Below are 57,444 nucleotides of genomic sequence, written 5' to 3'. Positions count from 1 at the left end.
GAGCAGGGGGTGAAGTGCTGTGCGATGGAGGTCTCCAGCCACGCGCTGGTGATGGGCCGCGTGGACGGGGTCGTCTTCGACGTGGCGGTGTTCACCAACCTCGGCCGCGACCACCTCGACTTCCATGCCGACGTGGAGGACTACTTCGCCGCCAAGGCCTCGCTCTTCACCCCGGAACGGGCCCGTCTCGGCCTGGTCAACGCCGACGACGAGCACGGCCGCCGGCTGCTCCGCGACGTCACGATCCCGGTCCGTTCGTTCTCCGCCACCGGCGCGGACGCGGACTGGGTGGCGCGGGACGTCGAGCTCAGCCCCACCGGGTCGAGGTTCACCGTCCGCACGCCGTCGGGGGAGACCTTCCCCGCCGGTGTCCCGCTGGCCGGAGACTTCAACGTCGCCAACGCGCTGGCCGCGATCGCCGCACTGGCCGAGGCCGGGTTCGACGCGCGTGCGGTCGCCGACGCGATCGCAGCATCCTCCGGTGTCCCCGGCCGCCTCGAACGGGTCGACGCAGGTCAGGACTTCGTGACCGTCGTGGACTACGCCCACAAGCCCGACGCGGTCGACGCGGCGCTGCGCACCTTGCGGCCGCTGACCGAGGGCCGGCTGATCGTCGTGCTCGGCGCCGGCGGCGACCGTGACCAGGGCAAGCGGCCGGTGATGGGGGAGATCGCCGCGCGGCTGGCCGACGTACTCGTGGTCACCGATGACAACCCCCGCACCGAGGACCCGGCAGCGATCCGGCGCGCCGTGCTCGACGGCGCACGCACGGTCACCGAGAGCGACCGCGCCGAGATCCGCGAGTGCGGGGACCGGCGCAGGGCCATCCGGCTCGCGGTCGCCATGGCCCGCCCCGGGGACACCGTCGTCGTGGCCGGCAAGGGGCACGAGACCGGCCAGGAGGTGGACGGGACCGTGTACCCCTTCGACGACCGCACCGTCCTGCGTGAGGAGCTCAGCCGCCGATGATCCCGATGACCCTTCCCGAGATCGCCGCCGCCGTCGGCGGGCAGGTCCACGACGACACCGGCGTGCAGGTCACCGGCCCCGCGTTCATCGACAGCCGCTCGCCGGAGCCCGGGGGCCTGTTCGTCGCTCTCCAGGGCGAGAACGTCGACGGCCACGACTTCGCCGACGCTGCGACGGCCGGCGGTGCGGCCGCGGTGCTCGGCAGCCGGCCGGTGGGCCATCCGGCGGTGGTGGTGGCCGACCCGACGGCGGCGCTGGCGGCCCTCGCCAAGCACGTCCTCGCCCGGCTCGACGCGGTGCAGGTGGTCGCGCTCACCGGCTCCCAGGGCAAGACCAGCACCAAGGACCTGCTCGCCCAGGTCCTCGCGACCACAGGTACGACGGTCGCCACGGCCGGCTCCTTCAACAACGAGATCGGCCTGCCGCTGACCGTGCTGCGCGCCGACGGCACGACGGAGTTCCTCGTGCTCGAGATGGGCGCGCGCGGTGCCGGTCACCTCGACGTCCTGTGCGACATCGCCCCGCCCCGCGTCTCCCTGGTGCTCAACGTCGGCAAGGCCCACCTCGGCGAGTTCGGCACGCAGGAGGACATCGCCCGGGCCAAGGGCGAGATCGTCGAGGCGCTGCCCGACGACGGGGTCGCGGTGCTCAACGCCGACGACCCGCTCGTCGCCGCGATGGCCGCGCGCACGGGAGCCCGGGTGCTGTGGTTCGGCGAGTCGCCGTCGGCCGACGTACGCCTCGAGGACCTCGAGCTCGACGACTTCGGCCGGCCCCGGTTCGTCCTCTCCGCCGACGGGGCCCGGGCCCGCGTCGAGCTGGCGCTGGTCGGGGAGCACCAGGCCGCCAACGCGACCGCTGCTGCCGCCGTGGGGCTGGCACTCGGGATGAGCCTGGAGAAGGTCGCCGGGGCGCTCACCGTCGCCACCGCGACCTCGCGCTGGCGGATGGAGGTGCACGAGCGCTCCGACGGGGTGACCGTGATCAACGACGCCTACAACGCCAACCCGGACTCGATGCGCGCGGCGTTGAAGGCGCTCGCGGCGATCGGCCGCGGGCGCCCGGGCACCCGCACCATCGCGGTGCTCGGTGAGATGCGGGAGCTGGGGGAGGCCGGCCGCGAGGAGCACGACGCGATCGGCCGGCTCGCGGTGCGCCTGGACATCGGGCAGCTGCTGGTCGTCGGCGAGCCGGCCCACGCGATGCACCTCGGTGCCTATCTGGAAGGCTCCTGGGGTGAGGAGTCGGTGTTCGTGCCGGACAAGGACTCTGCGCTGACCTGGCTGCGTGGTCACCTGCGCCCCGGTGACGTGGTGCTGCTCAAGGCCTCCCGAGCCGCGGGTCTGGAGACCCTGGCCGAGGCGCTGCTCGACGAGGACGAGACGAAGGAGACGACCGGATGAGGGCAATCCTCCTGGCAGGAGGTCTGTCACTCCTCTTCACGCTCCTGGGCACCAGGGTGGCGATCCGGGCCCTGGTCGCGAAGGGTTACGGCCAGCTGATCCGCGACGACGGGCCGACGACCCACCACACCAAGCGCGGCACGCCCACGATGGGCGGTCTGGTGATGATCCTCTCGGTGCTCGTCGCGTACTTCGGCGCCAAGCTGATGACCGGGGACCTGCCCACCGCGTCCGCGCTGCTGCTGCTGTTCCTCTTCGTCGGGCTCGGCACCGTCGGCTTCCTCGACGACTACATCAAGATCGCCAAGCAGCGCTCGCTCGGACTGCGCAGCAAGGCGAAGATGACCGGCCAGGTCCTGGTCGCGGTCGTGTTCGGCTGGCTGGCCCTGTGGGACGGCCTGGCCGACGAGCGCGGCGAGACCCCGGCCTCGCACGCGATCTCGTTCATCCGCGAGTTCGACTTCCTCACCCTGCCGACGCTCGTGGTGATCGGCTTCATGATGGTGATGATCGCCGGCGCCAGCAACGGCGTGAACCTCACCGACGGCCTCGACGGCCTCGCCACCGGCGCCTCCACGATGGTCTTCGGCGCCTACACGCTGGTGAACATCTGGCAGAACAACCAGAGCTGCGCGATCACCCCCGGACCGCCCTGCTACGAGGTCCGCGACCCGCTCGACCTCGCGGTCGTCGCGGCCGCGCTCACCGGTGCCTGCTTCGGCTTCCTGTGGTGGAACGCCGCCCCGGCCAAGATCTTCATGGGCGACACCGGCTCGCTCTCCCTCGGCGGCGCCCTGGCCGGCCTCGCGATCCTCACCCGCACCGAGCTGCTGCTGCTGATCATCGGCGGCCTGTTCGTGGTGATCACCCTCTCGGTGATCCTGCAGGTCGGCTACTTCAAGGCGACCAGGGGCAAACGGCTGTTCCGGATGGCGCCGTTGCAGCACCACTTCGAGCTCAAGGGCTGGGCCGAGGTGACCATCGTGATCCGGTTCTGGATCATCGCCGGGCTCTGCGTCGCGGCCGGCCTCGGAGTCTTCTACGCCGAGTGGGTGGCCGGCGTATGAACAAGCCGCTGGAGTCCCTCGGCCGTCACGACTCGTGGGCCGGCGTACGCGCCGTCGTCGCCGGGATGGGGGTCTCGGGGTTCGCCGCCGCCGACAACCTGACCCACGTGGGTGCTCACGTCACCGCGCTCGACGAGTCCGACGCCGGTGACCGCGGCGAGAAGGGCACCCTGCTGGAGGTCCTCGGCGCCGACGTCCGTCTCGGGCCCGGCACCACCGAGGTCCTGCCCGACGACGTCGACGTGCTCGTGGTCTCGCCGGGGTGGCGGCCGAGCGCGCCGCTGATCGTGCAGGCTCGTCAACGAGGCGTGCCGGTGTGGGGTGAGGTGGAGCTGGCCTGGCGGCTGCGCGACCCGGACCACGCCGCGCCGTGGCTCGCGGTGACCGGCACCAACGGCAAGACGACCACCGTGCAGATGCTCGACCACATCCTCCGCGCCCACGGCCTGCGCAGCGTCGCGGCAGGCAACGTCGGGCTGCCGCTGGTCGAGGCGGTGATGGACCCCACCCCGTACGACGCCCTCGCCGTCGAGCTCTCCAGCTTCCAGCTGCACTACACCTCGTCCATGGCCGCCGAGTCCGCCGCCGTGCTCAACGTCGCGGAGGACCACCTCGACTGGTACTCCTCCTTCGACGACTACGTGGCCGACAAGGGCCGCATCTACGAGCAGGTGGAACGCGCCTGCGTCTACAACGTCGCGGATCCGGTCACCGAGCAGCTGGTCCGCGACGCCGACGTGCAGGAGGGCGCTCGCGCGATCGGGTTCACGCTGCAGACGCCCGACGTCGGGATGCTCGGCGTGGTCGACGGCATCCTCGTCGACCGGGCCTTCATCGAGGAACGCCGCACGAGTGCCGCCGAGCTGTGCACGATCGGCGACCTGGCCTCCGACGCCCCGCACTTCGTGGCCAACGCGCTCGCCGCCGCGGCGCTGGCCCGGGCCCACGGGGTGCCGCCGTCCGCGGTGCGCGACGGCCTGCGCGCCTTCGAGCCGGACGGGCACCGGATCGCCGAGGTCGCGCAGATCGACGGCGTCCGCTACGTCGACGACTCCAAGGCCACCAACCCGCACGCGGCCACGTCGTCGCTGTCCGCCTACGACCCGGTCGTCTGGGTGGCCGGCGGGCTGGCCAAGGGCGCGCACTTCGACGACCTCGTCCGCGCCGTCCGCGGTCGGCTCCGCGGGGTCGTGCTGCTCGGCCGGGACCGCGATGTGATCGCCGACGCGCTTTCGCGACACGCGCCTGATGTGCCCGTCATCGTGATCGAGGACGGGGACACTTCTGTCATGGACCGCGTGGTCGGAGCGGCTGCCGGCCTGGCACAGCCGGGCGACACCGTGCTGCTGGCGCCGGGTTGCGCGTCCATGGACATGTTCGAGAACTACGGCGCCCGGGGAGATGCGTTCGCCCAGGCGGTGCTGAGGCTCCGCGAGGGCTAGGGGGGACGGTCCTCCCCGGACCCGCGGGCCGCGGGACGACGACGGGCAGAAGGGCTGGATGTGACCACCGCAACGGGGCAGCAGCGCCGGCAGGGCGCGGCGGCGGCGTGGGTCTCCTCCACCCGCGAGGGCCTCGGACACGCCCTCGACCGGCCGCTGACCTCCTACTACCTGCTGCTGGGGTCCTCGGCGCTGCTGCTCGTGATCGGCCTGATCATGGTGCTCAGTGCCTCCAGCGTGTACTCCTTCAAGGTCTTCGACAACAGCTACCACATCGTGCTCAAGCAGCTGGTGTGGGTGGCCCTCGCCGTACCCGTCGCGTTCGTCGCCTCGCGGCTGCCCCACCGCGCCTTGCGCGCGCTGGCCTGGCCAGGCCTGCTCGGCAGTGCTGCGCTGCTGGCGCTGACCCAGCTCGGGCTCGGCAAGGAGGTCAACGGCAACACCAACTGGCTGGCCCTGGGGCCGCTGACCATCCAGCCCGCGGAGTTCGCCAAGCTGGCGATCATCCTGTGGTGTGCCGACCTGTACGCCCGCAAGGAGCGCCTGCTCGGGGACTGGAAGCACGCGCTGATCCCCGCCGTGCCGGTGACCGGACTGCTGACCCTGCTGGTGATCAAGGGCGGCGACCTCGGCACGGCACTGGTGTTCTTCGCGATCGTGCTCGGGCTGCTGTGGGTGGTGGGCGCCCCGGCCCGGCTCTTCGGCCTGGCGATCCTGGTCGTCAGCGCGCTGGCGCTCTACCTCGCGAGCACCAGCGACGAGCGTCTCGAGCGGCTCACCAACTTCGTCGACCCGTTCAAGAACTACGAGGGTGCCGGCTGGCAGGCGGCGCACGGCCTGTTCGCGATGTCCAGCGGCGGCTGGTTCGGCAAGGGGATCTCCGCCAGCCAGCAGAAGTGGGGTGCGCTCCCCGAGGCCCACACCGACTTCATCTTCGCGGTGCTGGGGGAGGAGCTCGGCCTGGTCGGCACCCTGCTCGTCCTCGCGCTGTTCCTGACCATCGCCTACGCCGGGATCCGGGTCGCGCTGCACACGCCCGACCCGTTCGTCCGCTACATGGCCGCCGGCATCACGATCTGGCTCACCGCGCAGATGATGATCAACATCGGCATGGTGCTCGCCCTGCTGCCGGTCATCGGCATCCCGCTCCCACTGGTGTCCTACGGTGGGTCTGCACTCCTCCCGTCCCTGGTGGCACTCGGCCTGCTGATCTCCTTCGCCCGGTCCGAGCCAGGAGCCGCGGCCGCGCTGCAGGCACGCCGTCGCGGACGCTCGGTGGGCGTGAGCGCGGGGGGCCGACTGCACGGACCGACAGCACGAGCGAGGAAGTAGAGAAAGCATGCGGATTCTCCTGGCCGGGGGCGGTACGGCGGGGCACACGTCGCCGCTCCTGGCGACCGCCGATGCCCTGCGCCGACTCGACCCCGACGTCGAGGTCACGGCCCTCGGGACGCCCCGCGGCCTGGAGGTGCGTGTGGTCCCCGAGGCCGGTTACCCGCTCGAGCTGATCCCGCCGGTGCCGCTGCCCCGCAAGCCGTCGGCGGACCTGCTGCGCGTTCCTGGCCGGCTCAGGGACGCCGTGAGCAAGGCGCTCGAGGTGATCGACCGGGTCCGCCCGGCCGTGGTCGTCGGCTTCGGCGGCTACGTCTCCGTGCCGGCCTACCTCGCCGCCCGCCGCCGTCACCTGCCGATCGTCGTGCACGAGGGCAACGCGCTGCCCGGCATCGCGAACAAGCTCGGCGCCCGGATGACCGCCCACGTCGCCACCAGCTTCCCGGGCACGCCGCTGCGTCACGCGGTCTACACCGGGCTGCCGATCCGACGGATGATCTCCACGCTGGACCGTGCCGCGATGCGCGGGGAGGCACGGGAGACCTTCGGTCTGGATCCCGCACGGCCCACCCTGCTGGTCACCGGCGGCTCCCAGGGCGCCCGTCGGCTGAACCAGTCGGTGTCTGCGGCGCACGAGGCCCTCGCCCGAGCAGGCGTCCAGGTGCTGCACGTCGTCGGGCCCACGGGTGAGGCGAGCGTGTCACGGCGGGAGGGCGACCCCGCCTACGTCGTGCTGCCGTACGTCGACCGGATGGACCTCGCCTACGCCGCCGCCGACCTGGTGGTGTGCCGGGCCGGCGCCAACACGGTCACCGAGACCGCTGCGGTCGGGCTGCCCGCGGTGTTCGTGCCGCTGCCGATCGGCAACGGGGAGCAGGAGCTCAACGCCCGACCGGTGGTCGACGCCGGCGGTGGGCTGCTCGTCCAGGACGGCGCGTTCACCCCCGAGTGGGCGCAGGAGACCTTGCCGTCCCTGCTCGCCGACCGGGCGCGGCTGGACGCGATGTCGCACGCGGCCGCGGACCTGATCCCCAGGGACGCCGACGAGAAGCTCGCGCAGATGATCCTGGCGGCTGCCCGATGAGGGTCCCGGTCCCCGACACGATCCTCCCCGCGGACCGGCTCGGCCGCGTGCACTTCGTCGGCATCGGCGGCGCGGGCCTTTCCGGCATCGCCCGGATCATGCTGGCCCGGGGCATCACGGTGAGCGGCAGCGACGCGAAGGAGTCGCGCACGCTGGAGGCGCTGCGCGCACTCGGTGCCCGCTGCCACGTCGGCCACGCCGTCGAGCACGTGCACGACGTGGACACCCTGGTGGTGTCCACCGCGGTGCGCGAGGACAACCCCGAGGTCGTCGAGGCTCGGCGCCAGGGGCTGCGGCTGCTGCCGCGCTCGGCGGCGCTCGACGCGGTGATGCAGGGCCGCCGGGTGGTCGCGGTCGCGGGCACCCACGGCAAGACCACGACCACCTCGCTGCTCACCGTGGCCCTCCAGCACTGCGGGGCCGACCCGTCGTTCGCGATCGGTGGTGAGCTCAACGAGTCCGGGGCCAACGCCCACGACGGCAGCGGCGACCTGTTCGTCGCCGAGGCCGACGAGAGCGACGGCGCGTTCCTGGTGTACTCACCGCACGCCGCGGTGGTGACCAACGTCGAGGCCGACCACCTCGACAACTACGGCACCGAGGCGGCCTACCACGCGGCGTTCTCGGCGTTCCTCGAGCGGATCGACCCCGACGGGTTCCTGGTCACCTGCGTCGACGACCCCGGCGCCGCCGCCCTCGCCGAGCAGGCCCGCGCGCGCGGCCTGCGCACGGTCGGGGTGGGGGAGTCCGACCACGCCGACCTCCGTGCGGTCGACACCACCTTCGCAGGCTCGTCCTCGAGGTTCACCGTGATGGACGGGCCGGTCCGGCTCGGCGAGGTCTCCCTGCAGATCCCGGGCCGGCACTACGTCCTCGACGCGCTGGCCGCGCTCGCCGCCGGCCTCGAGCTCGGCTTCGCGTTCGCCGACCTCGCCCGTGGCCTGGAGTCCTTCACCGGCACCCGGAGGCGGATGGAGCTCAAGGGGGAGGTCGGCGGCATCCGGGTCTACGACAGCTACGCCCACCACCCCAACGAGATCGCGGGCGATCTGCAGGCCGCGCGGTCGCTGGCGGGGGAGGGACGCGTCGTGGTCGCGTTCCAGCCGCACCTGGTCTCCCGCACCAGGATCTTCGGCGCGCAGATGGGCGAGGCGCTCGGTGCCGCCGACGAGGTCGTCGTGATGGACGTGTACGTCGCGCGCGAGGACCCCGAGCCGGGCGTCACCGGAGCGCTCGTCGCCTCCCACGTGCCCCTGCCCGAGGGCCAGGTGGTCTTCGAGCCGTCCTGGCACGCCACCCCGGCGCGGCTGGTCGAGCGGGCCCGTGCCGGCGACGTCGTGCTCACGCTCGGCGCCGGCGACGTGACCCTCGTCGGCCCGGAGGTGCTCGAGCTGCTCGCCGAGAGGGCTCGGAGTGTCCAGGACTAGCGCCCCGCCCCAGCACGGGGCCGCCGACGAGCACACGGTCCGGCTCGCCCGGCGGCGGTTCGCCCGGCGTCAGTGGGCCCGGAGATGGCTGGCCTGGCGTGGCCTGCTCGTGCTCCTGGGCGTCCTCGCCGCCGTCGCCGGGGTGGTGTGGCTGGTCTTCTACTCCTCGGTCCTGGCCGTCAAGGGGGTCCGGGTCGAGGGCCTCGACGTGCTCGAGCCGGCCCAGGTGCGTCGCGTCGCGGCGGTCCCGATCGGTGAGCCGCTCGCGGCAGTCGGCCTCGAGGCGGTCGAGGCACGCGTGGAGAGCCTGGCCGCGGTGGAGAGCGTCGACGTCGCGCGCTCCTGGCCGGACCGGGTGGTGATCTCGGTCGTGGAGCGGGAGGCGGTCGCCGTCGTGGAGCGCGACGGCCGGATCCGTGGCGTGGACGCCGACGGGGTGCTGTTCCGCGGCTATGCGTCGCGTCCCGCCGGGCTGCCCGTCGTACGCATCTCGGCGGGCACCCGCGCCGAGGCACTCGCCGAGGCCGCCCGCGTGATCGACGCGCTGCCCGGGGACCTGGCCGCCGACGTCGCGCACCTCTCGGTGCGCACCGTCGACTCCATCTCGCTGGAGCTGCGCAATGGGCGCACGGTGTTCTGGGGGAGTGCGGAGGACTCCGCGAGCAAGGCCGAGGTGCTCGCGGTGCTGCTGCGGCAGAAGGCGTCGGTGTACGACGTCAGCGTGCCGGGACAGCCGACCATCAAGCGCTGAACCGCACTCGCAGCACGCACCAAGCACGTCGGATGCGAAAAGTCGCGCACCGGCTCCGCGTGTCGGTGTGGTGTCGCTGCGCTCGTCACCTAGGTTGTTCTGCAAGCGCGAGGTTGACATAACTATAACCCTCTACTTCAGGGTGAGGGTTCCGGACACACCGTCGGCCTCGGGCACTTCCCCCACCGACGTACACACCCCGTCTGCCTGCGACAGCAGGCAGCAGATCAGCGAGAGGCACCTGCCGTGGCAGCACCGCAGAACTACCTGGCCGTCATCAAGGTCGTGGGTATCGGTGGAGGTGGCGTCAACGCCGTCAACCGGATGATCGAGGTCGGCCTCAAGGGCGTCGAGTTCATCGCGATCAACACCGACGCCCAGGCCCTGCTCATGAGCGACGCCGACGTCAAGCTCGACATCGGCCGTGAGCTCACCCGCGGCCTCGGCGCCGGCGCCAACCCCGAGGTGGGCGCCAAGGCGGCCGAGGACCACGCCGAGGAGATCGAGGAGGTGCTCAAGGGCGCCGACATGGTCTTCGTGACCGCCGGCGAGGGTGGCGGCACTGGCACCGGCGGCGCGCCCGTCGTGGCCCGGATCGCCCGCTCGCTCGGCGCACTGACGATCGGTGTGGTGACCCGCCCGTTCGCGTTCGAGGGCCGTCGCCGCGCGAACTCCGCGGAGGAGGGCATCGCCTCGCTCCGCGAGGAGGTCGACACCCTGATCGTGATCCCCAACGACCGCCTGCTGTCGATCAGCGACCGCAACGTGAGCGTCCTCGACGCCTTCAAGCAGGCCGACCAGGTGCTGCTCCAGGGCGTCTCGGGCATCACCGACCTGATCACGACCCCGGGCCTGATCAACCTCGACTTCGCCGACGTGAAGTCGGTGATGGCCAACGCCGGCTCGGCCTTGATGGGCATCGGCTCGGCCCGAGGCGAGGACCGCTCGGTCGCCGCCGCGGAGATGGCGGTCTCCAGCCCGCTGCTCGAGGCCTCGATCGACGGCGCCCACGGCGTGCTGCTCTCGATCGCCGGCGGCTCCGACCTCGGCCTGTTCGAGATCAACGAGGCGGCAGCGCTCGTCGCCCAGTCCGCCCACGCCGAGGCCAACATCATCTTCGGTGCCACCATCGACGATGCCCTCGGCGACGAGGTGCGCGTGACGGTGATCGCCGCCGGCTTCGACGGCGGGATGCCCAAGCGCCGCGACAGCGGCACCGTGCTCCGTCGCGAGTCGGCGCCTCAGCAGACCCAGGCCGAGACCCGCGCCGCGGCGCAGGCCCCTTCCCAGCGGCCGATGCCGTCGCAGGTGCAGGGCGCGGGGGGCCAGGGCACGGCCGGCCGGCCGGAGCAGACCCGGCAGCCGGCGCAGGCCGGGCAGCAGTCCGCGCAGGGTGGTTACACCTCCTTCGAGCAGAGCGGTCAGCAGCGCCAGGATCGGACCGGCCAGCAGGGGCAGCCCGCCCAGGGCGCAGGTCAGGGCGGGTCGCGTCCCGGGCAGGTCGGCCAGCAGCCGGCTCAGCCGGCGAAGCCGCAGCGACCGGTGCAGTTCGACGACGACGAGCTCGACATCCCCGAGTTCCTCAAGTAGGCGCGGCCTCCGAGCGGTGTTCGCGTTCCACGACAGCCGCGGGCCGGTGGAGGTCGCCTTCACCGACCGGCACGACGGGGTCAGCACCGGCCCCTACTCGTCGCTGAACCTCGGCGTGCCCCCGGCCGGAGACGGTGACCCGGAGAGCCATCGGGTCGCTGCGGAGGAGAACCTCGACCTCGCCGCCTACGCCCTCGCCCGCGGTGGGGAGGCGTGGACGGAACACCCCTACTCGTTGCCGTCGGGCGTGCGGCCCCCGGTGACGGTCACCGTCCGGCAGGTCCACGGCGCCGACGTGCACACCGTCGACCGGGCCTGGCTCGACGCGCGCCACGCGGAGCCCGCGGTCGCCGACGGCCTGGTCACTGCCGAGGCGGGCGTGATCCTGGTCGTGCGCGTGGCCGACTGCGTGCCGGTGCTGCTCGCCGACGTGCAGCGACGGCTGGTCGGGGCCGCGCACGCAGGTCGCGCCGGCCTGGTCGCCGGGGTCGTCCCGGCCACCGTCGCCCGGCTGCGCGAGCTCGGCGCCGAGGACCTCGTCGCGTGGGTGGGACCTCACGTGTGCGGCCGCTGCTACGAAGTGCCGGCCGCCCTGCGCGACGAGGTCGCGACGGCGGTCCCGGAGGCGTTCGCCGAGACCTCCTGGGGCACTCCGTCGCTCGACGTCGGCGCCGGTGTCACCGCACAGCTGCGCGCCGAGGGCGCCGAGGTCGTCGACGGCTCGCGGTGCACCCTCGAGGACGAGGACCTCTTCTCCTACCGCCGCCAGGGCGCAGCCTCGGGTCGGCTCGGCGGGCTGGTGTGGGTGCGGCCATGACCGAGTCCGCCGACCGCCGCGACCAGCTCGCCCACAACCTCACCGTGGTGCACGGGCGGATCGCCTCCGCGTGCGAGGCGGCCGGTCGCGACCCCGCCGAGGTCACCCTGACCGTGGTGACGAAGTTCTTCCCTGCCTCCGACGTGCGGCTGCTCGCCGAGCTCGGTGTCACCGACGTGGGGGAGAACCGGCACCAGGAGGCAGAGGCCAAGGCGGCCGAGTGTGCGGGGCTCGGCCTGCGCTGGCACTTCGTCGGAGGTCTGCAGAGCAACAAGGCGGCCGCGGTCGCGGCCTACGCCGACGTCGTGGAGTCCGTGGACCGGGCCAAGCTCCTCAAGGGCCTCGCGAAGGGAGCCGCCGAGCGTGGGGTCGAGCTCGACTGCCTGGTGCAGGTCAGCCTCGACCCGCCCGGCGCCGGAGAGGGCAGGGCAGGCGCCCTCCCTGCCGACGTCCCGGACCTCGCGGCCCGGGTCGCCGCCACCGAGGGGCTCCGGCTGCGCGGCGTGATGGCGGTCGCGCCGCTCGGCGAGGATCCCGCTCGAGCGTTCGCCCGACTCGCCGAGGTGGCCGCGAACGTACGCCGGGTCGACCCGGAGGCGCGGTGGATCTCGGCCGGGATGAGCGGGGACCTCGAACAGGCGATTTCGGCCGGTGCGACACACGTTCGCATTGGCAGCGCGGTGCTCGGTCGGCGCCCCGCGATCAAGTAGTGTCAAACAAGCAGCAGCCCCTCACCGAGGGGGGCGGACGTACCGGAGGACATGGTTCATGAGCGGCGCGATGCGCAAGATGGGTGTCTACCTAGGCCTGCTCGAGGACACCGACCGTTTCGAGGACGAATACGGCCAGGTCGAGTACGACGAGCGTCCGCACGCCCGGGTGCCCGAGCACACCGAGGTCGAGCGGCCCACCCCGGTCGCGAACCTCGCCGAGCGCCGCCGACCCACCCCGGGCCCCGCCCCGGTGGTCGCCGAGCTGTCCCGGATCACCACGCTGCACCCGCGCACCTACAACGAGGCGCGCACCATCGGGGAGAACTTCCGGGAGGGTGTCCCGGTGATCATGAACCTCTCCGAGATGGACGACGCCGACGCCAAGCGTCTGGTCGACTTCGCTGCCGGCCTGGTCTTCGCCACCCGGGGCACGATCGAGCGGGTCACCGCGAAGGTCTTCCTGCTCTCCCCGCCGAACGTCTCGGTTGCCGCTGAGGACAAGCAGCGCATCGCCGAGGGCGGCTTCTTCAACCAGAGCTAGGCTCCTCATTCGTGGTTAGTGCCGTCGCATCCGTCGTCTACCTGGTCCTGTGGCTGTTCCTCGCGCTGCTGTTCGTCCGGTTCATCGTCGACTGGGTCCAGGTCTTCGCCCGGTCGTGGACGCCCACCGGCCCGGTTCTCGTGGTGCTCGAGGTGGTCTACACCATCACCGACCCACCGATCTTGTTCTTCCGCAAGTTCATCCCGCCGTTGCGGCTGGGCAGCGTTGCCCTGGACCTCAGCTTCATGATCGTCCTGGTGATCTGCTACCTGCTGCTGATCCTCGCCGGGAGCTTCATGTAGGAGACCAAAGGCGTGCGGCGCGGACCGTCGTACGTCGGGGAGAGCGGCAAAGAAACCGCGTCCCCGTTACGCCCAGCCGCTTCTTTCGGAGTACGGTGGGCGTGACACGCGGCTCGAAAGTCGCTGATTCAACTGACGACTACGAATTAAGGGTGAGGTCATGCCGCTGACGCCTGAGGACGTGAGCAACAAGCGCTTTACTCCGGTCCGACTCCGTGAGGGGTATGACATGGGGGAGGTCGACCAGTTCCTCGACGAGGTGGAGGCCGAGCTCGCTCGTCTGACCCGCGAGAACGACGACCTGCGCGCGAAGCTGGCCGCGGCCCAGGCCGGTGCCGGTGCGGCTGCTGCCGTGCCGGAGAAGGCGCCCGAGCCGGAGAAGATCCCCGAGAAGCCCGCCCCCGCGCCGGCCCCCGCTCCGGTGGCGGCCGCCCCGGCAGCGGTCGAGGAGATCAAGGTGACCACGGTTGCCGACGCCTCCAGCGCCGCGGCCCGGCTCCTGGAGATCGCCACCCGCAACGCCGACGAGCTCGTCGCCGAGGCCAAGGACCAGGCCGACAAGATCGTCGGCGAGGCCCGCACCAAGGCCGAGCGCCTCGAGTCCGAGGCGAAGGCGAAGGCCGACCGCATGGAGTCCGACGCCCGCACCCGCTCGGCGATGCTCGACTCCGAGACCGAGGAGCGTCGGCGTCAGCTGTTCGGCGACCTCGAGAAGGAGAAGGACAAGCTCAGCGCCGACGTGGAGAACCTCCGCTCCTTCGAGCGCGAGTACCGCAGCCGGCTGCGCAGCTACTTCGAGCAGCAGCTCGCCGCCCTGGACGGCACCGGCGAGGGTGGCACGCTGAGCTCCAGCGACCACGCCCCGAAGCGTCTGAAGTCCCTCCTCGGCGAGGAGGAGTCGCACACCCAGCACGGCTGAGCGACCCAGCGACGACACGAGGCCGGCTTCCTCTCCCGAGGAAGCCGGCCTCGTCGTGTGCCCGGGCGGTCAGACCCGGGTGAGGGAGACGGTGAGCCCGAGCTCGTCGTCGCGTACGACGGTCGCGGCGGGTGCGCCGTCGGGGCCCACCGCCTGCACCTGCTCGGCCTGCGCGGCCCCGCCCGGCGTCGCGGGGGCGGTGACCTCACCCTCGTGCATCTCCACCGCGAGGACCTCGTCAGCCACGAGGGGCCCGTACTCGCGGAGTGCCACGGCGGTCTCGCCTTCGGCGTGCCAGACCAGTGCGATCCGGTCGCTGACCTCGAAGCCGCTGCTCTTGCGGGCCTCCTGGACCAGGCGGACCACCTCGCGGGCGAGACCCGCCCGGACCAGGTCCGGGGTGAGCTCGAGGTCGAGGGCGACGGTCTCGCCCTGCTCGTTGACCACCGACCAGCCCTCGCGCGGGCGCTCGGAGACGATCACCTCGTCCGGGAGCACCTCGACCTGCTCGCCGGCCACGCTGACCACGGCCTTGCCGTCCGTGGACAGCGCGGCGGACAGGGCGGCGGCGTCCGCGTCGGCGATCGCCTGCGCGACCTGCGGGGTCTGCTTGCCGAACCGCTTGCCGAGCGCGCGGAAGTTGCCCTTCGCGGTGTGGTCGACCAGGTCTGCGCCGGCGGACGAGAGCGGCTCGAGCGCGCCGATGTTGAGCTCCTCGGCGACCTCTGCGCGCAGCTCCTCCGACAGCGCGTTCCAGGCCGCGGTGCCGACCAGCGCGCGGCGCAACGGCTGGCGGGTGCGGACCTTGGCGTCGGCGCGGGCGGCACGGCCGAGCTCGACCAGCCGGCGCGCCAGCGCGACAGCGCCCGAGAGCTCCTCGTCGATGTCGCCTGGGTCGTAGTCCGGCCAGGTCGCCAGGTGCACCGACTCCGGCGCGTCGGACCCGGTCGGGCGTACGACGTCCTGCCACACGCGCTCGGTGATGAACGGGGTCAGCGGCGCCATCAGCCGGGTCAGCGTCTCCAGCGTGGTGTGCAAGGTGGCCAGCGCCGAGACGTCCCCGTCCCAGAACCGCCGGCGTGAGCGCCGTACGTACCAGTTCGACAGGTCGTCGACGAACTGCGCGATCAGGGTGCCGGCACGCTGGGTGTCGAACGCCTCCAGCGCCTCGGTGACCCCGCGCACCAGCCGGGCGGTCTCGGCGTGCAGCCACCGGTCGAGCACCGGCCGGTCGGCCACGTCGGGCGCCTGCGCGCCCTCGGGTGACCAGCCGGCGGTGCGGGCGTAGAGCACGTGGAAGGCGACGGTGTTCCAGTAGGTCAGCAGGACCTTGCGGACGGTCTCCTGGATCGTCGCGTGCCCGACCCGGCGGGCCGACCACGGCGACCCGGAGGCGGCCATGAACCAGCGCACCGCGTCGGCGCCGTGCTGCTCCATCAGCGGCATCGGCTCGAGGATGTTCCCCAGGTGCTTGGACATCTTGCGGCCGTCCTCGGCCAGGATGTGTCCGAGGCAGAGCACGTTGCGGTACGACGACTCGTCGAACACCACCGTCCCGATCGCCATCAGCGTGTAGAACCAGCCGCGGGTCTGGTCGATCGCCTCGCAGATGAAGTCCGCGGGGTAGGCGCCCTTGAACTTCTCCTCCGAGCCCGGCACGTGGGGGTAACCCCACTGGGCGAACGGCATCGACCCGCTGTCGAACCAGGCGTCGATCACCTCGGGAACCCGGCGGGCCTCTGCGCCGCAGGTGGGGCAGGCGAAGGTGACCTCGTCGACGTAGGGCCGGTGCGGGTCGAGCTCGGACTGGTCGGTGTCGGTGAGCTCCGAGAGGTGCGCCAGCGACTCGACACAGGTCTGGTGGCCCTCGGCACAGCGCCAGATCGGCAGCGGGGTGCCCCAGTAGCGGCTGCGCGAGAGCGCCCAGTCGATGTTGTTGTTCAGCCAGTCGCCGTAGCGGCCCCACTTGATCGTCTCGGGGTACCAGCTGGTCTTCTCGTTCTCGCGCAGCAGAGCTTCCTTGACCGCGGTGGTGCGCACGTACCAGGACGGCTGGGCGTAGTACAGCAGTGCGGTGTGGCACCGCCAGCAGTGCGGGTAGGAGTGCTCGTAGGCGAGGTGGCGGAAGAGCACGCCGCGCTGCTCGAGGTCGCGCACGAGGTCCGCGTCGGCGTGCTTGAAGAACTGGCCGCCGACCAGCGGCACGCTGTCCTCGAAGTGCCCGTCGGCGCGCACCGGGTTCACCACCGGGAGGCCGTAGGCCTTGCAGACGCGCATGTCGTCCTCACCGAACGCGGGGGACTGGTGCACCAGGCCGGTGCCGTCCTCGGTGGTGACGTACTCGCCGAGCACGACGTAGTGGGCCGGGGCAGGGAAGTCGACCAGCTCGAAGGGCCGCTGGTAGGTCCAGCGCTCCATGTCCGAGCCGCGCAGGGTGGCCTGCACGGTCCAGCCCTCGCCGAGCACCTGCTCGAACAGCGGCTCGGCGACGATCAGCGTCTCGGTGCCGTCGGTGGCGACGACGTAGTCGACCTCGGGGTGGGCGGCGACCGCCGTGTTGGACACGAGCGTCCAGGGCGTGGTCGTCCACACCAGGAGGCTGGCCCCAGGAGAGTCGGCAGAGCCGGCGTACTCACCCGAGGTGAGCGGGAACCGGACGTACACCGACGGGTCGGTGACGGTCTCGTAGCCCTGGGCCAGCTCGTGGTCGGACAGTCCGGTGCCGCACCGGGGGCAGTACGGCGCCACGCGGTAGTCCTCGACGAGCAGGCCCTTGTCGTAGATCTGCTTCAGCGCCCACCACACCGACTCGACGTAGGAGGAGTCCATCGTGCGGTACGGGTCGTCGGTGTCGACCCAGTAGCCCATCCGCTCGGTCATCTCCTCGAAGGCGTCGACGTGGCGGAGCACGGACTCGCGGCACTTGGCGTTGAACTCCGCGACCCCGTATGCCTCGATGTCGCCCTTGCCGGAGAAGCCGAGCTCCTTCTCCACCGCGAGCTCCACGGGCAGGCCGTGGCAGTCCCAGCCGCCCTTGCGCTCGACGTGGTACCCCTGCATGGTCTTGAACCGGGGGAAGACGTCCTTGAAGACCCGGGCCTCCACATGGTGGGTCCCGGGCAGGCCGTTCGCGGTCGGCGGACCCTCGTAGAAGGTCCAGGCGGGTCGTCCGGCCGTGGCCTCGAGGGACTTCTCGAAGACCTTGCTCTCGCGCCAGAGGTCGAGCACCTCGTGCTCGAGGGCAGGCAGGTCGACCTGCGGCGGGACGGGGCGGTACTCACTCATCGGATCGTCCTTCACACCAACGTTCACTGGTGAAGGGACGATTCCGGTCTGTGACCGGGCCCGCGGTACCACCCTCCTTGGCCGCCGTGGTCGTGCAGCGGCCCTCTCGTTCGTCACCGCTGCCGGTTCTACCTGCCCTCCGGGGGAGGGCGCTCTTCCGGCGGCTCCGGGGTGATCTTCGCCGTCTGCCGACACCCCCGGGCTCACACCGTCCCCGGGTCGCTCGTGGCCGTACAGGGGCTACTCGTCCCATTCACGCCTTGCGGTGGCCCCAAGTCTGCCAGACTGCCAGCGCCGAAGACACATCGAATACGCACCGCTGGTGTGTTTGAAGGCGCGGCAGGGAAGGCATATCCTCGCCGCACGCGTGTGGCGATCGCCACACCTTCCTGCTGGATAGGGGGCCCTGCGGCCATGGCACGATCCACCGCGAAGAAGCTCGCCGGCAAGACCGCGGCTGCCGCGAAGCGAGTGACCTCCAGCGTGACTCGACGGTCGAAGGGTGCGGCCGACAAGCCCGCCGTGGCCAAGCCCGCCGCCAAGAAGGCTCCGGCGAAGAAGTCCAGCACCACGAAGTCCTCGGCGGCCTCGAAGCGAGCTGCAGGTTCCACCAGCGCGGCCGCCAGGTCCGCGGCCAAGAAGGCACCCGCGACGAAGGCACCCGCGACGAAGGCTCCGGCCAACAAGGCCCCCGCCAAGAAGGCCCCCGCCAAGAAGGCCCCCGCCAAGAAGGCGTCCGCGACGAAGGCGCCCGCGACGAAGGCTCCGGCGACGAAGGCTCCGGCGACGAAGGCCGCCGCCAAGAAGGCCCCCGCCAAGAAGGCCCCGGTGGCCAAGGCTCCGGCGAAGACGGCCGCGGCGACCAGGACGGCGGCGAAGAAGACCTCCACCGCGAAGACCACGGCCAAGAAGGCGCCCACCACCAAGGCACCCGCGCCGAAGACACCGGCCAAGAAGGCACCCGCCGCGAAGGCACCGGCCAAGAAGACCCCGGCCGTCAAGACCGCGGCCAAGAAGACGACCGTGAAGAAGACCGCGGCCAAGCAGAGCACCCCCACGAAGGCAGCCGCGAAGGCGCCCTCCTCGTCCCAGGAGGCCAAGGTGACCAAGACACCGGCAAGCAAGACCGCCGACAAGCTCGCGGTGAAGTCCGACGAGAAGCCGTGGACGGCCAAGGAGCTCGGGGAGGTCCGAGACGAGCTGCACGCCGAGCGCGACCGGCTCCGCTCCGAGCTCAACCTCGCCGAGCACGAGCTCGCGGACCTGATGCGTGACGCCGGCGACGGCGCGGGCAACGACCAGGCCGACGTGGGCTCGACGACCTTCGAGCGCGACCACGAGATGAGCCTGGCCAACAACGCCCGCGAGATGCTCGCGCAGACCGAGCACGCCCTCGAGCGGATCGAGGACGGCAGCTACGGGATCTGCGAGAGCTGCGGGCAGCCGATCGGCAAGATGCGGCTGATGGCGTTCCCGCGTGCGACACTGTGTCTGTCATGCAAGCAGCGCGAGGAGCGTCGCTGAACCCCAGCGACAACACGTCCCAGGAGAGCACCACTCGGTCCCGTCGGCCTCATTTGTGGCTGTTCGCGGCAATCGCGGTCTCGGCCTACGCCCTCGACCTGCTCACCAAGACGCTGGCCCTGGCGCACCTCGAGGGGCGGCCGAGGATCCCCGTCGTGGGTGATGTCCTCTCGCTCTACCTGACGCACAACTCCGGGGCCGCGTTCAGCTTCCTGACCGGTCACACCGAGGTGCTCTCGGTGATCGCGATCATCGCGGTCGCCGTCGTGATCTGGGTGTCCCGCCGGCTGCGCAGCACGGGCTGGGCGATCGCGCTCGGCTTCCTGCTCGGCGGCGTGGCGGGCAACCTCACCGACCGCATCGTGCGTGAGCCGGGCGTCCTGCAGGGGCACGTCGTCGACTTCCTGATGCTGCCGAACTTCCCGGTCTTCAACGTCGCCGACATCTGCATCAACATCGCCGCCGGCACGATCGTCCTCCAGGCACTGCGCGGCATCAACGTGGACGGCTCCCGTCACGGTGACGCCGAGAAGGCGGAGGAGGTGGCGTCGTGAGCTCCTATCCCGAGGCCACCGGAGCCGCCGAGTTCCGCACCCTGAGCGTGCCCGACAGCCTGGCCGGTGAGCGGCTCGACGCGGCGATGGCCCGGATGTTCGGCTTCTCGCGCAGCCGCGCCGCCGAGCTGGTCGCAGCCGGCAACGTCACCCTCGACGGCGAGCCGGCAGCCAAGTCCGATCGCGTCCACGCCGGCTCGGTGCTCGACGTGGAGATCCCCTCGCGGACCGACCCGGTCGCGGTGATCCCCGAGACGGTCGAGGGGATCTCGATCATCCACGACGACGACGCGATCGTGGTGATCGACAAGCCCGTCGGCGTCGCAGTGCACCCGAGTCCTGGGTGGACCGGTCCCACGGTCGTCGGCCACCTGGCCGGCGCCGGTTTCCGGATCGCCACCAGCGGTGCCGCCGAGCGGCAGGGGATCGTCCAGCGCCTCGACGTCGGCACCTCGGGGGTGATGGTGATCGCCAAGAGCGAGCACAGCTACTCCGTGCTCAAGAACGCCTTCCGGCAGCGCACGGTCGACAAGACCTACCACGCCCTGGTGCAGGGCCATCCCGACCCGTTGCGCGGCACCGTGGACGCTCCGATCGGCCGGCACCCGAGGTACGACTACAAGTTCGCGGTGATGTCCGGCGGCCGCGACAGCGTGACGCACTACGAGACGCTCGAGGCGCACCGCTTCGCCAGCCTGCTCGAGATCCACCTCGAGACCGGCCGCACCCACCAGATCCGGGTGCACATGTCCGCGCTCAAGCACCCGTGCGTCGGGGACCTCACCTACGGCGCGGACCCGGTGCTCGCCAAGCGGGTGGGCCTCGAACGGCAGTGGCTGCACGCCGTACGCCTCGGCTTCGAGCACCCCGACTCCGGTGAGTACGTCGAGTACGAGTCGCCCTATCCCGCGGACCTCCAGCACGCCCTCGACGTCATCCGCGATGAGGTCTGAGCCGGTCGCCGACCTGGAGCTGCGACCGGCCGCACCCGAGGACCTCGACGCGGTGGCGAGGATGTTCAGCGCGAGTCGGCGCGCCGCGGTGCCCGCCATGCCACCCCCGGTGCACACCGTGGAGGAGGACCGTGTCTGGCTGGGCCACCAGCTCGGCGGCGAGCGCGAGGCCTGGCTGGCCGAGCGCGGCACGACGGTGCTCGGGCTGATGCTGCTCGAGGAGGGGTGGCTGCACTCGCTCTACGTCGACCCGGCGCACCAGGGCCAGGGTGTCGGCACCGCCCTGCTGCAGCTGGCGAAGGCGCTGCGCCCGTCCGGACTGCAGCTGTGGGTGTTCCAGAGCAATCTCCCGGCCCGACGGCTGTACGCCGCGCACGGGTTCGTCGACGTGGAGGAGACCGACGGGTCCCGCAACGACGAGCAGGCGCCCGACGTACGCATGCGCTGGCTGCCCGGGGACCGATAGGTTCGACGGGTAAGCCCGGACCTGCTCGAGGAGGAGCCCGCATGGCCCGCCCCCCGCTGCCCCCAGACGTGCGCGACCTGCTCGCGAAACCGAACCCGTGCGTGATCTCGACGCTCCGCTCCGACGGGCACCCCGTGTCGGTCGCCACCTGGTACCTCCTCGACGGTGACCGGATCCTGGTGAACATGGACGAGGACCGGCGCCGGCTCGGGCACCTGCACCGCGACCCCCGCGTCTCGCTGACCGTCCTGGACGAGGCCGGGTGGTACACCCACGTCAGCATCATCGGCCGGGTCGTGGAGTTCCGCGACGACGAGGGGCTGGCCGACATCGACCGGCTCAGCCGGCACTACACCGGACGGGCCTACCCGACTCGGGACCGCGGGCGGGTCTCGGCCTGGGTGGAGATCGAGCGCTGGCACGGCTGGGGTGCCGCGAAGACCGACTGAGCGGCCTGTGAGGAGGCTCCCGAGAACTGTCGGTGCCCCCTGGCAACCTGGCTTCCAGGTCGATCCGCGGGTCTGCGACAAGTGGGTCCATCGGTGACGTAGGCTGACACCTCTTCCCCAAGGAGTCAGGCCGTGGTCACCCTCGGTCGATTTCAGCGTGTCCAAGTCCGGTCGGAAGGGTTGAGCAGCCGCCATGAGTGTCGGGTCCGGGGCCAACGACTCGTTCGTGCACCTGCACGTCCACACCGAGTACTCCATGCTGGACGGGGCCGCGCGGCTCGGGGCGCTGACCGAGCGGGTGGCCGAGCTCGGGATGCCCGCGGTCGCGATGACCGACCACGGCAACGTGTTCGGGGCCTACGAGTTCTACAAGAAGGCCCGCGACGCCGGGGTCAAGCCGATCATCGGCATCGAGGCCTACTTCACGCCGAACATCTCCCGGTTCGAGAAGAAGGGCGTCAACTTCTACGACGGCGGGTCCGACGACGTCTCCGCGCGCGGTGCCTACACCCACATGACCCTGCTCTCGGAGAGCACCGAGGGCATGCACAACCTCTTCCGGCTCTCCACGGGCTCCTGGCGCGACGGGTACTTCAAGCAGCCGCGCATGGACCGTGAGCTGCTCGCCCAGCACAGCAGGGGCATCATCGGCACGACCGGCTGCCCCTCCGGCGAGGTCCAGGTCCACCTGCGCTACGGCAACTACGACGCCGCGCGGCAGGTGGCGGGTGAGTTCCAGGACATCCTCGGCAGGGAGAACTACTTTCTGGAGCTGATGGACCACGGCCTCGACATCGAGAACCGCGTGCGTGACGGTCTGCTCCGCCTCGCCAAGGACCTCCAGATCCCGTTGCTGGCCACCAACGACTCCCACTACGTCAACCGCGAGGACGCCGCCGCCCAGGAGCACCTGCTGTGCATCAACTCCGGCAGCACGATGGACATCCCGGCCGGTGACGGTCCCGGCCAGCGGTTCGCGTTCAGCGGCGACGGCTACTACATCAAGTCCGCGCAGGAGATGCGCGCGCTGTGGGCCGACAAGTACCAGCTGCGCGAGGCGTGCGACAACACGCTGCTGATCGCCGAGCGGTGCGACGTCTCCTTCACCGAGGGCACCGGCACCTACATGCCCCGGTTTCCCTGCCCGCCCGGTGAGAACGAGGACTCGTGGCTGGTCAAGGAGGTCGAGAAGGGCCTGCACTTCCGCTACCCCGGCGGCATCCCCGACAAGGTCCGCAAGCAGGCCGACTTCGAGATCGGCGTCATCACCCAGATGGGCTTCTCCGGCTACTTCCTCGTGGTCGCCGACTTCATCAACTGGGCCAAGGACAACGGCATCCGGGTCGGTCCGGGCCGCGGCTCCGGCGCCGGTTCGATGGTGGCCTACGCGATGCGGATCACCGACCTCGACCCGCTCGAGCACGGCCTGATCTTCGAGCGCTTCCTCAACCCCGACCGGGTCTCGATGCCCGACTTCGACATCGACTTCGACGAGCGCCGGCGCGGCGAGGTGATCCGCTACGTCACCGAGAAGTACGGCGACGACCGGGTCTCCTACATCGTCACCTACGGCACCATCAAGGCCAAGCAGGCGGTGAAGGACTCCTCGCGGATCCTGGGCTACCCGTTCGCGATGGGCGACCGGATCACCAAGGCGATGCCGGCCGCGGTGATGGGCAAGGACGTCCCGCTCAAGGAGATCTTCGACCCCAACCACAAGCGCTACGGCGAGGGCGGCGAGTTCCGCTCGCTCTACGAGGGCGACAACGACGTCAAGCGGGTGGTCGACACCGCGATCGGCATCGAGGGCCTGAAGCGGCAGTGGGGCGTGCACGCCGCCGGGGTGATCATGTCCAGCGAGCCCCTGGTCGACGTCATCCCACTGCTGAAGCGTCCCTCCGACGGCGCGATGATCACGCAGTTCGACTACCCGACCTGCGAGACCCTCGGCCTGATCAAGATGGACTTCCTGGGTCTGCGCAACCTCACCGTGCTCGACGACGCGGTGAAGAACATCGAGGCCAACCGCGGGGAGAAGGTCGTCCTCGAGGACCTCGACCTCACCGACGAGGCGACCTACCGGCTGCTCCAGCGTGGTGACACCCTCGGCGTGTTCCAGCTCGACGGCGGCCCGATGCGGGCCCTGCTGCGCAGCATGCGCCCCGACACGTTCGAGGACATCTCCGCAGTCGGTGCGCTCTACCGGCCCGGCCCGATGGGGGCGGACTCCCACAACAAGTACGCCCGGCGCAAGACCGGACGTGAGGAGGTCGTGCCGATCCACCCCGAGCTGGCCGAGCCGCTCGAGGACATCCTGGGCGAGACCTACGGTCTGATCGTCTACCAGGAGCAGGTCATGGCGATCGCCCAGAAGCTTGCGGGCTACTCGCTCGGACAGGCGGACCTGCTGCGGCGCGCCATGGGCAAGAAGAAGAAGGCCGAGCTGGACAAGCAGTTCGCCGCCTTCTCCGCCGGCATGCAGGAGCGCGGCTACTCCATGGACGCCGTGCAGACGCTGTGGGACATCCTGCTGCCGTTCTCCGACTACGCCTTCAACAAGGCGCACTCGGCGGCCTACGGCCTGGTCTCCTACTGGACGGCCTACCTCAAGGCGAACTACCCCGCGGAGTACATGGCGGCCCTGCTGACCTCGGTCAAGGACGACAAGGACAAGTCGGCGATCTACCTCAACGAGTGCCGCCGGATGAAGATCCAGGTGCTCCCGCCCGACGTCAACGAGTCCGCCTTCAACTTCACCCCGGTCGGCCGGGACATCCGCTTCGGCCTGTCCGCGATCCGCAACGTCGGTGGCAACGTGGTCGACGGGATCATCGCCGCGCGCGAGGAGAAGGGACGGTTCCTCGACTTCAACGACTTCATGGAGAAGGTCCCGGCCCAGGTCTGCAACAAGCGGGTCATCGAGTCGCTGATCAAGGCCGGCGCCTTCGACGACATGAAGCACCGACGTCGCGCGCTGATGGCCGTGCACGAGGACGCAGCCGATCGCTACGCCACGATCAAGCGCGACTCCGGCGGCGGTCAGGACTCCCTCTTCGACGATCTCGACGCAGGCTCCGAGGCGGCCTTCGACATGGCGGTGGCGATCCCCGACATCGACGAGTGGGACAAGACCACGCTGCTCGGCCACGAGCGCGACATGCTCGGGCTCTACGTCTCCGACCACCCGCTGATGGGTCTCGAGCACATCCTCGCCAACGGCAGCGACTGCACGATCGGGCAGCTCCTCGTCGACGAGGACCGACCGGACGGCTCCACCGTCACCGTCTGCGGGCTGATCACCTCCGTGCAGCGCAAGATCACCAAGCGCGGAGACGCCTGGGCCATGCTGACCCTCGAGGACCTCGAGGGTGGCATCGACGTGCTGCTCTTCCCGAGCGCCTACCAGCTGGCGAGCACCATGCTCAACGAGGACGCGATCGTCACGATCAAGGGCCGGCTGAGCCGCAGCAAGGACCAGCCGGAGCTGCACGGCCAGGAGGTCAGCCTGCCCGACCTCTCCGACGGACCCTCGGGGCCGGTGGTCATCTCCCTGCCGTCCACCCGGTGCACCCCGCCGGTCGTCGAGCAGCTCAAGGACGTCCTCGGGACGCACCCGGGTGTCACCGAGGTACGCTTGCGGCTGCTGACCAAGACCTCGACGACCGTGTTGCGGCTCGACGACCGGTTGCGGGTCACCCCGACCCAGGCCCTGTTCGCGGACCTGAAGGCCCTGCTCGGCCCGGGCTGCCTGGCGGGTTCGTGAGGCGGCACCTCGGCGACGGCGCCCGTGCGGACGTCGTGGCCGTGCTGGGCACGTTCGTCGGCCTCGGCCTGCTCGGCGGCCTCCTGTGGTGGCTCCTGGTCGACCCCGCCGAGTACACCCTGGCTCCCGGTGGCGGGGCGATGGGGGAGCTGGAGCTCTCGAAGCGGTTCAACGCCGACGGCTGGTACTCCGTGCTGGCGATCGTGCTCGGCTTCCCCAGCGGGCTGCTGCTGACCTGGTGGCGCTCCCGCGACTACCGGCTGACCTCGGCCCTGCTCGTCCTGGGCGCGGCGCTCGCCGCCGGCGTGATGGCAGTCACCGGCCGGCTGCTGGGACCCGGTGACCCCGACGCGGCGCTGACGGGCGCGACGCGGGGCGCGCGCGTGCCGGTCGAGCTGGTGGTCACCGCCGACGTGGCCTACCTGCTGTGGCCCATCGCAGTGCTCGCCGGCGCGCTCATGGTGCTCTGGTCCTCGCCGGGCCTGCCCCGAGGCCCGGAGCAGCCGGTCGGCGACCCTACCGGGCCCGCCTCTCAGGGTCACCCGGACAGTGAGCGCGCCGATCACTGAGGCCGTAGCGTAGTAGCCGCACACCCCGCAGACCGTCCGGCCATGGAGGCACGATGCCGACCACTCCTGTTCCGCCCGGGGAGCCCGAGTACCTCGGCGACGCCGAGCCCCCGTCGGTGACCGAGGCGACCCGCGGCCGCCGTCCCGGCCGGGTGGCCGTGCTCGGTCTCGCCGCTGCCGGGGTCGCCGGCGTGGTCGCGCTCGGTGGCTGGACCGCGTTGTCCCTGATGGCGTCGGGCACCCAGCCGGCGACCGCGCTCCCGGCGGACACCCTGGCCTACCTGAGCGTCGACCTCGACCCGTCCGCGGGCCAGAAGCTCGAGGCCGTCCGCATGCTCGAGAAGTTCCCCGCAGTCGACGAGGAGCTGGGTCTCGACGCCTCCGACGACCTGCGCCGGTGGGCCTTCGACCGCAGCGGACTGGCCCAGTGCCCCGGCGTGGACTACGACGAGGACGTCGCGCCGTGGATCGGTGACCGGGCAGCCTTCGCGGTCGTGCCGGGTGCCGACGACGTGAAGGGGTCCCAGGCACCCGAGGTCCTCGTGGCGCTGCAGGTCAGCAGCACCGAGGAGGCCACCGCCGCGCTCGCCGATCTCGCGGACTGCACGATCGCCGACGGGCCGCGCAAGCACGAGCCGGGCGTCGCGGCGGGGGAGGGCTACGTCGTCATCGCGGAGTCCACCGAGGTCGCCGAGGCCGCCGTGGACGGTGCCGCTGACGCGAGCCTCGCCGACGACGCCATCTTCCAACGGTGGACCGAGGAGGCTGGCGAGGCCGGCATCGCGACCGGCTACCTCTCCCCGGAGGCGCCTGCCCAGCTGGAGACCCTGGCTCGCGAGCTGGAGTCACACGCGCACAACGGCGGGTACGCCGGGCTCGACGCGGGCAACGGGCCGGCCGGCTCGCTCGGTCACTCCTTCGACCTGGGCGCCGGGCCGCTGGGTTCCGGGCTGGGCGGCGGTCCGGGGATCGCGGGCGGCGTCACCGAGGACTTCGAGGGCGCGGCCGCGGTGCTGCGGTTCGCCGACGAGACCCTCGAGCTCGAGGTGGCCGGCGGCGGCCTGCCCGAGGGCAGTGCGCCGGGCCAGGACGGCACGGACGTGACCGAGCTGCCGGCGACCACCGGCGCCGCGGCGGCCTGGGCATTCGAGGAGGGCTGGTTCAGCACCGCGCTCGACACGTTCACCGAGCTGTCCGGCGGTCTGCCGCTGGACCCGATGTTCCGGCTGGTCGAGTCCCGCACCGGACTCAGCCTGCCCGAGGACGCCGAGACCCTGCTCGGCGACAGCCTCGCGCTCGCCGTCGACTCGGGGATCGAGGTCGGGACGGCGCTCGAGCGCGAGGACCTCTCCCGGCTGCCCGCCGGGGTCCGCGTGAGCGGCGACCCCGACGAGATCCTGGCCGTGGTCGACAAGGTGCGCGCCCGCCTGGGTGCCCGCACCGACGAGCTGGTCGTCCAGTCCGGCGACGGGGTCGTGGCCTTCGGACTCGACCGCGACTACGTCGAGACCCTCGCCGGGGCAGGAGACCTCGGGGACGCAGCGGCGTTCCGGGACGCCGTGCCCCAGGCCGACCGTGCCGGTGGAGTGCTCTTCGTCGACTTCAGCGCCGGCGACGGCTGGGTGGGGCGGCTGGTCGAGGACTACGGCGATGCCCGCGCGGACGGTTCGGCCGAGCTCGCTGCGAACCTCCGCCCCCTCGAGGCGCTCGGGATCAGCAGCTGGACCGACGACGGGGTCCAGCGCGGCCTGCTCCGGCTGACCACGCGCTGACCCGCGTGCCCACCGGCTGAGCCGGGCCGCGTCAGCGGGCGATCGGCGCCGTCCGGGCGTCGGTGACCGCGACCAGGTCGCGTGGCGCGAGCCCGATGTCGAGCCCCCGCCTGCCTCCGGAGACGTAGACGGTCTCGAACTGCAGGGCCGACTCGTCGAGGACGGTCGGGTGGGCGCGCTTCTGGCCGACCGGCGAGATCCCGCCCACGACGTACCCCGTGGCGCGTTCGGCGTCGGCCGGGTCGGCCATTCCCGCCTTCTTCCCGCCCACGGCGGCGGCGAGCGCCTTGAGGTCGAGCTGCCCCGAGACCGGGACGATCCCGACGACAAGCCGGCCGTCGACCTCGGCGAACAGGGTCTTGAACACCTGAGCGGGGTCCAGGCCCAGGGCCTCGGCAGCCTCGAGCCCGAAGTTCGTGGCTGCGGGATCGTGCTCGTAGGCGTGCGTCGTGAAGGCCACTCCCGCCCGGGTCAGGGCGACCGTCGCGGGGGTTCCGGCGGAGCCACGCTTGTTGCGGCCCATCAGTTCGGCGACCATCCGGTGCGGGACACCTCGGTGGCGGGCAGAGACGGCACCGCCTGCATGGCCCGCATCTCCTCGCGCATCGCGTAGCGCAGCATCACCAGCCGCTCGTCCGCGCTGCCGGTCTCGAGCAGGGCCTGCCGCTCCCGGAGGGTGAGCAGGCAGGTCGCGGCGAGGGTGTAGGACAGGTACACCGGGTCGTCGGGCAGCTCCACGTCGAGCACGTCCGCGCCGCGGATCTCCGACAGCCGCTGCCGGTACGCCGCGAAGGTGGCCCTCGCGCGGGCGGCCTCGGTCGACGTACGCCCCGGCCCGGCGGACGGGTCCGTGGTGTCGGGGGCAGTGTCGACCCTGCCGACGAGGTAGGCCCCGGAGGCGTCCATCGACTGCAGGTGGAAGCGTTCTCGGCCGACGATCTCGATGTCGAAGGTGCCGTCCTGACCCGGCACCACCGTGGTCATCTGGGCGACGCAGCCGACCCGGTGCACGGACTGGACCCCCTGGGTCCCCACCTCGTAGCCCTCGCGGATCGCCACCACCCCGAACAGTCGCTGGCTGCGGTCGGGGACGGCGAGCAGGTGGTGCACGAGCGCACGGTAGCGGTCCTCGAAGACGTGCAGCTGCATCGTCTGACCCGGGAACAGCACGGTGTTCAGCGGGAACAGGGGCAGCTCGTCGGTCACGGCGAACAACCTACCCATCCCGGAGCCGCCGATGCCGTCGCCCGCGGTCCGGGCGCTGACACGGACCGGGCGGGCTCGGTCGCCGCCCCTACACTGGGGGCATGATTCGCCGGATCGATCTCAGGGGTACGACGGGCACCGACACGTCGTCCGCGCAGGCCCCTGACCACCGCAGCGTCGTGCCGCGTGCGGAGATGGACGTCGAGGCCACCCTCGAGGTCGTCCGCCCCATCTGCGACGCGGTCCGCCATCGCGGGGTCGAGGCGATCACCGAGTTCGCTGCCAGGTTCGACGGGGTCGAGCAGACCGACATCGCGGTGCCCGCCGAGGCGCTGCACCGTGCGTTGGACGAGCTCGACCCGGCTGTGCGTGCCGGCCTCGAGGAGTCCATCCGCCGACTTCGGCTGACCTGTGAGGCCGAGCTCGAGGCCGACAAGGTCACCCAGGTGGTGCCCGGCGGCACGGTCAGCCAGCGGATGGTGCCGGTCGAGCGGGTCGGCCTCTACGTGCCCGGCGGGCTCGCCCCGCTGGTCTCCAGCGTGGTGATGAACGTGGTCCCCGCGCAGGTCGCGGGCGTGCCGTCGATCGCGCTGACGTCCTCGCCGCAGAAGAGCAACGGCGGGCTGCCGCACCCGACGATCCTCGCCGCATGCGCGCTCCTCGGCATCGACGAGGTCTACGCCGTGGGCGGCGCCCAGGCGGTGGCGATGTTCGCCTACGGCGCAGGTCCCTGCCGCCCGGTCGACATGGTCACCGGCCCCGGCAACATCTACACCGTCTCGGCCAAGCGTCTGCTCAAGGGCGTCGTCGGCATCGACTCCGAGGCAGGCCCCACCGAGATCGCGATCCTCGCCGACGACTCCGCCGTCGCCGCCTTCGTCGCCGCCGACCTGATCAGCCAGGCCGAGCACGACCCCAACGCCGCCTCGGTCCTGGTCACCCCGTCGGAGCGGCTCGCCGCCGAGGTCGAGGCCGAGCTCGACAAGCAGATCTCGGTGACCAAGCACGTCGAGCGGATCACCACCGCGCTGTCGGGTCAGCAGTCGGCGATCGTGCTGGTCGAGGACCTCGAGCAGGGGCTCGCGGTCGTCAACGGCTACGCCGCCGAGCACCTGGAGATCCAGACCGAGGACGCCGAGCGCTGGGCGGCCCGGGTCCGCAACGCCGGAGCGGTCTTCGTCGGTGCGTTCGCCCCGGTCTCGCTCGGTGACTACGCCGCCGGCTCCAACCACGTCCTGCCGACCGGCTGCGCCGCCTGCTACTCCTCGGGGCTCTCGGTGCGGTCCTTCCTCAAGGCGGTGCACGTGGTGGACTACGACGAGCAGGCGCTGCGCGACGTGGCCGACCACGTGGTCAACCTCGCCCACGCCGAGGACCTGCCCGGCCACGCGGCCGCGGTGCGGGTCCGCCTCGGAGACCGCTGAGGCCGCGACGATGACCCTTCCTCTCCGGGAGGAGCTGCGCGGCATCGAGCCCTACGGCGCCCCCCAGCTCGACGTGCCCGTCGCCCTCAACGTCAACGAGAACCCCTACCCACCCAGCGAGGCAGTGGTCGCCGACGTCGCTGCCGCGGTCGCGGACGTCACGCGCACCCTCAACCGGTACCCCGACCGGGAGTTCACCGAGCTGCGCACCGCGCTCGCGGCGTACCTCGGCCATGGCGTCACACCCGACCAGGTCTGGGCCGCCAACGGCTCCAACGAGGTGATGCTGCAGATCCTGCAGGCCTTCGGTGGGCCGGGTCGGGTAGCGGTGTCGTTCGCGCCGACCTACTCGATGTACCCCGAGTACGCCCGGGACGCGATGACCGGCTGGGTGGTCGGCCACCGCGAGGAGGACTTCACCCTCGACGTCGACCACGCCGTGTCGGTCATCGAGGAGCACCGTCCGACCGTCGTACTCCTCCCGTCACCGAACAACCCGACCGGCACCGCACTGCCGCTCGACACCGTCCGCGCCGTGTGTGCGGCAGCACCCGGCGTGGTGGTCATCGACGAGGCCTACGGTGAGTTCCGTAGAGCCGGCACGCCGAGCGCGCTGGAGCTGCTGCCCACCACGCCGAACCTGGTCGTGTCACGCACGATGAGCAAGGCCTTCGCGCTCGCCGGTGCCCGGCTCGGCTACCTCGCGGCAGCACCGGAGATCTGCGACGCGTTGCGGGTGGTGCGGCTGCCCTACCACCTCTCCGCGGTCACCCAGGCCGTCGCGCTCGCCGCGTTGCGGCACGCCGACGAGCTCCTCGGCCGGGTCGACGACCTCCGGTCCGAGCGCGACCAGCTCGTGGTGTGGCTGCGCGAGCAGGGGCTCGAGGTCGCCGAGAGCGACGCGAACTTCTGCCTGTTCGGCAGGTTCGAGGACCGGCACGCCGTCTGGCAGGGCCTGCTCGACCGCGGTGTGCTGATCCGTGAGACTGGACCGGAGGGCTGGCTGAGGGTCTCGGTCGGCACGCCGGAGGAGATGGCGGCCTTCCGGGCCGCCCTGATGGAGGTACTGAACCCATGAGCCGAACCGCGCGCATCGAGCGCGAGACCAAGGAGTCCAAGGTCCTCGTCGAGCTCGACCTCGACGGCACCGGCCGGGCGGACATCTCGACCGGCGTCGGGTTCTACGACCACATGCTCAGCTCCCTTGCCCGGCACTCGCTGGTCGACCTGACCGTGCAGACCGTCGGCGACATCCACATCGACGCCCACCACACCGTCGAGGACACCGCGATCGCGCTCGGCGACGCGCTGCGCGAGGCGCTGGGCGACAAGCGGGGGATCCGCCGCTTCGGCGACTCGCTCGTGCCGCTCGACGAGGCCCTCGTGCAGTGCGCGGTGGACGTCTCCGGCCGGCCCTACTGCGTGCACGTCGGCGAGCCCGAGGAGCAGGTGTTCGTCACCATCGGCGGCACCGGCGCCCCCTACATCGGGTCGCTCACCCGGCACGTGTTCGAGACCATCGCCCACCACGCCCAGATCGCGCTGCACGTGCGGGTGCTGTCCAGCCGCGACCCGCACCACCTGGTCGAGGCGCAGTTCAAGGCGGTCGCGCGGGCGCTGCGCGACGCGGTCGCGTTCGACCCGCGCGAGACCGGGGTGCCGAGCACCAAGGGATCGCTGTGACCACACCCGGGACCAAGCCCAGGGTCGTCCTGTTCGACTACGGCTCGGGCAACATCCGCTCCGCCCACCGGGCCCTCGAGCGGGCCGGTGCGGACGTCGAGCTCACCGCCGACCGGGCGCTCGCGCAGGAGGCCGACGGCCTGGTCGTGCCCGGAGTAGGTGCCTTCCGCGCGTGCGTCGAGGGCCTCCGCGCCGCCCGTGGCCACGAGGTGATCGGCCGGCGGCTCGCCGGCGGCCGCCCGGTGCTCGGCATCTGTGTGGGCATGCAGATCCTGTTCGAGCACGGAGTCGAGCACGGCGTGGACACCCCAGGCCTCGACGAGTGGCCCGGGGTCGTCGAGCGGCTCGAGGCGCCCGTCGTACCCCACATGGGCTGGAACACCGTGGAGGTGCCCGAGGGAAGCACGCTGTTCCGGGGCATCGAGGACGAGCGTTTCTACTTCGTGCACTCCTACGGGGTGCGAGACTGGAGGCTCCAGACCGACGGGCGGACGAAGGCGCCGCTGGTCACGTGGTCCGAGCACGGCGGCGACAGGTTCGTCGCCGCGGTCGAGAACGGGCCGCTGTCCGCGACGCAGTTCCACCCCGAGAAGTCCGGGGACGCAGGAGCAGCGCTGCTCCGTAACTGGGTGGAGTCACTGTGAGCAAGGAACGAGCCAGGAACCGGGCCGCACGCGAGCACGAGGCGGCCGTCCGCACCGCTGCCCAGGGGCACGAGCAGGACCGCACGGAGCGGCCGCTGTCGATGAAGAGCTCCGGTGAGGTGCTGGGCAAGCACGGTGGCGCGTCGATCACCCAGCCGCAGCACCACCACAAGCCCCGCAAGCCGGCCGGGAACGGCGCGAAGGCGGGCAAGGGCAGGCCGACTCCGAAGCAGTCCGGGCCGCGCACACCCGCGGCCAAGAAGCGTCCCAACGCGCCGGTCGGCCGCCCCGACGGACCGCTGGCGCGTCGGCGCCGGTTCCGCGTCCGGCTGCTGGTGGTGCTCCTGCTCGCCGTCAACGTCGCCGTGGCGCTGGTCTGGCGTGACTGGCCGGTGAGCCTCGCGGTGCTGATCGTCAGCGCGGTCACCGCGCCGCTGCTCGCCGCGGCCCTGCTGCGCCGCAAGTAGCAGGACCGTAGGTCGGTCCGGACACCGACGGTCCCGCGTCGGAGCCGGCGGCAGGCGCCGTCACAACAGGTCAGGTGAACGGTTGTGACCGCCTCAGCGGCTGAACCCACGTCACAACCGGTCAGCTGAACGCTTGCAGCCGCCAGTCCGGTCCAGACGGTGGTGGCACCTCGCCACAGTCGGGCTGCTCGCGCCTGCGTGAGTGCGCCACGTGTGCACCCGCCCGCCGGGTGGGACGTGGTACGGCGGTCACGGTGGCTCTCCTAGGCTGGAGCCCATGAGCCGATACCTCGAGCTGTTGCCTGCCGTCGACGTCGCGGGAGGACAGGCCGTCCAGCTGGTGCAGGGCGTCGCCGGGTCCGAAAAGCGGTTCGGCGACCCGGTCGAGGCCGCGATGAACTGGCAGGACCGGGGTGCGGAGTGGCTGCACCTGGTCGACCTCGACGCGGCGTTCGGGCGCGGCGCGAACCGGGAGCTGCTCGCCGAGATCGTCGGCCGGCTCGACATCGCGGTGGAGATGAGCGGCGGGATCCGCGACGACGAGTCCCTGGAGGCCGCGCTGGCCACCGGGTGCCGGCGGGTGAACATCGGCACCGCCGCGCTCGAGCACCCCGAGTGGTGCGCGAAGGCGATCGCCGAGCACGGCGACCGGATCGCGGTCGGGCTCGACGTGCGCGGCCGGACCCTGGCCGCCCGCGGCTGGACCCGTGAGGGCGGCGACCTCTACGAGGTGCTCGCCCGGCTGGACTCCGAGGGCTGTGCCCGCTACGTGGTCACCGACGTGAACAAGGACGGCATGCTGCAGGGTCCCAACCTCGACCTGCTCCGTGACGTGTGCGCCGCCACCGACCGCCCGGTCGTCGCCTCGGGCGGGATCACCGAGCTCGCCGACCTCGAGGCGCTGATGGGTCTCGTGGAGGCCGGGGTCGAGGGCGCGATCATCGGCACCGCGCTCTACGAGGGCCGGTTCACGCTCGAGGACGCCCTCGACCTGACCCTCCCGGCGGAGCGCCGATGAGCCTCGCCGTCCGGGTGATCCCCTGCCTCGACGTCGACAACGGCCGGGTCGTGAAGGGGATCAACTTCCGCGAGCTCCGCGACGCCGGCGACCCGGTGGAGCTGGCCAAGGTCTACGACTCCGAGGGCGCCGACGAGCTGACCTTCCTCGACATCTCCGCCTCCCACGAGGAGCGGGCGACCACCCTCGAGATCGTCTCGCAGACCGCGGAGCAGGTGTTCATCCCGCTCACCGTGGGCGGCGGGATCAGCAGCGTCGAGGACGTGGACCGGCTGCTGCGCGCCGGTGCGGACAAGATCGCGGTGAACACCGCGGCGATCCGCCGCCCCGAGCTGATCGCGGAGATCGCCGACCGGTTCGGCAACCAGGTGCTCGTGCTCTCGGTCGACGCGCGGCGCGCGGAGGGCACCGACTCCGGCTTCGAGGTGACCACCCACGGCGGCCGGCGCAGCGCCGGGATCGACGCCGTCGAGTGGACCCGCCGGGCCGCCGAGCTCGGTGCCGGGGAGATCCTGCTCAACGCGATGGACGCCGACGGCACCGAGGACGGCTTCGACCTCGAGCTGGTCCGGCTGGTGCGCGGCGAGGTCAGCATCCCGGTGATCGCCAGCGGTGGTGCCGGCAAGGTCGAGCACTTCCCACCCGCGGTCGAGGCCGGCGCGGACGCCGTACTCGCCGCCACGGTGTTCCACTTCGGCGTGCTGCGGGTCGGCGAGGTCAAGCAGGCGCTCAGCGAGGCCGGCTACCCGGTCCGCTAGACCCCGAGGTCCGCACCGGTGAGCGCGGCGACGTCGGCTGCCGCGCCGTCGAGCTCCACGCGGGCCTGCGGCTGGCGGCCGTAGACGAACAGCACGAGCTCCGACGGCCGGCCGCGGACGACGACAGTCGGCTCGGTGCTCTTGAGCACTGCCCGCTCCCCGGAGTCGCTGCGCGCGAGGGTGACGCCGACCGCAGCCGACCGGACCAGGCCCCGGCCGGCCACCCGGATCGCCCTCCAGAGTGCGTCCTGGCTGCGTGCGTCCAGAGCTCGAGGCTCCCACCCGGGCTGCGCTCGCCAGATGTCCTCGTGGTGCACGAAGAACTCCAGGGTGTTCGTCGCGCGGTCGACGGCGGCGAGCCGCATCGGCGACCAGGGCGGAGGTCCCTCGCGCAGCTGCTCGACGAGGTCGGGCAGGTCGCGGCGCGAACGCAGTGCCGACTCCCACGCGGTGAGCCGCGACAGAGCGGGTACCACGATCCCCACCGCCGACGGGCTGCTCTCGCGCACCAGCAGGTGCACCACCAGGTCCTTGACGGTCCACTCGCCCGACAGGGTCGGGGCGTCGGGGCCCAGCTCCAGGGCCAGGTCGCACAGGGCGGCGCGTTCGGTCCGGGCGAGAGAGGTCATGTCCCTGATCGTAGGGTTGCCTTCCAACGAAGAAGGAGCGACGTTGAGCACCACACGGTCCACGAGACCGGCCACCGGGAGCAGGGCCAGCACGATCCGTGACGGCCTCGCCGTGCTCTGGGTGGCGATCAAGCGCGAGCCGGGGATCTTCACGTTGTCCACGCTGGGCAGCCTGCTGTTCGGCGCGCTCACGGTCGCCGACGCCTGGGTGCTGGGCTGGGCCACCGACCACGTGGTGCTGCCCGCCTTCGACACCGGCGTGACCACGACCGGCGGGCTGGTGACCGTGCTCGCGCTGTTCGTCGGCGTGGCGATCCTGCGCGCGGTCGGCATCGTCGCGCGCCGGCTCGGCGCCGGCGTCATGCAGTACCGCATGCAGGCCCACTCCCGCCGCGCGGTGACCCGGCAGTACCTCCGGCTGCCGATGGTCTGGCACCAGCAGCACCCGACCGGGCAGCTGCTGTCCAACGCCAACGCCGACGTCGAGGCGGCCTGGGCGCCCATCGCGCCGCTGCCGATGGCGGTCGGCACGGTGGCGATGATGGTGATCGCCGTGGCCCAGATGCTCGTCGCCGACGTGGTGATGGCGCTGGTGGGCCTGCTGGTCTTCCCGCTCGTCATCGCCGCCAACATCGCCTTCCAGCGCCTCCAGTCGCCGCTGATCACCCGGGCTCAGGCGCTGCGGGCCGAGGTCAGCGAGGTGGCGCACGAGTCCTTCGACGGGGCACTGGTGGTCAAGACGCTGGGCCGTGAGGAGGAGGAGACCGCCCGGTTCGCCGAGCGCGCGCAGGCGCTGCGCGACGTCGCGGTGCGCGCCGGGCGGGTGCGGGCGGCGTTCGACCCGGCGCTGGAGGCGCTGCCCAGCCTCGGTGTCCTCGCCGTGCTCGCGGTCGGCGTCCTCCGGGTGCTCAACGGGCAGACCGACCCCGGCGACGTGGTCACCGTCGCCTACCTGCTGACCATCGTCGCCTTCCCGATCCGGTCGCTCGGCTGGCTGGTGGGGGAGTTCCCACGCAGCGTGGTCGGTTTCGACCGGGTCAGCAGCGTCCTCGCCGCCACCGGGGAGATGGTGTACGGCGAGCGGCGGATCGACCCGGGCACGAGCGGGGCGCGGCTCGAGGTGAGCCACCTGGCCTACCGCCACGACCCCGAGCAGTCGCTCCTGGAGGACCTCACCTTCACCGTCGAGCCGGGACGCACGGTGGCCGTCGTCGGGGCCACCGCGTCGGGCAAGAGCACGCTCACCTCCCTCCTGGTCCGCCTGGTCGACCCCGACGAGGGGGCCGTCCGGCTGGACGGACTCGACCTGCGTGACCTGCAGGCCGGCGCACTGGCCGACCACGTGGCTCTCGTGCCGCAGCACACCTTCCTCTTCGACGACACCGTGCGCGGCAACGTCACCCTCGGCGAGGACGTCGACGACGACGAGGTCTGGGCCGCGCTGCGCACCGCCCAGGCCGACGGCTTCGTCGCCGCGCTGCCCGACGGCCTCGACACGCGCCTCGGCGAGCGCGGCGCCACCCTGTCCGGAGGTCAGCGGCAGCGGCTGTCGCTGGCCCGGGCACTGGTGCGGCGGCCGCGGCTGCTCGTCATGGACGACGCCACCTCGGCGGTCGACCCCGAGGTGGAGGCCCGGATCCTGGCTGCCCTGCGTGACGTCGGCAGCACGATCCTCGTCGTCGCCTACCGCAAGGCCACGATCGCGCTCGCCGACGAGGTGGTCTACCTCGCCGGCGGCCGGGCCGCCGACCAGGGCACGCACCAGGAGCTGTTGGCCCGCAGTCCCGGCTACGCCGATCTCGTCAACGCCTACGAGCAGGCCGCCGCGGAGCGTGCCGCCGAGCGTTCGGCCGAGGCGGATGCCTCCGACCGTCCCGCCGGAGCCGGGGAGGAGGTGGCTCCGCGATGAGCACCGCGACGACGTCGACGGCGATGGACACCGGCGAGTCGATGAAGGCCTGGCGCACCCTCGCCCGCGGCATCGAGCTCTCCCCGGAGCTCAAGGCCGGTTTCTGGGGCACGCTGTTCTTCGCCGTGGTCGCGACACTGGGCCGGGTCGTCGTACCCATCGCCGTGCAGCAGACCCTGGACCGGGGGCTGAACGGGCCGGACGGCCGCCCCGACACCGGGTTCATGACGCTGATGGTCGTCCTCGCGGCCGTCGCGATCGTGGTGACCGCCGCCTCGTCGTACCTGATGACCTCGCGGCTGTTCGCCGCGGCCGAGACCGGCCTGGCGACGCTACGGATCAAGGCGTTCCGGCACGTGCACGACCTGCCGCTGCTGACCCAGAACACCGAGCGGCGGGGGGCCCTCGTCGCCCGGGTGACCAGCGACGTCGACCAGGTCTCGCAGTTCCTGATCTTCGGCGGCATCATCGCCGTGGTCAGCGTCGGCCAGATCCTGGTCGCCACGGTGATCATGGCCTGGTACAGCTGGCAGCTGACGATCGTGGTGTGGTTGTGCTTCGCACCGCTGTTCCTCTCGCTGCGCTTCTTCCAGCGCCGGCTGTCGGAGGCCTACGGCGTGGTCCGCCGCCAGGTCGGCGCGATGCTCTCGGCGGTGTCGGAGCCGGTGGTGGGCGCCGCGGTCGTCCGTTCCTACGCCATCGAGGACCGCACGCAGCGCCGGATCGACACCGCGATCGACCGACACAAGGCGGCCTCGACCAAGGCCCAGGGGCTGACCGCGTTCTCGTTCTCCCTCGGCGGTGTCTCGGCCGGCCTCGCCAACGCCGGCGTGCTGATCGTCGGTGTGCTGCTCGGCGTGGACGGCGACATCACCGCCGGCAAGGTGCTCGCCTTCGCGTTCCTCGTGACTTTGTTCGTGGGCCCGGTGCAGATGGGCACCCAGGTGCTCACCGACGCCCAGAACGCCATCGCCGGCTGGCGCCGGGTGATCGGCATCCTCGACACCCCCGCCGACGTCGTCGACCCGGGTCCGGCCGGCACGGCCCTGCCGCGTGGCCCGGTCTCGATCGAGTTCGACGGCGTCGAGTTCGCCTACCCCGGCGGGAGGCCGGTGCTGCACGACATCGACCTGCGCATCGAGCCGGGCTCCCGGGTCGCCGTGGTCGGCGAGACCGGCTCGGGCAAGACCACGCTCGCCAAGCTCCTCACGCGGCTGATGGACCCCAGCCGCGGGGTGGTTCGGCTCGACGGGATCGACCTGCGCGAGGTGCCGTTCGCCTCGCTGCGGGAGCGGGTGGTGATGGTCCCGCAGGAGGGGTTCCTCTTCGACGCCGACCTGGCCGCGAACGCCCGCTACGGCCGGCTCGACGCGACCGACGAGGACATCCGCGCTGTCGCAGCCGAGCTCGGACTGTCCGACTGGCTCGACGGGCTGCCGCACGGCCTGGCCACCCGCGTCGGGCAGCGCGGCGAGTCGCTCTCGGCGGGGGAGCGGCAGCTGGTCGCGCTGGTCCGGGCGCACCTGGCCGACCCGGACCTGCTCGTCCTCGACGAGGCCACCAGCGCCGTCGACCCGCAGCTGGAGATGCGCATCGGCCAGGCCCTGGAGCGGCTGATGAGCGGCCGCACCTCGGTCACGATCGCGCACCGGCTCTCCACGGCCGAGAACGCCGACGAGGTGGTGGTCGTCGACGCGGGCCGGGTGGTCCAGCGCGGCCCGCACGCCGAGCTGGTCGGCGTCGACGGTGTCTACCGGCGGCTGCACGACTCCTGGGTGGCCCAGCACGAGCACCGCTGATCCCTGCGTGATCAGGGGGTGGGGGATACTGGCGCGGTGACCTCAGCACCCGCCGCCCCCGGCAGCACGGCACTCGACGCGGCCGTGGCCGACCGTCTCAAGCGCGACGCCGACGGCCTCGTGGCCGCGGTCGTGCAGCAGCACGACACCGGCGAGGTGTTGATGCTCGGCTGGATGGACGACGAGGCGCTGCACCGCACGCTGACCACCGGACGGACCACGTTCTGGAGCCGTTCCCGGTCGGAGTACTGGGTCAAGGGGGAGACCTCCGGCCACCGCCAGTGGGTCAAGGAGGTCCGGCTCGACTGTGACGGCGACACCCTGCTGGTCAAGGTCGACCAGGAGGGCGCGGCCTGTCACACCGGCACGCGCACCTGCTTCGACAGCGACCTGCTCACCCGGATCGATGGCTGAGCGCAGCTACGCCACCTCGGTGGTGCTCGGACTGGCCGGGGCCGGGCTCGCGGCCGTCGCCGCGTCCCGTGAGTGGGCGAGCACCCGGGCCGACTCGGCGGGCATCAAGGTGCAGGCCTCGGTCACCGGCGCCGAGTCCCAGCCCCTCGTCCCGGCTCTCGCCCTGGTCGCGCTCGCCGCGTGGGGCGTCGTGCTCGTGATGCGAGGGCGGATGCGCCGGCTCGTCGCGGCCGTCGGGCTGCTCGCGGCCCTCGGCGCCGCCGCCGTCACGCTGCTCGGCCTCGGCACCCTCCAAGACGACGCCCTCCAGGCCGCGGTCGCCCGCGGTGCCACCGGCGACACCTTCGCGACCAACGTCTCCGCGTGGTACTACCTGACCCTCGTCGGCGCGTTCGGCACCGCGGTCGCGTTCGCCGTCGCCGTGCTGCGTTCACCGTCGTGGCCGGCGATGGGCGCCAAGTACGACGCACCAGCCGGCCGGGCCGCCGTGCCGGCCGCCGACGAGGACATGTGGCGGGCGCTGGACGAGGGCCGGGACCCGACCTCCTAGAATGACGCCAGGCACCCGGGACCGTCGGGGCCGCCCCGCACACCCACGTGTCACGAGGAGACCTCAACGATGGCTCACCACGGCAACACCCCCGCAGCCTGGACCGGCGTCACGATCATGCTGATCGGCTGGGTCGTGGGTGGGATCGGCCTGGTCCTGGACAACTGGGTGATGTTCTGGGTCGGTGTGGCCCTGCAGCCGGTCGGCCTGATCGTCGGCAAGATCATGCAGATGATGGGCATGGGCGCGGAGCCCGTGAACCGTTGACCCGATGAGCCTCGCGGCGCTCGATCACGGCGCTCCCGCCGGCCGGCGGGAGCGGGTGACGGCGCCCGCCCTGGTCGCCGGCGCCGTGCTCGGTGCCAGCGTCGTGCTGCACCTGCGTGACCCGGCCCGCTCCGGCAGCTACCTGTTCTGCCCGTGGCTGGTGCTCACCGGCACCAACTGCCCCGGCTGCGGCGGGCTGCGAGCGGTCAACGAGCTCACCCACGGCGACCTCGCCGCAGCGGCCTCCAGCAACCTGCTCTTCGTCGGCAGCATCCCCCTGATCGGCTACCTCTGGGTCCGCTGGTTCGTCGACCGGTGGCGCGGCATCGTCCGGGTCGTCCCGCACCGGCGCGGAGTGGCGGCCGCACTCGCGTTCGCCGGTGTCGCGCTGGCCTTCGCGATCCTGCGCAACCTCCCCGGCCTGGAGTGGCTCGCCCCCTGAGCGGCTCCCGCCCCCCCTCGTTCCTCCATCCGGACCTCCCCACCGCGACCGCTCCGGCGGCGTGAGAGGCTGGGTGGGTCAGTTTCCGGATCCTTCTCTGCGAGGTGCGACATGTCCGTTCTCGACGAGATCGTCGACGGCGTCCGCGTCGACCTCGCCGAGCGCCAGGCCGCCGTACCCCTCGACGAGGTCAAGGACGCCGCCCGCCGCGCCCCCGAGGCGCTCGACCCGATGCCGCGGTTCCGCTCGCCCGGGGTCAGCGTCATCGCCGAGGTGAAGCGCTCCAGCCCGAGCAAGGGCGCGCTGGCCGAGATCGGCGACCCCGCGGCGCTGGCCGCGGACTACGAGGCGGGGGGAGCGGCCGCGATCAGCGTGCTCACCGAGCAGCGGCGCTTCGGCGGCAGCCTCGACGACCTCCGAGCGGTGCGCGCGAAGGTCGGCATCCCCGTGCTCCGCAAGGACTTCATCGTCACCTCCTACCAGCTGTGGGAGGCCCGCGCCGCGGGTGCCGACCTCGCGCTGCTGATCGTCGCCGCGCTCGACCAGGTCGCGCTCGAGTGCCTCGTCGACCGGGCCCAGTCGATCGGGCTGACCCCGTTGGTGGAGGTGCACGACGAGGCCGAGGTCGAGCGGGCCTTGGCGGCCGGAGCAACACTGATCGGTGTGAACGCCCGCAACCTGAAGACCCTCGAGGTCGACCGGGACACCTTCAGCCGGCTGGCCCCTCGCATCCCCGACGACGTGGTGCGGGTCGCCGAGTCCGGTGTCCGCGGGCCCCATGACGTGATCGAGTACGCCCGGCAGGGCGCCGACGTCGTACTCGTGGGGGAGACGCTGGTGCGGGGCACCGACCCGCGCAGCGCGGTCGCCGACCTCGTCGCCGCAGGCGCCCACCCCTCCCTGAAGCAACGCGACTGAAAGTCACCACGCACCCATGAGCGCACTCCCCGACGAGTCGGGTCACTTCGGCCGGTTCGGCGGCCGGTTCATGCCCGAGGCACTGATCGCCGCCCACCAGGAGCTCACCGTCGCCTGGCAGGAGGCGATGGCCGACCCGGAGTTCACCGCCGAGTTCGACCGGATGCTCCGGGAGTACGCCGGCACGCCGAGCCTGCTGTACGACGCCACGAAGCTCAGCGAGGTCGCCGGCGCCCGGATCCTGCTCAAGCGCGAGGACCTCAACCACACCGGCGCCCACAAGATCCGCAACGTGCTGGGCCAGGCGCTGCTCACCAAGCGGATGGGCAAGACCCGGGTGATCGCCGAGACCGGCGCCGGCCAGCACGGCGTCGCAACCGCCACCGCGTGCGCCTACCTCGGCCTGGACTGCGTGATCTACATGGGCGAGGTGGACACCGAGCGGCAGGCCCTCAACGTCGCGCGGATGCACCTGCTCGGCGCCGAGGTGATCGCGGTGAAGTCAGGCTCGCGCACGCTCAAGGACGCCATCAACGAGGCGCTGCGCGACTGGGTCGCCAGCGTCGACAACACCCACTACATGCTCGGCACCGCCGCCGGGTCGCACCCGTTCCCGGCGATGGTGCGCGACTTCTGCCGCGGCATCGGCGACGAAACCCGGGTGCAGGTGCAGGAGCTCGTCGGCCGGCTGCCCGACGCGGTCGCGGCCTGTGTCGGCGGCGGCTCCAACGCGATCGGCATGTTCGAGGCGTTCATCGAGGACCCGTCGGTGCGCCTCTACGGCTTCGAGGCAGCCGGTGACGGGGTGAACACCCCGCGCCACGCCGCCACCATCTGGGCCCACCAGGTGGGCGTGCTCCACGGCGCCCGCACCTACGTGCTCCAGGACGAGGACGGCCAGACGGTCGAGTCGCACTCGATCTCGGCCGGGCTCGACTACCCCGGCGTCGGTCCCGAGCACGCGTGGCTGGCCGACACCGGCCGCGCCGAGTACCGCCCGATCACCGACGCCCAGGCGATGGACGCGATGGCGCTGCTGGCTCGCACCGAGGGGATCATTCCGGCGATCGAGTCCGCGCACGCCGTCGCCGGAGCGATGGACCTGGCGCGTGAGCTCGGCCCGGAGGCGGTGATCGTGGTGAACCTCTCCGGCCGTGGTGACAAGGACATGGCCACCGCCATCGAGTGGTTCGGCCTCGGCCAGACCCGCCCCGACGACGCCGCCGGTGCCGGGCCTGACTCGGCGGCCGGCGAGGGCGCGGGGGAGGTGCAGCTGTGAGCGGCTCCACCCGACCGGCGTTCGAGGCCGCCAGCGCCGAGGGGCGCGCGGCGCTCGTCGGCTACCTGCCGGCAGGCTTCCCCGACGTCGACGGCTCCATCGAGGCGATGCGCACGATGGTCGACAACGGCTGCGACGTGATCGAGGTCGGCCTGCCCTACAGCGACCCCGTCATGGACGGGCCCACGATCCAGGAGGCAGCGCAGCGGGCGCTCGAGGGCGGGGTGCGCACCGCGGACGTGTTCCGGATCGTCGAGCAGGTCGCGGCCACCGGCGCCAAGGTCGTGGTGATGACCTACTGGAACCCCGTCGAGCGGTACGGCGTCGAGCGGTTCGCCACCGACCTCGCCGCGGCCGGCGGCTCCGGCCTGATCACCCCCGACCTGGTCCCCGACGAGGCCGAGGAGTGGATCGCCGCGGCGGACGCCCGCGACCTCGACAAGGTCTTCCTGGTCGCCCCGTCGTCGACCGACGAGCGGCTGGCGATGACGACCGCGGCCTGCCGCGGCTTCGTCTACGCCACCGCGGTGATGGGCGTGACCGGGGCCCGGGCCAGCACCAGTGAGCTGGCCGGCCCGCTGGTGGCGCGCACCCGCGCGGTGACCGACCTGCCGGTCGGCGTCGGACTCGGCGTGTCGAGCGGCGACCAGGCGGCCGAGGTCGCCGGTTTCGCCGACGGCGTGATCGTCGGCTCGGCGTTCGTGCGGCGGCTGCTCGACGCCGGCGCGGACCGTCATGCCGGGCTCGAGTCGCTGGCCGAGCTCACCCGGGAGCTCGCCGCCGGTGTCCGCCGTGGGCGCTGACGCCCGGTCGCGCACCCGACGCCGGGTCGCGGCCCTGATCTCGGCCTCCACGCTCACCGTGCTCGCTGCGTGCGGCGGGCAGGCCGGGGGCACGACGAGCGGGTTCGTGGAGAGCAACCCCGACGGCATGCACGGGGCGGTGCTCACCGAGCAGTACGTCGTACCGGACGTCACGCTGACCGCGACCGACGGATCCGACTTCTCGTTGACGAAGGACACCACCGCACCGATCACGCTGGTGTTCTTCGGCTACACGCACTGCCCCGACATCTGCCAGATCGTGATGGCAGACATCGCCTCCGCCGTCGCCCGGCTCGAGCCCGAGCAGCAGGACCAGGTCGACGTGCTGCTGGTGACCAGCGACCCGGCCCGCGACGACGCGAAGACGCTGCGGACCTACCTCGACCGGTTCAACCCGGAGTTCGAGGGGCTCACCGGGGACCTGGACACGATCGTGAAGGCCGCGAACGCGCTCGGCGTGGCGATCGAGAAGGGCGCGAAGATGCCGTCGGGTGGCTACGAGATCAACCACGGCACGCAGATCGTGGCCATCGACGACCACGACCGCTCGCCGATCGTGTGGACCGAGGGCACGGCCCCCGAGCTGCTGGCCGAGGACCTCGCCGCCCTGCTGGACGAGACAGAAAGCAGCCCCGCATCGTGATCGCAGCCGCCATCCCGAGCCCGGACCAGGGTGTCTGGTACCTCGGGCCGTTCCCGCTTCGCGCCTACGCGCTCGCGATCATCCTCGGCGTCGTGGTCGCGGTGTGGCTGGGGGAGCGGCGGTGGGTCGCCCGGGGCGGACGTCCCGGCCAGGTCAGCGACATCGCGATCTGGGCGGTGCCGTTCGGTCTCGTCGGCGGCCGCCTCTACCACGTGATCACCGACTACCAGCTGTACTTCGGCGAGGGCCGGGACCCGATCACCGCCCTCTACGTGTGGCAGGGCGGCCTCGGGATCTGGGGCGCGATCGCGTTCGGCGCGCTCGGGGCGTGGATCGGTGCCCGGCAGGCGGGTGTGAAGTTCCTCCCGCTGGCCGACGCCCTGGCCCCCGGCATCGCGCTGGCGCAGGCGATCGGCCGCTGGGGCAACTGGTTCAACCAGGAGCTGTTCGGCCGGCCGACCACCCTGCCGTGGGGCCTGGAGATCGACCCCGAGCACCGGCCCGAGGGGTACGGCGACGTGGAGACCTTCCACCCGACGTTCCTCTACGAGTTCGTCTGGAACCTCGGTGTCGCCGGCCTGGTGATCTGGGCCGACCGTCGGTTCCGGCTCGGCTACGGCCGCGCGTTCGCGCTCTACGTGATGGGCTACACCGCCGGCCGTGGCTGGATCGAGTCGCTGCGGATCGACTCGGTGCAGATGAACGACGTACTCGGCCTGCGCCTGAACGTGTGGACCTCGATCGCCCTGTTCCTCGCCGCCGCCGGGTACTTCGTGTGGTCCTCGCGCCGCCACCCCGGCCGTGAGGAGACGGTCTGGCGGCCCGGCTCCGAGCCCGTCGCGGAGGAAGTCACAGGGTCGCCGGACGGTCCCGCGACCTGAGCAGCCGGGGGAGGGTGAGGTGAGGCTCCCCTTCGATGAAATCTCAAGCAGCGCGGGCTAACTTGAGCCCCATGACGCCTCAGGACCCCCACGTTCCCTCCGTCAACCACGAGCACCCCGACGTCACGGGAGGGTGGCTGCGACCGGCGGTCTTCGGAGCGAGCGACGGGCTGGTGTCCAACGTCGCCCTGATCGCCGGTGTCGCCGGCGGCACGCGCGCCGCGGACAGCTCGACCGCCGTGGTGCTCGCCGGCCTCGCCGGGCTGGCGGCGGGGGCCTTCTCGATGGCGGTGGGGGAGTACACCTCCGTGGCCAGCCAGTCCGAGGCCGCGGCCCGGGAGGTGGAGAAGGAACGGCGTGAGATCCTCGCCAACCCCGAGGGTGAGGCGCACGAGCTGGCGGAGATGTACGTCGGGAAGGGGCTCGACGAGAGCCTCGCCCACGAGGTGGCCCGGCAGATCCACCGGGACGTCGACAACGCGGTCGCCGTCCACGCCAGGGAGGAGCTCGGCGTCGACCCCGAGGACCTGGCCTCGCCCTGGCTCGCGGCGATCTCGTCCTTCGTCGCCTTCGCCCTGGGCGCGTTGGTTCCTCTGGTGCCGTACTTCCTCGGCGCCGACACCCTTCTGCCGGGCCTGGTCATCACCCTGATCGCGCTCTTCGGCGCCGGTGCGGTGGTCACCCAGGTCACCACCCGGTCGTGGGTGTACGGCGGGGCGAGGCAGATGTTCCTCGGCGCCGCGGCAGCCGCGCTCACCTACGGCGTCGGTGCCGCGGTCGGTGCGAACCTGGGCTGATCGCACGGCATCGAGCCGCGCCGGAGTGTGATCTTCCCGGCATTCGCAGGGGGTGCCGTCGGCTCCCGATGTTGTACGCTTCAGTCTCCGCCTGGGCCAATGTCGTCCCGCGCATGCACATGACAGCACCGGCGTTGCTCTCGCCGTGCCGGTGGTCACGACGACGGGAGAGTGCCTCATGCAAGCATTCCCGCCGCCCCAGGGGCTCTACGACGGACTTCACGAGCACGACGCGTGCGGTGTCGCCTTCGTCGCAACCCTGACCGGCGTTGCCAGCCACGACATCGTCAGCAAGGCGATCACCGCCCTGCGCAACCTCGAGCACCGTGGCGCCACGGGGGCCGAACCCGACTCAGGTGACGGAGCGGGCATCCTGCTCCAGGTCCCTGACACCTTCTTCCGCGCGGTCGTCGACTTCGAGCTGCCGCCCGCCCGCAGCTACGCCGTCGGCACCGCGTTCCTGCCCGGCGACGAGGAGCAGGTCGCCAAGACCCGCGCCCGGATCGAGGAGATCGCCGCGGAGGAGGGCCTGGCCGTCCTCGGCTGGCGTGACGTCCCCGTCGAGCCGGGCATCCTCGGTGCCACCGCGCTCAGCGTGATGCCGACGTTCAGCCAGCTGTTCGTCACCGCGTCCTCCGGCCGTCTCGTGGGCATGGCCCTGGAGCGGCTGGCCTTCGTGCTGCGCAAGCGCTCGGAGCGCGAGACCGATGTGTACTTCCCGTCGCTGTCCTCGCGCACCATCGCCTACAAGGGCATGCTGACCACCGACCAGCTCGACCGGTTCTACCCCGACCTGCGCGACGAGCGGATGGAGTCCGCGGTCGGCGTGGTGCACTCACGGTTCTCCACGAACACCTTCCCGAGCTGGCCGTTGTCGCACCCGTTCCGGTTCATCGCCCACAACGGCGAGATCAACACCGTCATGGGCAACCGCAACTGGATGCGCGCCCGCGAGGCGCTGCTGGCCAGCGACCTGATCCCCGGGGACCTGGAGCGGCTCTACCCGATCTGCACCCCGGGTGCGTCGGACTCCGCCTCCTTCGACGAGGTCCTCGAGATCCTGCACATGGGCGGTCGCTCGCTGCCGCACGCGGTGCTGATGATGATCCCCGAGGCGTGGGAGAACCACGCCGAGATGGACGAGAAGCGCAAGGCGTTCTACAAGTTCCACGCCTCGCTGATGGAGCCGTGGGACGGTCCGGCTGCAGTCGTCTTCACCGACGGCACGCAGATCGGCGCCGTGCTCGACCGCAACGGCCTACGCCCGAGCCGCTACTGGGTCACCGACGACGGGCTGGTCGTGATGGCCTCCGAGGTGGGCGTGCTCGACATCGACCCGGCGACCGTCGTACGCAAGGGACGGCTGCAGCCGGGCCGGATGTTCCTCGTCGACACCGAGGAGCACCGGATCATCGAGGACGAGGAGATCAAGGCCGAGCTGGCCGCCGACCAGCCGTACGACGAGTGGCTGCACGCCGGGCTGATCCACCTCGACGACCTCCCCGAGCGCGAGCACATCGTGCACACCCACGCCTCGGTCACCCGCCGCCAGCAGATCTTCGGCTACACCGAGGAGGAGAAGCGCATCCTCCTCACGCCGATGGCCAAGACCGGCGCCGAGCCGATCGGCTCGATGGGCACCGACACCCCGATCGCGGCGCTGTCGGACCGGCCGCGGCTGCTGTTCGACTACTTCACGCAGCTGTTCGCACAGGTCACGAACCCGCCGCTCGACGCGATCCGCGAGGAGCTCGTGACCTCGCTGTCGAGCACGATCGGCCCCGAGGCGAACCTGCTCGAGCCGACGCCGGCGTCCTGCCGGCAGGTGGTGCTGCCGTTCCCGGTCATCGACAACGACGACCTGGCCAAGATCCGGCACATCAACCGTGACGGTGACATGCCCGGCTTCATCACCCACGTCTCCCGCGGCCTCTACGAGGTCGAGGGCGGGGGAGAGGCGCTGGCCCGGAGGATCGACGAGATCTGTGCCGAGGTGTCCGCCGCGATCGCAGACGGCGCGCGGATCATCGTGCTGTCGGACCGGCACTCGACCGCGGACCTGGCGCCGATCCCGTCGCTGCTGCTGACCGGTGCGGTGCACCACCACCTGGTCCGGGAGAAGACCCGCACCCAGGTCGGGCTGCTCGTGGAGGCCGGTGACGTCCGCGAGGTCCACCACGTCGCGCTGCTGATCGGCTACGGCGCCGCGGCGGTGAACCCCTACCTCGCGATGGAGAGCGTCGAGGACCTGGCCCGCGACGGCCACTACGTCGACGTCGACCCGGACAAGGCGGTCAAGAACCTCGTCAAGGCGCTCGGCAAGGGCGTGCTCAAGGTGATGAGCAAGATGGGCGTCTCGACGGTCGCGTCGTACACCGGCGCCCAGATCTTCGAGGCGATCGGGCTCTCCCAGTCGCTGGTTGACAAGTACTTCACCGGCACCGTCAGCAAGCTCGGCGGCGTGGACATCGACGTGGTCGCCGAGGAGGTCGCCAAGCGGCACCGCAAGGCCTACCCCGTCGACGGCCTGCCGCCGGCACACCGAGCGCTCGAGATCGGTGGCGAGTACCAGTGGCGTCGCGAGGGCGAGCCGCACCTGTTCGACCCCGAGACGGTCTTCCGCCTGCAGCACTCGACCCGGACCGGGCGCTACGACATCTTCAAGCAGTACACCCAGCGTGTCGACGACCAGTCCGAGCGGCTGATGACGCTGCGCGGGCTGTTCTCCTTCAAGAGCGACCGCCCGCCGGTGCCGATCGAGGAGGTCGAGCCGGTCTCGGAGATCGTGAAGCGGTTCTCCACCGGCGCGATGTCCTACGGCTCGATCAGCAAGGAAGCGCACGAGACCCTCGCGATCGCGATGAACCGGCTGGGCGGCAAGTCCAACACCGGTGAGGGCGGCGAGGACCCCGAGCGGCTCTACGACCCCGAGCGCCGCTCCTCGATCAAGCAGGTCGCCTCGGGCCGGTTCGGCGTGACGGCGGAGTACCTCACGAACTCCGACGACATCCAGATCAAGATGGCGCAGGGCGCCAAGCCCGGCGAGGGCGGCCAGCTGCCCGGCCACAAGGTGTACCCGTGGGTCGCCAAGACCCGGCACAGCACGCCGGGGGTGGGGCTGATCTCGCCGCCGCCGCACCACGACATCTACTCGATCGAGGACCTCGCCCAGCTGATCCACGACCTGAAGAACGCCAACCCGTCGGCGCGGGTGCACGTGAAGCTCGTCGCCGAGGTCGGTGTGGGCACGGTCGCGGCCGGTGTGTCGAAGGCGCACGCGGACGTCGTACTCATCTCCGGGCACGACGGCGGCACCGGCGCCTCGCCGCTGACCTCGCTCAAGCATGCCGGCGGTCCCTGGGAGCTCGGCCTCGCCGAGACCCAGCAGACCCTGCTGCTCAACGGGCTGCGCGACCGGATCGTGGTGCAGGCCGACGGCCAGCTCAAGACCGGCCGTGACGTCGTCGTGGCTGCGCTGCTGGGCGCCGAGGAGTTCGGGTTCGCGACCGCGCCGCTGGTGGTGTCGGGCTGCATCATGATGCGCGTCTGCCACCTCGACACCTGCCCGGTGGGCGTGGCCACCCAGAACCCGGTGCTGCGCGAGCGCTACACCGGCAAGCCGGAGTTCGTGGTCAACTTCTTCGAGTACATCGCCGAGGAGGTGCGTGAGTACCTCGCCGAGCTCGGGTTCCGCTCGCTCGACGAGGCGATCGGGCACGCGGAGATGCTCGACACCCGCAAGGCCGTCGACCACTGGAAGGCGGCCGGGCTGGACCTGACCCCGATCCTGCACGTGCCGGCGCTGCCCGAGGGGGCCGCCCGGCGCAACACCACCGGTCAGGACCACGGTCTCGACAAGGCGCTCGACAACGAGCTGGTCAAGCTTGCCGCCGACGCCCTCGAGCGCGGTGAACCGGTGCGGGCCCAGATCGAGATCCGCAACGTCAACCGCACCGTGGGCACGATCCTCGGCCACGAGGTCACCAAGCGCTACAAGGGCGAGGGCCTCCCCGACGGCACGATCGACATCACCTTCACCGGCTCGGCCGGGCAGTCCTTCGGTGCGTTCGTGCCGCGGGGCGTCACGCTGCGCCTCGAGGGGGACGCCAACGACTACGTCGGCAAGGGCCTCTCGGGCGGCCGGATCGTGGTCCGTCCGGCACGGTCGGCGACCTTCTCCGCCGAGGAGCAGATCATCGCCGGCAACGTGATCGGCTACGGCGCCACGTCGGGAGAGATCTTCCTGCGCGGTCAGGTCGGCGAGCGGTTCTGCGTGCGCAACTCCGGCGCGCTCGCCGTCGTCGAGGGCGTCGGCGACCACGGCTGCGAGTACATGACCGGGGGCACGGTCGTCGTGCTCGGTCCGACCGGTCGCAACTTCGCGGCCGGGATGTCCGGCGGGGTGGCCTACGTGCTGGACCTCGACCGGGGCCGCGTGAACGGCGAGCTCGTCGAGCTGCGCCCGGTGGAGGGCTCGGCTGCAGAGGAGCTGGAGACCGCCGTACGCCGGCACCTGGAGGAGACCGAGTCGCCGGTGGCCGCTGCGCTGCTGGAGGACTGGCCGGCGACGCTGGCGCGGTTCACCGAGGTGATGCCCAGCGACTACAAGAGGGTGCTCGAGGCGCGTGCCGAGGCGCTCGAGGAAGGCCTCACCGAGGACGAGGCCGCGACCAAGATGATGGAGGCTCTCCATGGCTGACCCGAGAGGTTTCCTCAAGCACGGCCGCGAGGTCGCGTCCCGCCGTCCGGTCGAGGAACGCGTCCAGGACTGGAACGAGGTCTACCCCGACGGGGCGGGCCGCTCGCTGCTGCCGATCATCAACACCCAGGCGGGTCGCTGCATGGACTGCGGCATCCCGTTCTGCCACCAGGGCTGCCCGCTGGGCAACATCATCCCGGAGTGGAACGACCTGGTCTGGCGCGACGACTGGGAGGGGGCGATCGAGCGGCTGCACGCGACGAACAACTTCCCGGAGTTCACCGGCCGGCTCTGCCCGGCACCGTGCGAGACCGCCTGCGTGCTCGGCATCAACCAGGACCCGGTGACCATCAAGAACGTCGAGGTCGCGATCGCGGACCGTGCGTGGGACTCCGGCTACGTCCGGCCCCAGCCACCGGAGTGGCTCAGCGGCAAGACGGTCGCCGTCGTCGGCTCCGGCCCGGCCGGCCTCGCCGCTGCCCAGCAGCTGACCCGGGCCGGCCACACGGTGGCGGTGTACGAGCGCGCAGACCGGATCGGCGGGCTGCTGCGCTACGGCATCCCCGAGTTCAAGATGGAGAAGAAGTACCTCGACCGTCGTCTGGACCAGATGAAGCGCGAGGGCACGGTGTTCCGGGCCGGTGTCGAGGTGGGCACGAAGCTCACCGGGCAGCAGCTCAAGGACCGGTACGACGCCGTCGTCCTCGCCATCGGCTCCACCGTGGCTCGTGACCTGCCGGTGCCCGGGCGTGAGCTCGCCGGCATCCACCAGGCGATGGAGTTCCTGCCGCAGGCCAACCGGGTCGCGCTCGGCGACACCGTCGAGGACCAGATCACCGCGACCGGCAAGCACGTGGTGATCATCGGCGGTGGCGACACCGGTGCCGACTGTCTCGGCACCTCGCACCGGCAGGGCGCCACGTCGGTGACGCAGCTGGAGATCATGCCGCGTCCGGGCGAGGACCGTCCGGCGGGCCAGCCCTGGCCGACGTACCCGATGACCTATCGGGTCTCCTCGGCGCACGAGGAGGGTGGCGAGCGGGTGTACTCCGTGTCGACCAAGGAGTTCCTCGGCGACAGCGACGGTCACGTGCGGGCGCTCCGCCTGGTCGAGGTCGAGATGCGCGACGGCAAGCTCACCGAGATCCCGGGCAGCGAGCACGAGATCATGGCCGACCTGGTGCTGTTCGCGATGGGCTTCACCGGCCCGGAGCCGGACGGCCTGGTCTCCCAGCTCGGCGTCGACCTCGACGAGCGCGGCAACGTGGCGCGGGGCAAGGACTACATGTCCTCGGTCGACGGGGTCTTCGTCGCCGGCGACGCCGGGCGCGGCCAGTCGCTGATCGTCTGGGCGATCGCCGAGGGCCGCGCCGCCGCGGCGTCGGTCGACAGCTACCTGACCGGTGCGACCACGCTCCCGTCGCCGATCCCGCCGACCGAGCGCCCGCTGATGGTCTGACGCGTTCACGGCTTTCCCAAGTCGGCTGGGTAAAACCGGACTTGGCGCGGCATATTTGCCATGACAGGTCCGGTTTTCCCACGTTCACTAGGGAAAACTGAGGCGGCGGGACCCCGGCGCCGTGGCGGGTTGGAACGATCAAGTCCAGGACGCTAGGGTCGAGTCCGTGCGTAGAGCAAAGATCGTCTGCACCCTTGGCCCTGCAACCGAGTCGCCGGAGCGGATCCGGGAGCTCGTCGATGCCGGGATGGACGTCGCCCGGCTCAACATGAGCCACGGGACCCACGCCGAGCAGGAGCGTCGCTACAAGCTGGTCCGCGAGGCGTCGGACGCCTCCGGCCACGGCGTCGGCATCCTCGCCGACCTCCAGGGCCCCAAGATCCGCCTGGGCAAGTTCGCCGGCGGTCCGGTCGACCTGGTCGAGGGTCAGGCCTTCACGATCACCACCCGTGACGTGCCCGGTGACGCATCGGTCTGCTCCACGACGTACGACGGTCTCCCCGGCGACGTGAACGTCGGCGACCCGATCCTCATCGACGACGGCAAGGTCCGGCTGGCCGTGACCGCGGTCGAGGGTGCCGACGTGCACACCTCCGTAGTCGTGCCGGGGACGGTCAGCAACCACAAGGGCATCAACCTCCCGGGCGTGGCGGTCTCGGTGCCCGCCCTGTCGGAGAAGGACAAGGACGACCTCCGCTTCGCGCTGCGCCTGACCGTCGACTTCATCGCCCTGTCGTTCGTCCGATCCGCCGCCGACGTCGAGGACGTTCGCGAGATCATGCGGGAGGAGGGCATCTTCCTCCCCGTGATCGCCAAGATCGAGAAGCCCCAGGCCGTCGACAACCTCGACGAGATCATCGACGCCTTCGACGGCGTGATGGTCGCTCGCGGCGACCTCGGGGTGGAGTGCCCGCTCGAGGACGTCCCGGTGATCCAGGCCCGGATCGTCGACGCTGCCCGGCTCAACGCGAAGCCGGTCATCGTGGCGACACAGATGCTCGAGTCGATGATCTCGGCGCCCCGTCCCACCCGCGCGGAAGCCTCCGACGTGGCCAACGCGGTGCTCGACGGAGCCGACGCGGTCATGCTGTCCGGCGAGACCAGCGTGGGTGACTACCCGATCGAGACGGTCGAGACGATGGCCCGCATCATCGCCTCCACGGAGCGCCACGCCCTCGACCGGATGGAGGAGATCAACTGGCAGCCGCACACCCGGGGCGGTGTGATCGCGAAGGCCGCGATCGAGGTGGCCGAGCGGGTCGAGGCGAAGTATCTCGTCGCGTTCACCCAGAGCGGTGACTCCGCCCGCCGCCTCTCGCGGCACCGAGCGCGGATCCCGATCCTGGCGTTCACGCCGGTCGCGGCCGTCCGCTCACAGCTGGCGCTGTCCTGGGGGATCGAGACGTTCAAGACCTCGCCGGTGCACCACACCGACGAGATGGTGCGCCAGGTCGACGAGGCGCTGCTTCAGATCGGGCGCGTCCAGGAGGGCGACCTCGTCGTGATCATCGGTGGCAGCCCCCCGGGTATCCCGGGCTCGACGAACGCCCTGCGCATCCACCGCATGGGCGACGCCATCAACGAGATCGCGCCGGCCTACCGCCGTCCGTCCTGACGTCGCGCGCCGCCCGCAGGCGTACGACGGTCAGCCGGGTGTGCGACGGGTGCGGCCCGGGCAGCGCGGGGCGGTTCCACCGTCGCGTCTCGTGGATCCATGCCCGTCGTGCCCGTCACGTCTTCGGCCCGATCAGCTCGTCGAGCCTCGCGACACCGGCGCGCGTCGACACCGAGATCGTCTTCCAGTTGCTCTGCCTCCACGGGACCCCGGCCAGCTCCAACGCCTCGCAGCACCACCGGCGGAGGTCGGCGGACTTGTTGGTGAACTGCCAGCGTGGGTAGTCGTAGCGCTTCCTCTCCCCGGCCACGACACGAGTGGTCCAGTTGTTCACGCGGCAGCCGTCGGAGTGGAACAGGCCGCGCAGGAAGTCGGCCGGGTGGCTCTCGACGATCACCCGTTGCCACGGCTCCAGCGCCAGCGTGCGCTCGTGCTTGCGTCCCGGTCCGTGCTGAGGGAACAGGCAGGGCCAGTGCTTCCAGCCGACTGTAATGACGATCGCGCCGTTCGTGTGACGGGTGTGCGGGCGGCATCCGGGTTTGACGCGAGTCATGAGGACTGCGATATGGGAGTTGAGGCCGACGTACTGCGCATCGTTGAAGATGTGCAAGCCATAGACACCGCGCCGGCCGAGGTCGATGTGACCGTCGCCGAGCTACCAGCCGAACAGCTCGGCGTAGGCTGATCTGTCGAGTTCGACTCCGTCGCAGCGGGGGCATTTTGCGAGGAGATGTGACTGGTCGCGATTCCGGCCGCGACGTTGGTACTCCCGACGCCACCGCCGGATCGTCTTGACCGCCACGCCGTGCATCTCGGCGTTGAGAGCGTCGGGCATCCCAGCGTCGGAGGCGCGGAGTGCGCTGGCGACGGTCTCATCGGATCGGATGTGCCCCATGTGCCGAGATTGTCAGAGCCGTCCGACAAGAATCCGGTGACGAGCAAGTTGGTGCCGGGTGTGGGATTCGAACCCACACGCCCTTTCGGACAATGCCTTTTGAGGGCATCGCGTCTGCCGTTCCGCCAACCCGGCCAAATTGCGCGGCACCACCGTACCGGATCACACCGACACCGGTGTGCGCGCGTCGACCGTGCAGCACTAGCCTTTGTGACGTGACCGAGCAGCCGACCTCCAGCCCCACCCGTCGCGTCGTGATCGCCGAGGACGAGGCCCTGATCCGGCTCGATCTGGCCGAGATGCTGGGGGAGGAGGGCTACGACGTGGTCGGTCAGGCCGGCGACGGAGAGCGGGCCGTCGAGCTCGCCGAGGAGCTGCACCCGGACCTGGTCGTGCTGGACGTGAAGATGCCCAAGCTCGACGGCATCACCGCTGCACAACGGATCGCCGAGAAGCGGATCGCGCCGGTGGTCATCCTGACCGCGTTCAGCCAGCGTGAGCTGGTCGAGCGGGCGCGGGACGCCGGTGCGATGGCGTACCTGGTCAAGCCGTTCAGCAAGCACGACCTGGTGCCGGCGATCGAGATGGCGGTCAGCCGGTTCGCGGAGCTGCAGATGCTCGAGAACGAGGTCGCCGACCTGACCGAGAGATTGGAGACCCGCAAGCTCGTGGATCGTGCGAAGGGCATCTTGCAGCAGCAGCTCGAGCTCAGCGAGCCGGAGTCGTTCCGGTGGATCCAGAAGACCGCCATGGACCTGCGGCTGTCGATGCGGCAGGTCGCCGAGGGCGTCATCACCCACGGCCCGGGCATCGCGGCGGGCGAGACGAGCTGAGCCGCAGAGCACGTATCCGGAGGTGATCGCCGCGCCGGATCCGCGGCAGCCGGTCCAGCCCACCGGGCAGATCGGGCAGATGGACGCCGACTGGATCACGAATCGGCAACGACCGGGGTGCAATTTCTAATGAGACGCACACCACACCCGGGCTGGGCGCTAGGTTCTCTGCAACCACAAGGACGCAGCGTTCACCGGTGATCCCCGGTCGCTGCACACGCCCTTCAGACGGAGGCTCCATGATTCGCCCTACCCGTGCCTGGCGCGCGGCTGCCGTGCTGGCGACCGCGACGCTCGTGCTGACTGCCTGCGGTGACGACGGCAACGAGACCGACACCGGCTCCGAACCAACTGCCTCGGAGAGCCCCGACACCAGCGAGTCGCCCGTGCAGCAGGGTGACGGCACCCTCCACGTCGGCACGCTGTTGCCGCAGACCGGTGACCTGGCGTTCCTCGGTCCCCCGGAGTTCGCCGGTGTGGACGCGGCGATCCAGGACATCAACGCAGCCGGCGGCGTTCTCGGCAAGGACGTCACCCAGACCAAGGCGGACTCCGGTGACGGCACCCCCGACATCGCGGGCGCGCAGGTGGACAAGCTGCTTGCAGCCAACGCCGACGTGGTCATTGGTGCCGCGGCCTCGGGCGTCTCGCTGTCGGTGATCAACAAGATCACCGACGCCGGCGTCGTGCAGTTCTCGCCCGCGAACACCTCGCCGTCCTTCGACGACCCCGATACCGACCCGAAGAACCTGTACTTCCGGACCGCGCCCTCCGACGTGCTCCAGGGTGCGGTGCTGTCGAACCTGGTGATCGAGGACGGTCACAGCAACGTTGCCATCCTGGCCCGCCAGGACTCCTACGGCGAGCTGCTCGCGAACCAGACCGCCGAGGGCCTCGAGGGCGGCGGCGCGACCGTGGCGGCGAAGATCCTGTACTCCGCCGACGCGACGAACTACACCGCCGAGGTCAACGAGATCGCTGCGGCGCAGCCGGACGCGATCGTGCTGGTGGCGTTCAACGAGACCACGAAGATCATCCCGCAGCTGATCTCGAAGGGTGTCGGCCCGCAGGACGTCCAGATCTACTTCGTCGACGGCAACACCGCCGACTACTCCAAGGACTTCCCGAAGGGCACGCTCGAGGGTGTTCGTGCGACGTACCCCGGTGCTGAGCTGACCGCCGACTTCAAGAAGCGGATGGACGAGGTCGACCCGAACCTCACCAGCTACACCTACGGCCCGGAGTCCTACGACGCCACCATCCTCACCGCGCTCGCGGCGGAGGCTGCCGGCACCGACCACCCGGAGAGCTTTGCTCCCTCCATCATCGAGGTCTCCGAGGGTGGCACCGAGTGCACCACCTTCCAGGAGTGCAAGGACCTCCTGGCCGACGGCGAGGACATCGACTACCAGGGTGTCTCCGGCCCGGTCGACCTCGGCGAGACCGGAAGCCCGACCAAGGCGACGATCGGTATCTTCGAGTACAACGCGAACAACAAGTACGACAACGTGGACTACATCACCGGCGTGATCTGATCCTCGCTGCAGCACGAAGGCCCCGGCGGTGACGCCGGGGCCTTCGTCGTGTCGTACGACGTTCCGAGCAGCTGCCGTACGGCGCGAAGCGGGGACCGTGATGACGCTCAGGTGAATCTCCCCAGTTCTGCTCACTGAATTTCCCCACCCCATGGCCCCATCCG

The 57,444-nt window shown here is 71.3% G+C and carries 51 protein-coding genes and 1 tRNA gene (1 of these 52 only partly in view); 46 read left to right on the top strand and 6 right to left on the bottom strand.

Annotated features, from left to right (window positions below; translation table 11 throughout):
* The 14 genes from ACYVIH_RS20750 to ACYVIH_RS20685 all read left to right on the top strand — a co-directional run.
* A protein-coding gene (locus tag ACYVIH_RS20750; RefSeq protein ID WP_460871449.1) for a UDP-N-acetylmuramoyl-L-alanyl-D-glutamate--2,6-diaminopimelate ligase crosses the window boundary here: on the top strand, positions 1-969 show its 3' portion. The gene continues 588 nt to the left of window position 1, outside the view; 969 of the gene's 1,557 nt are visible here — the last part of the coding sequence; its start codon lies off the left edge, out of view; its stop codon occupies positions 967-969.
* The gene (locus tag ACYVIH_RS20745) at positions 966-2,372 is read left to right on the top strand and encodes a UDP-N-acetylmuramoyl-tripeptide--D-alanyl-D-alanine ligase (protein WP_460871448.1); all 1,407 of its coding nucleotides are present in this window, start codon (positions 966-968) and stop codon (positions 2,370-2,372) included. The genes ACYVIH_RS20750 and ACYVIH_RS20745 overlap by 4 nt, the downstream gene beginning before the upstream one ends.
* Positions 2,369-3,439, top strand: a complete 1,071-nt coding sequence (mraY, locus tag ACYVIH_RS20740) for a phospho-N-acetylmuramoyl-pentapeptide-transferase (protein ID WP_460871447.1) — start codon at positions 2,369-2,371, stop codon at positions 3,437-3,439. The genes ACYVIH_RS20745 and mraY overlap by 4 nt, the downstream gene beginning before the upstream one ends.
* A complete protein-coding gene (gene murD, locus ACYVIH_RS20735) occupies positions 3,421-4,881 on the top strand; it encodes a UDP-N-acetylmuramoyl-L-alanine--D-glutamate ligase (RefSeq protein WP_460871446.1) in 1,461 nt (486 codons plus the stop codon). Before mraY ends, murD begins: the two co-directional genes overlap by 19 nt.
* Positions 4,882-4,941: 60 nt before the next feature.
* Positions 4,942-6,213: a putative lipid II flippase FtsW gene (gene ftsW / locus ACYVIH_RS20730; RefSeq protein ID WP_460871445.1), complete on the top strand. Its 1,272-nt coding sequence runs from the start codon at positions 4,942-4,944 to the stop codon at positions 6,211-6,213.
* Between the two features lie 7 nt (positions 6,214-6,220).
* Entirely contained in the window at positions 6,221-7,297 is a 1,077-nt protein-coding gene (gene murG / locus ACYVIH_RS20725; RefSeq protein ID WP_460871444.1) for an undecaprenyldiphospho-muramoylpentapeptide beta-N-acetylglucosaminyltransferase, read from the top strand.
* Complete coding sequence (gene murC, locus ACYVIH_RS20720) at positions 7,294-8,724, top strand: UDP-N-acetylmuramate--L-alanine ligase (protein ID WP_460871443.1); 1,431 nt, start codon at positions 7,294-7,296, stop codon at positions 8,722-8,724. The genes murG and murC overlap by 4 nt, the downstream gene beginning before the upstream one ends.
* Positions 8,711-9,475, top strand: a complete 765-nt coding sequence (locus tag ACYVIH_RS20715) for a cell division protein FtsQ/DivIB (RefSeq protein WP_460871442.1) — start codon at positions 8,711-8,713, stop codon at positions 9,473-9,475. Before murC ends, ACYVIH_RS20715 begins: the two co-directional genes overlap by 14 nt.
* 246 nt (positions 9,476-9,721) lie before the next feature.
* Positions 9,722-11,065 carry a cell division protein FtsZ gene (gene ftsZ, locus ACYVIH_RS20710; protein WP_460871440.1) on the top strand — a complete coding sequence of 448 codons (1,344 nt, stop codon included), beginning with the start codon at positions 9,722-9,724 and terminating at the stop codon, positions 11,063-11,065.
* 16 nt (positions 11,066-11,081) lie between these two features.
* On the top strand, positions 11,082-11,882 hold the full coding sequence (locus ACYVIH_RS20705; RefSeq protein WP_460871439.1) for a polyphenol oxidase family protein: 801 nt from the start codon (positions 11,082-11,084) through the stop codon (positions 11,880-11,882).
* Positions 11,879-12,592: a YggS family pyridoxal phosphate-dependent enzyme gene (locus ACYVIH_RS20700; protein WP_460871438.1), complete on the top strand. Its 714-nt coding sequence runs from the start codon at positions 11,879-11,881 to the stop codon at positions 12,590-12,592. Before ACYVIH_RS20705 ends, ACYVIH_RS20700 begins: the two co-directional genes overlap by 4 nt.
* Positions 12,593-12,650: 58 nt before the next feature.
* The gene (locus ACYVIH_RS20695; protein ID WP_460871437.1) at positions 12,651-13,136 is read left to right on the top strand and encodes a cell division protein SepF; all 486 of its coding nucleotides are present in this window, start codon (positions 12,651-12,653) and stop codon (positions 13,134-13,136) included.
* An 11-nt stretch (positions 13,137-13,147) separates the two neighbouring features.
* The gene (locus tag ACYVIH_RS20690; RefSeq protein WP_460871436.1) at positions 13,148-13,438 is read left to right on the top strand and encodes a YggT family protein; all 291 of its coding nucleotides are present in this window, start codon (positions 13,148-13,150) and stop codon (positions 13,436-13,438) included.
* Between the two features lie 160 nt (positions 13,439-13,598).
* On the top strand, positions 13,599-14,357 hold the full coding sequence (locus ACYVIH_RS20685) for a DivIVA domain-containing protein (protein WP_460871435.1): 759 nt from the start codon (positions 13,599-13,601) through the stop codon (positions 14,355-14,357).
* A 69-nt stretch (positions 14,358-14,426) separates the two neighbouring features.
* Here the strand turns inward: ACYVIH_RS20685 and ileS are convergent, their stop codons facing one another.
* Entirely contained in the window at positions 14,427-17,642 is a 3,216-nt protein-coding gene (gene ileS, locus ACYVIH_RS20680) for an isoleucine--tRNA ligase (RefSeq protein ID WP_460871434.1), read from the bottom strand.
* A 414-nt stretch (positions 17,643-18,056) separates the two neighbouring features.
* On the opposite strand from ileS, the gene ACYVIH_RS20675 reads away from it, so the two are divergent.
* The 8 genes from ACYVIH_RS20675 to ACYVIH_RS20640 all read left to right on the top strand — a co-directional run bounded on the left by ACYVIH_RS20675 (position 18,057) and on the right by ACYVIH_RS20640 (position 27,692).
* Positions 18,057-19,166 (top strand): TraR/DksA family transcriptional regulator, encoded by a 1,110-nt coding sequence (locus tag ACYVIH_RS20675; RefSeq protein WP_460871433.1) that lies wholly within the window; start codon positions 18,057-18,059, stop codon positions 19,164-19,166.
* A complete protein-coding gene (gene lspA / locus ACYVIH_RS20670; protein ID WP_460871432.1) occupies positions 19,139-19,720 on the top strand; it encodes a signal peptidase II in 582 nt (193 codons plus the stop codon). Before ACYVIH_RS20675 ends, lspA begins: the two co-directional genes overlap by 28 nt.
* Entirely contained in the window at positions 19,717-20,673 is a 957-nt protein-coding gene (locus tag ACYVIH_RS20665; RefSeq protein WP_460871431.1) for an RluA family pseudouridine synthase, read from the top strand. Before lspA ends, ACYVIH_RS20665 begins: the two co-directional genes overlap by 4 nt.
* Positions 20,663-21,139, top strand: a complete 477-nt coding sequence (locus tag ACYVIH_RS20660) for a GNAT family N-acetyltransferase (RefSeq protein WP_460871430.1) — start codon at positions 20,663-20,665, stop codon at positions 21,137-21,139. The genes ACYVIH_RS20665 and ACYVIH_RS20660 overlap by 11 nt, the downstream gene beginning before the upstream one ends.
* Before the next feature lie 41 nt (positions 21,140-21,180).
* On the top strand, positions 21,181-21,588 hold the full coding sequence (locus tag ACYVIH_RS20655) for a PPOX class F420-dependent oxidoreductase (protein WP_460871429.1): 408 nt from the start codon (positions 21,181-21,183) through the stop codon (positions 21,586-21,588).
* A gap of 193 nt (positions 21,589-21,781) precedes the next feature.
* Complete coding sequence (gene dnaE, locus ACYVIH_RS20650) at positions 21,782-25,351, top strand: DNA polymerase III subunit alpha (protein ID WP_460871428.1); 3,570 nt, start codon at positions 21,782-21,784, stop codon at positions 25,349-25,351.
* Positions 25,348-25,920: a hypothetical protein gene (locus tag ACYVIH_RS20645; RefSeq protein ID WP_460871427.1), complete on the top strand. Its 573-nt coding sequence runs from the start codon at positions 25,348-25,350 to the stop codon at positions 25,918-25,920. Before dnaE ends, ACYVIH_RS20645 begins: the two co-directional genes overlap by 4 nt.
* A 53-nt stretch (positions 25,921-25,973) precedes the next feature.
* Positions 25,974-27,692, top strand: a complete 1,719-nt coding sequence (locus tag ACYVIH_RS20640) for a DUF3352 domain-containing protein (RefSeq protein WP_460871426.1) — start codon at positions 25,974-25,976, stop codon at positions 27,690-27,692.
* Positions 27,693-27,723: 31 nt separating this feature from the next.
* On the opposite strand, the gene ybaK is transcribed toward ACYVIH_RS20640, so the two are convergent.
* Positions 27,724-28,230, bottom strand: coding sequence for a Cys-tRNA(Pro) deacylase (ybaK, locus tag ACYVIH_RS20635; protein WP_460871425.1), 507 nt, complete (start codon positions 28,228-28,230; stop codon positions 27,724-27,726).
* Positions 28,215-28,898, bottom strand: coding sequence for an LON peptidase substrate-binding domain-containing protein (locus tag ACYVIH_RS20630; RefSeq protein ID WP_460871424.1), 684 nt, complete (start codon positions 28,896-28,898; stop codon positions 28,215-28,217). Before ACYVIH_RS20630 ends, ybaK begins: the two co-directional genes overlap by 16 nt.
* 101 nt (positions 28,899-28,999) lie before the next feature.
* Here ACYVIH_RS20630 and hisD point away from each other — a divergent pair, with 101 nt between their 5' ends.
* From hisD to hisF, 7 genes are all read left to right on the top strand, one after another.
* Positions 29,000-30,322 (top strand): histidinol dehydrogenase, encoded by a 1,323-nt coding sequence (gene hisD / locus ACYVIH_RS20625; RefSeq protein WP_460871423.1) that lies wholly within the window; start codon positions 29,000-29,002, stop codon positions 30,320-30,322.
* 10 nt (positions 30,323-30,332) lie between these two features.
* On the top strand, positions 30,333-31,400 hold the full coding sequence (locus ACYVIH_RS20620; RefSeq protein ID WP_460871422.1) for a histidinol-phosphate transaminase: 1,068 nt from the start codon (positions 30,333-30,335) through the stop codon (positions 31,398-31,400).
* On the top strand, positions 31,397-32,005 hold the full coding sequence (gene hisB / locus ACYVIH_RS20615) for an imidazoleglycerol-phosphate dehydratase HisB (protein WP_460871421.1): 609 nt from the start codon (positions 31,397-31,399) through the stop codon (positions 32,003-32,005). Before ACYVIH_RS20620 ends, hisB begins: the two co-directional genes overlap by 4 nt.
* Positions 32,002-32,649: an imidazole glycerol phosphate synthase subunit HisH gene (gene hisH, locus ACYVIH_RS20610; RefSeq protein ID WP_460871420.1), complete on the top strand. Its 648-nt coding sequence runs from the start codon at positions 32,002-32,004 to the stop codon at positions 32,647-32,649. Before hisB ends, hisH begins: the two co-directional genes overlap by 4 nt.
* Positions 32,646-33,116, top strand: coding sequence for a hypothetical protein (locus ACYVIH_RS20605; RefSeq protein WP_460871419.1), 471 nt, complete (start codon positions 32,646-32,648; stop codon positions 33,114-33,116). The genes hisH and ACYVIH_RS20605 overlap by 4 nt, the downstream gene beginning before the upstream one ends.
* Before the next feature lie 277 nt (positions 33,117-33,393).
* Complete coding sequence (priA, locus tag ACYVIH_RS20600; protein WP_460871418.1) at positions 33,394-34,134, top strand: bifunctional 1-(5-phosphoribosyl)-5-((5-phosphoribosylamino)methylideneamino)imidazole-4-carboxamide isomerase/phosphoribosylanthranilate isomerase PriA; 741 nt, start codon at positions 33,394-33,396, stop codon at positions 34,132-34,134.
* The gene (gene hisF / locus ACYVIH_RS20595; protein ID WP_460871417.1) at positions 34,131-34,892 is read left to right on the top strand and encodes an imidazole glycerol phosphate synthase subunit HisF; all 762 of its coding nucleotides are present in this window, start codon (positions 34,131-34,133) and stop codon (positions 34,890-34,892) included. Before priA ends, hisF begins: the two co-directional genes overlap by 4 nt.
* On the opposite strand, the gene ACYVIH_RS20590 is transcribed toward hisF, so the two are convergent.
* Positions 34,889-35,521, bottom strand: a complete 633-nt coding sequence (locus ACYVIH_RS20590) for a TIGR03085 family metal-binding protein (protein WP_460871416.1) — start codon at positions 35,519-35,521, stop codon at positions 34,889-34,891. The genes hisF and ACYVIH_RS20590 overlap by 4 nt on opposite strands.
* A gap of 43 nt (positions 35,522-35,564) precedes the next feature.
* On the opposite strand from ACYVIH_RS20590, the gene ACYVIH_RS20585 reads away from it, so the two are divergent.
* The 15 genes from ACYVIH_RS20585 (at position 35,565) to pyk (ending at position 54,017) form a co-directional block, all read left to right on the top strand.
* Positions 35,565-37,430: an ABC transporter ATP-binding protein gene (locus ACYVIH_RS20585; RefSeq protein ID WP_460871414.1), complete on the top strand. Its 1,866-nt coding sequence runs from the start codon at positions 35,565-35,567 to the stop codon at positions 37,428-37,430.
* Positions 37,427-39,229 (top strand): ABC transporter ATP-binding protein, encoded by a 1,803-nt coding sequence (locus tag ACYVIH_RS20580; RefSeq protein ID WP_460871413.1) that lies wholly within the window; start codon positions 37,427-37,429, stop codon positions 39,227-39,229. Before ACYVIH_RS20585 ends, ACYVIH_RS20580 begins: the two co-directional genes overlap by 4 nt.
* A gap of 36 nt (positions 39,230-39,265) precedes the next feature.
* Positions 39,266-39,643, top strand: coding sequence for a phosphoribosyl-AMP cyclohydrolase (gene hisI / locus ACYVIH_RS20575; RefSeq protein WP_460871412.1), 378 nt, complete (start codon positions 39,266-39,268; stop codon positions 39,641-39,643).
* The gene (locus ACYVIH_RS20570) at positions 39,636-40,193 is read left to right on the top strand and encodes a Trp biosynthesis-associated membrane protein (protein ID WP_460871411.1); all 558 of its coding nucleotides are present in this window, start codon (positions 39,636-39,638) and stop codon (positions 40,191-40,193) included. Before hisI ends, ACYVIH_RS20570 begins: the two co-directional genes overlap by 8 nt.
* Positions 40,194-40,262: 69 nt before the next feature.
* The gene (locus tag ACYVIH_RS20565; protein WP_460871410.1) at positions 40,263-40,460 is read left to right on the top strand and encodes an HGxxPAAW family protein; all 198 of its coding nucleotides are present in this window, start codon (positions 40,263-40,265) and stop codon (positions 40,458-40,460) included.
* Between the two features lie 4 nt (positions 40,461-40,464).
* Positions 40,465-40,902: a DUF2752 domain-containing protein gene (locus tag ACYVIH_RS20560; RefSeq protein WP_460871409.1), complete on the top strand. Its 438-nt coding sequence runs from the start codon at positions 40,465-40,467 to the stop codon at positions 40,900-40,902.
* Between the two features lie 111 nt (positions 40,903-41,013).
* Entirely contained in the window at positions 41,014-41,820 is an 807-nt protein-coding gene (trpC, locus tag ACYVIH_RS20555; protein WP_460871408.1) for an indole-3-glycerol phosphate synthase TrpC, read from the top strand.
* A gap of 16 nt (positions 41,821-41,836) precedes the next feature.
* Positions 41,837-43,099 carry a tryptophan synthase subunit beta gene (trpB, locus tag ACYVIH_RS20550; protein ID WP_460871407.1) on the top strand — a complete coding sequence of 421 codons (1,263 nt, stop codon included), beginning with the start codon at positions 41,837-41,839 and terminating at the stop codon, positions 43,097-43,099.
* Positions 43,096-43,902, top strand: a complete 807-nt coding sequence (gene trpA / locus ACYVIH_RS20545; protein ID WP_460871406.1) for a tryptophan synthase subunit alpha — start codon at positions 43,096-43,098, stop codon at positions 43,900-43,902. The genes trpB and trpA overlap by 4 nt, the downstream gene beginning before the upstream one ends.
* A complete protein-coding gene (locus ACYVIH_RS20540; RefSeq protein ID WP_460871405.1) occupies positions 43,892-44,566 on the top strand; it encodes an SCO family protein in 675 nt (224 codons plus the stop codon). Before trpA ends, ACYVIH_RS20540 begins: the two co-directional genes overlap by 11 nt.
* Complete coding sequence (lgt, locus tag ACYVIH_RS20535) at positions 44,563-45,447, top strand: prolipoprotein diacylglyceryl transferase (RefSeq protein WP_460871404.1); 885 nt, start codon at positions 44,563-44,565, stop codon at positions 45,445-45,447. Before ACYVIH_RS20540 ends, lgt begins: the two co-directional genes overlap by 4 nt.
* Before the next feature lie 71 nt (positions 45,448-45,518).
* A complete protein-coding gene (locus ACYVIH_RS20530; protein ID WP_460871403.1) occupies positions 45,519-46,244 on the top strand; it encodes a VIT1/CCC1 transporter family protein in 726 nt (241 codons plus the stop codon).
* Between the two features lie 178 nt (positions 46,245-46,422).
* Positions 46,423-50,943, top strand: coding sequence for a glutamate synthase large subunit (gltB, locus tag ACYVIH_RS20525; RefSeq protein WP_460871402.1), 4,521 nt, complete (start codon positions 46,423-46,425; stop codon positions 50,941-50,943).
* On the top strand, positions 50,936-52,402 hold the full coding sequence (locus tag ACYVIH_RS20520; protein ID WP_460871401.1) for a glutamate synthase subunit beta: 1,467 nt from the start codon (positions 50,936-50,938) through the stop codon (positions 52,400-52,402). Before gltB ends, ACYVIH_RS20520 begins: the two co-directional genes overlap by 8 nt.
* A 166-nt stretch (positions 52,403-52,568) precedes the next feature.
* The gene (gene pyk, locus ACYVIH_RS20515) at positions 52,569-54,017 is read left to right on the top strand and encodes a pyruvate kinase (protein WP_460871400.1); all 1,449 of its coding nucleotides are present in this window, start codon (positions 52,569-52,571) and stop codon (positions 54,015-54,017) included.
* Between the two features lie 115 nt (positions 54,018-54,132).
* Here pyk and ACYVIH_RS20510 read toward each other — a convergent pair whose 3' ends face one another.
* On the bottom strand, positions 54,133-54,570 hold the full coding sequence (locus ACYVIH_RS20510; RefSeq protein ID WP_460871399.1) for a hypothetical protein: 438 nt from the start codon (positions 54,568-54,570) through the stop codon (positions 54,133-54,135).
* A gap of 391 nt (positions 54,571-54,961) precedes the next feature.
* Positions 54,962-55,047, bottom strand: a tRNA-Leu gene (locus ACYVIH_RS20505).
* A gap of 80 nt (positions 55,048-55,127) precedes the next feature.
* Between ACYVIH_RS20505 and ACYVIH_RS20500 the strand changes: the two genes are divergently transcribed.
* The gene (locus tag ACYVIH_RS20500) at positions 55,128-55,745 is read left to right on the top strand and encodes an ANTAR domain-containing response regulator (protein ID WP_460871398.1); all 618 of its coding nucleotides are present in this window, start codon (positions 55,128-55,130) and stop codon (positions 55,743-55,745) included.
* A gap of 239 nt (positions 55,746-55,984) precedes the next feature.
* Entirely contained in the window at positions 55,985-57,280 is a 1,296-nt protein-coding gene (locus tag ACYVIH_RS20495; RefSeq protein ID WP_460871397.1) for an ABC transporter substrate-binding protein, read from the top strand.
* Positions 57,281-57,444 lie beyond the last annotated feature (164 nt).

The organism is Nocardioides pakistanensis, assembly GCF_054781215.1.
Note: the sequence above shows the minus strand (reverse complement) of the source record. Positions and strands in the feature narration are given on the sequence as shown.

What these genes read in the sequence shown, in the direction of transcription:
- ACYVIH_RS20745 (WP_460871448.1), top strand. Translation starts at nt 966, where the DNA reads ATGATCCCGATGACCCTTCCCGAGATCGCCGCCGCCGTCGGCGGGCAG.
- mraY (WP_460871447.1), top strand. Translation starts at nt 2,369, where the DNA reads ATGAGGGCAATCCTCCTGGCAGGAGGTCTGTCACTCCTCTTCACGCTC.
- murG (WP_460871444.1), top strand. Translation starts at nt 6,221, where the DNA reads ATGCGGATTCTCCTGGCCGGGGGCGGTACGGCGGGGCACACGTCGCCG.
- murC (WP_460871443.1), top strand. Translation starts at nt 7,294, where the DNA reads ATGAGGGTCCCGGTCCCCGACACGATCCTCCCCGCGGACCGGCTCGGC.
- ACYVIH_RS20700 (WP_460871438.1), top strand. Translation starts at nt 11,879, where the DNA reads ATGACCGAGTCCGCCGACCGCCGCGACCAGCTCGCCCACAACCTCACC.
- ACYVIH_RS20695 (WP_460871437.1), top strand. Translation starts at nt 12,651, where the DNA reads ATGAGCGGCGCGATGCGCAAGATGGGTGTCTACCTAGGCCTGCTCGAG.
- ACYVIH_RS20685 (WP_460871435.1), top strand. Translation starts at nt 13,599, where the DNA reads ATGCCGCTGACGCCTGAGGACGTGAGCAACAAGCGCTTTACTCCGGTC.
- ileS (WP_460871434.1), bottom strand. Translation starts at nt 17,642, where the DNA reads ATGAGTGAGTACCGCCCCGTCCCGCCGCAGGTCGACCTGCCTGCCCTC.
- ACYVIH_RS20675 (WP_460871433.1), top strand. Translation starts at nt 18,057, where the DNA reads ATGGCACGATCCACCGCGAAGAAGCTCGCCGGCAAGACCGCGGCTGCC.
- lspA (WP_460871432.1), top strand. Translation starts at nt 19,139, where the DNA reads ATGCAAGCAGCGCGAGGAGCGTCGCTGAACCCCAGCGACAACACGTCC.
- ACYVIH_RS20660 (WP_460871430.1), top strand. Translation starts at nt 20,663, where the DNA reads ATGAGGTCTGAGCCGGTCGCCGACCTGGAGCTGCGACCGGCCGCACCC.
- ACYVIH_RS20655 (WP_460871429.1), top strand. Translation starts at nt 21,181, where the DNA reads ATGGCCCGCCCCCCGCTGCCCCCAGACGTGCGCGACCTGCTCGCGAAA.
- dnaE (WP_460871428.1), top strand. Translation starts at nt 21,782, where the DNA reads ATGAGTGTCGGGTCCGGGGCCAACGACTCGTTCGTGCACCTGCACGTC.
- ACYVIH_RS20640 (WP_460871426.1), top strand. Translation starts at nt 25,974, where the DNA reads ATGCCGACCACTCCTGTTCCGCCCGGGGAGCCCGAGTACCTCGGCGAC.
- ybaK (WP_460871425.1), bottom strand. Translation starts at nt 28,230, where the DNA reads ATGGTCGCCGAACTGATGGGCCGCAACAAGCGTGGCTCCGCCGGAACC.
- hisD (WP_460871423.1), top strand. Translation starts at nt 29,000, where the DNA reads ATGATTCGCCGGATCGATCTCAGGGGTACGACGGGCACCGACACGTCG.
- ACYVIH_RS20620 (WP_460871422.1), top strand. Translation starts at nt 30,333, where the DNA reads ATGACCCTTCCTCTCCGGGAGGAGCTGCGCGGCATCGAGCCCTACGGC.
- hisB (WP_460871421.1), top strand. Translation starts at nt 31,397, where the DNA reads ATGAGCCGAACCGCGCGCATCGAGCGCGAGACCAAGGAGTCCAAGGTC.
- priA (WP_460871418.1), top strand. Translation starts at nt 33,394, where the DNA reads ATGAGCCGATACCTCGAGCTGTTGCCTGCCGTCGACGTCGCGGGAGGA.
- hisF (WP_460871417.1), top strand. Translation starts at nt 34,131, where the DNA reads ATGAGCCTCGCCGTCCGGGTGATCCCCTGCCTCGACGTCGACAACGGC.
- ACYVIH_RS20590 (WP_460871416.1), bottom strand. Translation starts at nt 35,521, where the DNA reads ATGACCTCTCTCGCCCGGACCGAACGCGCCGCCCTGTGCGACCTGGCC.
- ACYVIH_RS20580 (WP_460871413.1), top strand. Translation starts at nt 37,427, where the DNA reads ATGAGCACCGCGACGACGTCGACGGCGATGGACACCGGCGAGTCGATG.
- ACYVIH_RS20570 (WP_460871411.1), top strand. Translation starts at nt 39,636, where the DNA reads ATGGCTGAGCGCAGCTACGCCACCTCGGTGGTGCTCGGACTGGCCGGG.
- ACYVIH_RS20565 (WP_460871410.1), top strand. Translation starts at nt 40,263, where the DNA reads ATGGCTCACCACGGCAACACCCCCGCAGCCTGGACCGGCGTCACGATC.
- ACYVIH_RS20560 (WP_460871409.1), top strand. Translation starts at nt 40,465, where the DNA reads ATGAGCCTCGCGGCGCTCGATCACGGCGCTCCCGCCGGCCGGCGGGAG.
- trpC (WP_460871408.1), top strand. Translation starts at nt 41,014, where the DNA reads ATGTCCGTTCTCGACGAGATCGTCGACGGCGTCCGCGTCGACCTCGCC.
- trpB (WP_460871407.1), top strand. Translation starts at nt 41,837, where the DNA reads ATGAGCGCACTCCCCGACGAGTCGGGTCACTTCGGCCGGTTCGGCGGC.
- ACYVIH_RS20530 (WP_460871403.1), top strand. Translation starts at nt 45,519, where the DNA reads ATGACGCCTCAGGACCCCCACGTTCCCTCCGTCAACCACGAGCACCCC.
- gltB (WP_460871402.1), top strand. Translation starts at nt 46,423, where the DNA reads ATGCAAGCATTCCCGCCGCCCCAGGGGCTCTACGACGGACTTCACGAG.
- ACYVIH_RS20520 (WP_460871401.1), top strand. Translation starts at nt 50,936, where the DNA reads ATGGCTGACCCGAGAGGTTTCCTCAAGCACGGCCGCGAGGTCGCGTCC.
- ACYVIH_RS20510 (WP_460871399.1), bottom strand. Translation starts at nt 54,570, where the DNA reads ATGACTCGCGTCAAACCCGGATGCCGCCCGCACACCCGTCACACGAAC.
- ACYVIH_RS20495 (WP_460871397.1), top strand. Translation starts at nt 55,985, where the DNA reads ATGATTCGCCCTACCCGTGCCTGGCGCGCGGCTGCCGTGCTGGCGACC.